General features: G+C 73.1%; 60 protein-coding genes and 4 tRNA genes (2 of these 64 only partly in view). 32 read left to right on the top strand and 32 right to left on the bottom strand.

The window, feature by feature from the left end; translation table 11 throughout:
- Positions 1 to 986, top strand: partial view of a sensor histidine kinase gene (locus tag ACIBST_RS25635; protein ID WP_397175155.1) — the 3' portion only. Its footprint begins 262 nt before the window's first position; only the last 986 of its 1,248 coding nucleotides appear in the window; the start codon falls outside the window, past its left edge; it ends in the stop codon at positions 984 to 986.
- Positions 977 to 1,624: a response regulator transcription factor gene (locus tag ACIBST_RS25640; RefSeq protein WP_358285518.1), complete on the top strand. Its 648-nt coding sequence runs from the start codon at positions 977 to 979 to the stop codon at positions 1,622 to 1,624. Before ACIBST_RS25635 ends, ACIBST_RS25640 begins: the two co-directional genes overlap by 10 nt.
- A 173-nt stretch (positions 1,625 to 1,797) precedes the next feature.
- On the opposite strand, the gene mihF is transcribed toward ACIBST_RS25640, so the two are convergent.
- The 3 genes from mihF to ACIBST_RS25655 form a co-directional block, all read right to left on the bottom strand.
- Positions 1,798 to 2,103, bottom strand: coding sequence for an integration host factor, actinobacterial type (mihF, locus tag ACIBST_RS25645; RefSeq protein WP_043641121.1), 306 nt, complete (start codon positions 2,101 to 2,103; stop codon positions 1,798 to 1,800).
- Positions 2,104 to 2,204: 101 nt separating this feature from the next.
- Entirely contained in the window at positions 2,205 to 2,609 is a 405-nt protein-coding gene (locus ACIBST_RS25650) for a heme-binding protein (protein WP_397175157.1), read from the bottom strand.
- Positions 2,610 to 2,716: 107 nt separating this feature from the next.
- Positions 2,717 to 3,952 (bottom strand): ROK family protein, encoded by a 1,236-nt coding sequence (locus ACIBST_RS25655; RefSeq protein ID WP_397175159.1) that lies wholly within the window; start codon positions 3,950 to 3,952, stop codon positions 2,717 to 2,719.
- Between the two features lie 23 nt (positions 3,953 to 3,975).
- Here ACIBST_RS25655 and ACIBST_RS25660 point away from each other — a divergent pair, with 23 nt between their 5' ends.
- The 11 genes from ACIBST_RS25660 to ACIBST_RS25710 all read left to right on the top strand — a co-directional run bounded on the left by ACIBST_RS25660 (position 3,976) and on the right by ACIBST_RS25710 (position 15,130).
- Positions 3,976 to 5,199 (top strand): MFS transporter, encoded by a 1,224-nt coding sequence (locus tag ACIBST_RS25660; RefSeq protein WP_397175161.1) that lies wholly within the window; start codon positions 3,976 to 3,978, stop codon positions 5,197 to 5,199.
- A 258-nt stretch (positions 5,200 to 5,457) separates the two neighbouring features.
- Complete coding sequence (locus ACIBST_RS25665) at positions 5,458 to 6,489, top strand: LacI family DNA-binding transcriptional regulator (RefSeq protein WP_397175163.1); 1,032 nt, start codon at positions 5,458 to 5,460, stop codon at positions 6,487 to 6,489.
- Complete coding sequence (locus ACIBST_RS25670; protein WP_397175165.1) at positions 6,486 to 7,400, top strand: carbohydrate ABC transporter permease; 915 nt, start codon at positions 6,486 to 6,488, stop codon at positions 7,398 to 7,400. Before ACIBST_RS25665 ends, ACIBST_RS25670 begins: the two co-directional genes overlap by 4 nt.
- Entirely contained in the window at positions 7,397 to 8,215 is an 819-nt protein-coding gene (locus tag ACIBST_RS25675; RefSeq protein WP_352328137.1) for a carbohydrate ABC transporter permease, read from the top strand. The genes ACIBST_RS25670 and ACIBST_RS25675 overlap by 4 nt, the downstream gene beginning before the upstream one ends.
- A 12-nt stretch (positions 8,216 to 8,227) precedes the next feature.
- Positions 8,228 to 9,538 (top strand): ABC transporter substrate-binding protein, encoded by a 1,311-nt coding sequence (locus ACIBST_RS25680; protein ID WP_397175167.1) that lies wholly within the window; start codon positions 8,228 to 8,230, stop codon positions 9,536 to 9,538.
- Positions 9,535 to 10,500, top strand: a complete 966-nt coding sequence (locus ACIBST_RS25685; protein ID WP_397175169.1) for an ADP-ribosylglycohydrolase family protein — start codon at positions 9,535 to 9,537, stop codon at positions 10,498 to 10,500. Before ACIBST_RS25680 ends, ACIBST_RS25685 begins: the two co-directional genes overlap by 4 nt.
- A gap of 6 nt (positions 10,501 to 10,506) precedes the next feature.
- The gene (locus ACIBST_RS25690) at positions 10,507 to 11,466 is read left to right on the top strand and encodes an ADP-ribosylglycohydrolase family protein (RefSeq protein WP_397175171.1); all 960 of its coding nucleotides are present in this window, start codon (positions 10,507 to 10,509) and stop codon (positions 11,464 to 11,466) included.
- Positions 11,463 to 12,602, top strand: a complete 1,140-nt coding sequence (locus ACIBST_RS25695) for an ADP-ribosylglycohydrolase family protein (protein ID WP_397175172.1) — start codon at positions 11,463 to 11,465, stop codon at positions 12,600 to 12,602. Before ACIBST_RS25690 ends, ACIBST_RS25695 begins: the two co-directional genes overlap by 4 nt.
- Positions 12,599 to 13,963 (top strand): ADP-ribosylglycohydrolase family protein, encoded by a 1,365-nt coding sequence (locus ACIBST_RS25700; RefSeq protein WP_397175174.1) that lies wholly within the window; start codon positions 12,599 to 12,601, stop codon positions 13,961 to 13,963. Before ACIBST_RS25695 ends, ACIBST_RS25700 begins: the two co-directional genes overlap by 4 nt.
- On the top strand, positions 13,960 to 14,853 hold the full coding sequence (gene rbsK, locus ACIBST_RS25705; RefSeq protein ID WP_397175176.1) for a ribokinase: 894 nt from the start codon (positions 13,960 to 13,962) through the stop codon (positions 14,851 to 14,853). The genes ACIBST_RS25700 and rbsK overlap by 4 nt, the downstream gene beginning before the upstream one ends.
- Before the next feature lie 58 nt (positions 14,854 to 14,911).
- Entirely contained in the window at positions 14,912 to 15,130 is a 219-nt protein-coding gene (locus tag ACIBST_RS25710; protein WP_397175177.1) for a hypothetical protein, read from the top strand.
- A gap of 35 nt (positions 15,131 to 15,165) precedes the next feature.
- Here the strand turns inward: ACIBST_RS25710 and ACIBST_RS25715 are convergent, their stop codons facing one another.
- The gene (locus ACIBST_RS25715; RefSeq protein ID WP_397175179.1) at positions 15,166 to 15,864 is read right to left on the bottom strand and encodes a FadR/GntR family transcriptional regulator; all 699 of its coding nucleotides are present in this window, start codon (positions 15,862 to 15,864) and stop codon (positions 15,166 to 15,168) included.
- Between the two features lie 202 nt (positions 15,865 to 16,066).
- On the opposite strand from ACIBST_RS25715, the gene ACIBST_RS25720 reads away from it, so the two are divergent.
- Entirely contained in the window at positions 16,067 to 17,743 is a 1,677-nt protein-coding gene (locus tag ACIBST_RS25720; RefSeq protein ID WP_397175459.1) for a 2-isopropylmalate synthase, read from the top strand.
- Here ACIBST_RS25720 and pyrF read toward each other — a convergent pair.
- Positions 17,724 to 18,530 carry an orotidine-5'-phosphate decarboxylase gene (gene pyrF / locus ACIBST_RS25725; RefSeq protein ID WP_397175181.1) on the bottom strand — a complete coding sequence of 269 codons (807 nt, stop codon included), beginning with the start codon at positions 18,528 to 18,530 and terminating at the stop codon, positions 17,724 to 17,726. The genes ACIBST_RS25720 and pyrF overlap by 20 nt on opposite strands.
- Positions 18,531 to 18,657: 127 nt before the next feature.
- Here pyrF and ACIBST_RS25730 point away from each other — a divergent pair, with 127 nt between their 5' ends.
- Complete coding sequence (locus tag ACIBST_RS25730; protein ID WP_397175183.1) at positions 18,658 to 19,134, top strand: DUF2283 domain-containing protein; 477 nt, start codon at positions 18,658 to 18,660, stop codon at positions 19,132 to 19,134.
- A gap of 19 nt (positions 19,135 to 19,153) precedes the next feature.
- Here the strand turns inward: ACIBST_RS25730 and ACIBST_RS25735 are convergent, their stop codons facing one another.
- A complete protein-coding gene (locus ACIBST_RS25735; RefSeq protein ID WP_397175185.1) occupies positions 19,154 to 19,537 on the bottom strand; it encodes a hypothetical protein in 384 nt (127 codons plus the stop codon).
- 51 nt (positions 19,538 to 19,588) lie between these two features.
- Here ACIBST_RS25735 and ACIBST_RS25740 point away from each other — a divergent pair, with 51 nt between their 5' ends.
- On the top strand, positions 19,589 to 20,392 hold the full coding sequence (locus ACIBST_RS25740) for an HAD family hydrolase (RefSeq protein ID WP_397175187.1): 804 nt from the start codon (positions 19,589 to 19,591) through the stop codon (positions 20,390 to 20,392).
- Positions 20,393 to 20,542: 150 nt separating this feature from the next.
- Here the strand turns inward: ACIBST_RS25740 and ACIBST_RS25745 are convergent, their stop codons facing one another.
- From ACIBST_RS25745 to ACIBST_RS25760, 4 genes are all read right to left on the bottom strand, one after another.
- Positions 20,543 to 20,758 carry a hypothetical protein gene (locus tag ACIBST_RS25745; RefSeq protein ID WP_397175189.1) on the bottom strand — a complete coding sequence of 72 codons (216 nt, stop codon included), beginning with the start codon at positions 20,756 to 20,758 and terminating at the stop codon, positions 20,543 to 20,545.
- Positions 20,759 to 20,796: 38 nt separating this feature from the next.
- Positions 20,797 to 21,405, bottom strand: a complete 609-nt coding sequence (locus ACIBST_RS25750; RefSeq protein WP_397175190.1) for a TIGR00645 family protein — start codon at positions 21,403 to 21,405, stop codon at positions 20,797 to 20,799.
- Positions 21,406 to 21,702: 297 nt separating this feature from the next.
- Positions 21,703 to 21,918, bottom strand: a complete 216-nt coding sequence (locus ACIBST_RS25755) for a hypothetical protein (RefSeq protein ID WP_397175192.1) — start codon at positions 21,916 to 21,918, stop codon at positions 21,703 to 21,705.
- A gap of 81 nt (positions 21,919 to 21,999) precedes the next feature.
- The gene (locus ACIBST_RS25760) at positions 22,000 to 22,356 is read right to left on the bottom strand and encodes a winged helix-turn-helix transcriptional regulator (RefSeq protein WP_397175194.1); all 357 of its coding nucleotides are present in this window, start codon (positions 22,354 to 22,356) and stop codon (positions 22,000 to 22,002) included.
- An 89-nt stretch (positions 22,357 to 22,445) separates the two neighbouring features.
- On the opposite strand from ACIBST_RS25760, the gene ACIBST_RS25765 reads away from it, so the two are divergent.
- Together ACIBST_RS25765 and ACIBST_RS25770 are read left to right on the top strand one after the other, a co-directional pair.
- A complete protein-coding gene (locus ACIBST_RS25765; RefSeq protein WP_397175196.1) occupies positions 22,446 to 23,099 on the top strand; it encodes an NADPH-dependent F420 reductase in 654 nt (217 codons plus the stop codon).
- A gap of 137 nt (positions 23,100 to 23,236) precedes the next feature.
- The gene (locus ACIBST_RS25770) at positions 23,237 to 23,608 is read left to right on the top strand and encodes a hypothetical protein (protein ID WP_397175197.1); all 372 of its coding nucleotides are present in this window, start codon (positions 23,237 to 23,239) and stop codon (positions 23,606 to 23,608) included.
- A 60-nt stretch (positions 23,609 to 23,668) separates the two neighbouring features.
- On the opposite strand, the gene ACIBST_RS25775 is transcribed toward ACIBST_RS25770, so the two are convergent.
- The 9 genes from ACIBST_RS25775 to ACIBST_RS25815 form a co-directional block, all read right to left on the bottom strand.
- Entirely contained in the window at positions 23,669 to 24,334 is a 666-nt protein-coding gene (locus ACIBST_RS25775) for an endonuclease V (protein WP_397175199.1), read from the bottom strand.
- Between the two features lie 119 nt (positions 24,335 to 24,453).
- Positions 24,454 to 25,140, bottom strand: a complete 687-nt coding sequence (locus tag ACIBST_RS25780; protein WP_397175201.1) for a type 1 glutamine amidotransferase — start codon at positions 25,138 to 25,140, stop codon at positions 24,454 to 24,456.
- Between the two features lie 29 nt (positions 25,141 to 25,169).
- Positions 25,170 to 25,997: a bifunctional 5,10-methylenetetrahydrofolate dehydrogenase/5,10-methenyltetrahydrofolate cyclohydrolase gene (locus ACIBST_RS25785; protein WP_397175202.1), complete on the bottom strand. Its 828-nt coding sequence runs from the start codon at positions 25,995 to 25,997 to the stop codon at positions 25,170 to 25,172.
- Entirely contained in the window at positions 25,994 to 26,599 is a 606-nt protein-coding gene (locus ACIBST_RS25790; RefSeq protein WP_397175204.1) for a cyclodeaminase/cyclohydrolase family protein, read from the bottom strand. The genes ACIBST_RS25785 and ACIBST_RS25790 overlap by 4 nt, the downstream gene beginning before the upstream one ends.
- 28 nt (positions 26,600 to 26,627) lie before the next feature.
- A complete protein-coding gene (locus ACIBST_RS25795; protein ID WP_397175206.1) occupies positions 26,628 to 27,140 on the bottom strand; it encodes a hypothetical protein in 513 nt (170 codons plus the stop codon).
- 50 nt (positions 27,141 to 27,190) lie between these two features.
- Complete coding sequence (locus ACIBST_RS25800; RefSeq protein ID WP_397175208.1) at positions 27,191 to 27,865, bottom strand: chitosanase; 675 nt, start codon at positions 27,863 to 27,865, stop codon at positions 27,191 to 27,193.
- Positions 27,866 to 27,964: 99 nt separating this feature from the next.
- Entirely contained in the window at positions 27,965 to 28,600 is a 636-nt protein-coding gene (locus ACIBST_RS25805) for an FMN reductase (protein WP_397175210.1), read from the bottom strand.
- Positions 28,601 to 28,625: 25 nt separating this feature from the next.
- Positions 28,626 to 29,717: an LLM class flavin-dependent oxidoreductase gene (locus ACIBST_RS25810; protein ID WP_397175211.1), complete on the bottom strand. Its 1,092-nt coding sequence runs from the start codon at positions 29,715 to 29,717 to the stop codon at positions 28,626 to 28,628.
- Between the two features lie 79 nt (positions 29,718 to 29,796).
- Positions 29,797 to 30,333 (bottom strand): CGNR zinc finger domain-containing protein, encoded by a 537-nt coding sequence (locus tag ACIBST_RS25815; protein ID WP_397175213.1) that lies wholly within the window; start codon positions 30,331 to 30,333, stop codon positions 29,797 to 29,799.
- A gap of 84 nt (positions 30,334 to 30,417) precedes the next feature.
- On the opposite strand from ACIBST_RS25815, the gene ACIBST_RS25820 reads away from it, so the two are divergent.
- Positions 30,418 to 31,665 carry an MFS transporter gene (locus ACIBST_RS25820; protein WP_397175215.1) on the top strand — a complete coding sequence of 416 codons (1,248 nt, stop codon included), beginning with the start codon at positions 30,418 to 30,420 and terminating at the stop codon, positions 31,663 to 31,665.
- On the opposite strand, the gene ACIBST_RS25825 is transcribed toward ACIBST_RS25820, so the two are convergent.
- Together ACIBST_RS25825 and ACIBST_RS25830 are read right to left on the bottom strand one after the other, a co-directional pair.
- Positions 31,652 to 32,302, bottom strand: coding sequence for an NAD(P)H-binding protein (locus tag ACIBST_RS25825; RefSeq protein ID WP_397175216.1), 651 nt, complete (start codon positions 32,300 to 32,302; stop codon positions 31,652 to 31,654). The genes ACIBST_RS25820 and ACIBST_RS25825 overlap by 14 nt on opposite strands.
- The gene (locus ACIBST_RS25830; protein ID WP_397175218.1) at positions 32,299 to 33,672 is read right to left on the bottom strand and encodes an APC family permease; all 1,374 of its coding nucleotides are present in this window, start codon (positions 33,670 to 33,672) and stop codon (positions 32,299 to 32,301) included. Before ACIBST_RS25830 ends, ACIBST_RS25825 begins: the two co-directional genes overlap by 4 nt.
- 103 nt (positions 33,673 to 33,775) lie before the next feature.
- Here ACIBST_RS25830 and ACIBST_RS25835 point away from each other — a divergent pair, with 103 nt between their 5' ends.
- Both ACIBST_RS25835 and ACIBST_RS25840 read left to right on the top strand, forming a co-directional pair.
- Positions 33,776 to 34,384, top strand: coding sequence for a TetR/AcrR family transcriptional regulator (locus ACIBST_RS25835; RefSeq protein ID WP_397175220.1), 609 nt, complete (start codon positions 33,776 to 33,778; stop codon positions 34,382 to 34,384).
- Between the two features lie 452 nt (positions 34,385 to 34,836).
- Complete coding sequence (locus tag ACIBST_RS25840) at positions 34,837 to 35,670, top strand: alpha/beta fold hydrolase (protein WP_397175221.1); 834 nt, start codon at positions 34,837 to 34,839, stop codon at positions 35,668 to 35,670.
- Positions 35,671 to 35,978: 308 nt separating this feature from the next.
- On the opposite strand, the gene ACIBST_RS25845 is transcribed toward ACIBST_RS25840, so the two are convergent.
- The 5 genes from ACIBST_RS25845 to ACIBST_RS25865 all read right to left on the bottom strand — a co-directional run bounded on the left by ACIBST_RS25845 (position 35,979) and on the right by ACIBST_RS25865 (position 38,127).
- Positions 35,979 to 36,410, bottom strand: coding sequence for a nuclear transport factor 2 family protein (locus ACIBST_RS25845; protein ID WP_397175223.1), 432 nt, complete (start codon positions 36,408 to 36,410; stop codon positions 35,979 to 35,981).
- A gap of 102 nt (positions 36,411 to 36,512) precedes the next feature.
- Positions 36,513 to 36,587: transfer RNA gene (locus ACIBST_RS25850), tRNA-Val, on the bottom strand.
- A gap of 7 nt (positions 36,588 to 36,594) precedes the next feature.
- Positions 36,595 to 36,665 (bottom strand) — tRNA-Cys (locus ACIBST_RS25855).
- Between the two features lie 15 nt (positions 36,666 to 36,680).
- Positions 36,681 to 36,752, bottom strand: a tRNA-Gly gene (locus ACIBST_RS25860).
- Between the two features lie 175 nt (positions 36,753 to 36,927).
- Positions 36,928 to 38,127, bottom strand: coding sequence for a hypothetical protein (locus ACIBST_RS25865; protein WP_397175225.1), 1,200 nt, complete (start codon positions 38,125 to 38,127; stop codon positions 36,928 to 36,930).
- Positions 38,128 to 38,239: 112 nt separating this feature from the next.
- On the opposite strand from ACIBST_RS25865, the gene ACIBST_RS25870 reads away from it, so the two are divergent.
- The 3 genes from ACIBST_RS25870 to hutH are packed head-to-tail and all read left to right on the top strand — an operon-like array spanning position 38,240 to position 41,109.
- Positions 38,240 to 38,791 (top strand): hemerythrin domain-containing protein, encoded by a 552-nt coding sequence (locus ACIBST_RS25870; protein ID WP_387664948.1) that lies wholly within the window; start codon positions 38,240 to 38,242, stop codon positions 38,789 to 38,791.
- A 44-nt stretch (positions 38,792 to 38,835) separates the two neighbouring features.
- Complete coding sequence (locus ACIBST_RS25875) at positions 38,836 to 39,543, top strand: ArsR/SmtB family transcription factor (protein WP_397175227.1); 708 nt, start codon at positions 38,836 to 38,838, stop codon at positions 39,541 to 39,543.
- A 15-nt stretch (positions 39,544 to 39,558) separates the two neighbouring features.
- Positions 39,559 to 41,109, top strand: a complete 1,551-nt coding sequence (gene hutH, locus ACIBST_RS25880; RefSeq protein WP_397175229.1) for a histidine ammonia-lyase — start codon at positions 39,559 to 39,561, stop codon at positions 41,107 to 41,109.
- A 10-nt stretch (positions 41,110 to 41,119) separates the two neighbouring features.
- Here the strand turns inward: hutH and ACIBST_RS25885 are convergent, their stop codons facing one another.
- Complete coding sequence (locus tag ACIBST_RS25885) at positions 41,120 to 42,364, bottom strand: Rid family hydrolase (protein ID WP_397175231.1); 1,245 nt, start codon at positions 42,362 to 42,364, stop codon at positions 41,120 to 41,122.
- Positions 42,365 to 42,385: 21 nt separating this feature from the next.
- On the opposite strand from ACIBST_RS25885, the gene ACIBST_RS25890 reads away from it, so the two are divergent.
- The 3 genes from ACIBST_RS25890 to ACIBST_RS25900 are packed head-to-tail and all read left to right on the top strand — an operon-like array spanning position 42,386 to position 45,110.
- The gene (locus ACIBST_RS25890; protein ID WP_397175233.1) at positions 42,386 to 43,303 is read left to right on the top strand and encodes a LysR family transcriptional regulator; all 918 of its coding nucleotides are present in this window, start codon (positions 42,386 to 42,388) and stop codon (positions 43,301 to 43,303) included.
- Between the two features lie 29 nt (positions 43,304 to 43,332).
- A complete protein-coding gene (locus tag ACIBST_RS25895) occupies positions 43,333 to 44,283 on the top strand; it encodes a chorismate-binding protein (protein WP_397175235.1) in 951 nt (316 codons plus the stop codon).
- A complete protein-coding gene (locus ACIBST_RS25900; protein ID WP_397175237.1) occupies positions 44,280 to 45,110 on the top strand; it encodes an aminotransferase class IV in 831 nt (276 codons plus the stop codon). Before ACIBST_RS25895 ends, ACIBST_RS25900 begins: the two co-directional genes overlap by 4 nt.
- Before the next feature lie 47 nt (positions 45,111 to 45,157).
- Here ACIBST_RS25900 and ACIBST_RS25905 read toward each other — a convergent pair whose 3' ends face one another.
- Positions 45,158 to 46,540: an LVIVD repeat-containing protein gene (locus ACIBST_RS25905; RefSeq protein ID WP_397175239.1), complete on the bottom strand. Its 1,383-nt coding sequence runs from the start codon at positions 46,538 to 46,540 to the stop codon at positions 45,158 to 45,160.
- An 82-nt stretch (positions 46,541 to 46,622) separates the two neighbouring features.
- On the opposite strand from ACIBST_RS25905, the gene ACIBST_RS25910 reads away from it, so the two are divergent.
- Positions 46,623 to 47,243 (top strand): DUF305 domain-containing protein, encoded by a 621-nt coding sequence (locus tag ACIBST_RS25910; RefSeq protein ID WP_397175241.1) that lies wholly within the window; start codon positions 46,623 to 46,625, stop codon positions 47,241 to 47,243.
- A 59-nt stretch (positions 47,244 to 47,302) separates the two neighbouring features.
- On the opposite strand, the gene ACIBST_RS25915 is transcribed toward ACIBST_RS25910, so the two are convergent.
- Positions 47,303 to 47,719 (bottom strand): SsgA family sporulation/cell division regulator, encoded by a 417-nt coding sequence (locus ACIBST_RS25915; RefSeq protein ID WP_020547189.1) that lies wholly within the window; start codon positions 47,717 to 47,719, stop codon positions 47,303 to 47,305.
- A gap of 451 nt (positions 47,720 to 48,170) precedes the next feature.
- Here ACIBST_RS25915 and ACIBST_RS25920 point away from each other — a divergent pair.
- Both ACIBST_RS25920 and ACIBST_RS25925 read left to right on the top strand, forming a co-directional pair.
- Positions 48,171 to 48,242, top strand: a tRNA-Val gene (locus ACIBST_RS25920).
- A gap of 296 nt (positions 48,243 to 48,538) precedes the next feature.
- The gene (locus ACIBST_RS25925) at positions 48,539 to 49,663 is read left to right on the top strand and encodes an alpha/beta hydrolase family protein (RefSeq protein WP_397175242.1); all 1,125 of its coding nucleotides are present in this window, start codon (positions 48,539 to 48,541) and stop codon (positions 49,661 to 49,663) included.
- Here the strand turns inward: ACIBST_RS25925 and ACIBST_RS25930 are convergent.
- Positions 49,628 to 50,356, bottom strand: coding sequence for a response regulator (locus ACIBST_RS25930; protein ID WP_397175244.1), 729 nt, complete (start codon positions 50,354 to 50,356; stop codon positions 49,628 to 49,630). The two genes, ACIBST_RS25925 and ACIBST_RS25930, sit on opposite strands and share 36 nt — an antisense overlap.
- Entirely contained in the window at positions 50,353 to 51,513 is a 1,161-nt protein-coding gene (locus tag ACIBST_RS25935; protein ID WP_397175246.1) for a sensor histidine kinase, read from the bottom strand. The genes ACIBST_RS25930 and ACIBST_RS25935 overlap by 4 nt, the downstream gene beginning before the upstream one ends.
- A 100-nt stretch (positions 51,514 to 51,613) precedes the next feature.
- On the opposite strand from ACIBST_RS25935, the gene ACIBST_RS25940 reads away from it, so the two are divergent.
- Positions 51,614 to 52,264: a hypothetical protein gene (locus tag ACIBST_RS25940; protein ID WP_397175247.1), complete on the top strand. Its 651-nt coding sequence runs from the start codon at positions 51,614 to 51,616 to the stop codon at positions 52,262 to 52,264.
- Between the two features lie 46 nt (positions 52,265 to 52,310).
- Positions 52,311 to 53,231 (top strand): carbohydrate binding domain-containing protein, encoded by a 921-nt coding sequence (locus tag ACIBST_RS25945; protein WP_397175249.1) that lies wholly within the window; start codon positions 52,311 to 52,313, stop codon positions 53,229 to 53,231.
- On the opposite strand, the gene ACIBST_RS25950 is transcribed toward ACIBST_RS25945, so the two are convergent.
- Positions 53,228 to 53,726, bottom strand: partial view of an RNA polymerase sigma-70 factor gene (locus tag ACIBST_RS25950; RefSeq protein WP_397175251.1) — the 3' portion only. It continues 497 nt past the right edge of the window; 499 of the gene's 996 nt are visible here — the last part of the coding sequence; its start codon lies beyond the right edge, outside the window; it ends in the stop codon at positions 53,228 to 53,230. The two genes, ACIBST_RS25945 and ACIBST_RS25950, sit on opposite strands and share 4 nt — an antisense overlap.

The raw sequence follows: 53,726 nt of genomic DNA on the forward strand, positions 1-53,726 counted from the left end.
GCCGCTTCCGCCGCGTCGTCAACCCGCTGACCAACGGCCAGTCGTGGCTCGACCTGCTGCACGGCATCCTGAACTTCCCGTTCGCCGTCCTGGCGTTCGTGCTGACCGTGGTGTTCTGGGCGATCCCGATCCTCGGGCTGACCTACCCGCTCTACGGCCTGATCACCTCGCGCATCCCCGGCAACGCGGAGCTGCCCGAGCTGCTCGGGCTGGGCTCCGGCTACCTGGTGAACACGATCTTCTACGTCTCGCTCGGCCTGGTCTTCACCTTCGTCATGCCGTTCATGGTGCGCGGGGCCGCGCTGGTCAGGGCCGGGCTCGGCCGGGCGCTGCTGACCGGCGTCGCCGAGTTGCAGGAGCGCATCGACGACCTGGCCGAGGGCCGGGCGGCGGCCGTGTCGGCCGAGGCCAACGCGCTGCGCAAGCTGGAGCGCGACATCCACGACGGCCCGCAGCAGCGCCTGGTCTCCCTGGCCATGGAGCTGTCCAGGGCGCAGCGGCAGCTCGCCAAGGACCCCGAGGCCGCCTCGGCCACCATCAGCTCGGCGATCAGCGCCACCCGCGAGACGCTCGACGAGCTGCGGGCCCTGTCGCGCGGCATCGCGCCGCCCATCCTGTCCGACCGCGGCCTCGCGCCCGCGCTGGCCGCCCTCGCCGGCCGCTGCACCGTGCCGGTCGACCTCGACGTGCAGATCGTGGGCCGCTTCCAGGCGGCGACCGAGAACGCGATCTACTTCGTCTGCGCGGAGACCCTGACCAACGTGGCCAAACACAGCCGCGCGACCATCTGCACGGTCCAGCTCCTCCGCATCGGTGACGTCCTCATGCTCACGATCGGGGATGATGGTGTCGGCGGCGCACACGTCGCCAAGGGACACGGCCTGGCCGGTCTGGCCGACCGGCTCCGGGCCGTCGACGGGGAGCTCACCGTCAGGTCGCCGGACGGCGGGCCGACGGTGATCGTGGCGGAGGTGCCGTGCGCGTAGTCGTGGCCGATGACGCGGTCCTGATCAGGGAGGGCCTGGTCAGGCTGCTGGAGGAGTTCGGCTGCGAGGTGGTCGCCACCGTGGGGGACGGCGACGCCCTCGTGGAGGCGATCGTCGAGCACAGGCCCGACGTGTCGGTGGTCGACGTGCGCATGCCGCCGTCGTTCACCGACGAGGGGCTGCGGGCGGCGGTCGAGGCCCGGCGCCGGGTGTCCGGCGCCCCGGTGCTCATCCTGTCGCAGTACGTCGAGGTCTCCTACGCCGACGACCTGCTCGCCGACGCCCGTGGCGCGGTGGGCTACCTGCTGAAGGACCGGGTCGTCGACGTCGACGAGTTCCTGGAGGGCCTGCGGCGGGTGGCGGCGGGAGGCACCGTCTTCGATCCGCAGGTGGTGTCCCAGTTGATGGTCCGCAGACGCAAGGACGACCCGCTGGCGCAGCTCACGCCGCGCGAGCGCGAGGTGCTCGGGCTGATGGCCGAGGGCAAGTCCAACCCGGCCATCGGGCGGCAGCTCGTCATCAGCGACGGCGCCGTGGAGAAGCACATCAGGAGCATCTTCAACAAGCTGGGCCTCTACGCCGACGACAGCGACCAGCATCGCCGCGTGCTCGCCGTGCTGGCCTACCTGCGGTCCTGACCTCCCCCTAAGATCGACCGCCCTGAGGCCGACATCCCTGAGATCGACCGCCTGAGGTTGACCCCTCGGCCGGGCCCGCCGTGGAGCGTGCGCCGCTCTCCGGCCCCTCCTGGCCCTACGAGGGGTCGCCGGCCGGTCCGCGCGACGTGGCGCGCGGACCCGGCCGCCCGGTCCTAGCCGAGCGCGTCGACCAGCTTCTTGCGCTGCTGGGCGCCCAGGCCGCCGAGACGGCGCTTCTCGTCGACGCCGGCCTCCTCCATCAGCGCGGTGGCCTTGGCCGGGCCGACGCCCTTGACGGCGCGCAGGGCCTGGGACACCTTGATCTTCTTGGCGATGTCGTCGTCGCGCTCCAGGAGCTGGGCGAAGGTCAGCTCGCCCGCCTTGACCTTGGCGAGCAGAGCCGTGCGGGCCGCGCGGGCCTCGGCCGCCTTCGCCAGAGCCGCCTGACGCTGCTCGGGGGTGAGAGTGGGAAGTGCCATCTCGTTCTCTCCTCGGGGAGTTGGGTTCGGGAAACTGTTTCCCGTGGTGCAGTGGCTAATCATGGCGGATACCAGCGGTTCGTGTTGCGGAAAGCGCCCGCTCAACGAGTCCGCCACACCAGGGCGGCCGCTTCGGCGCACGCCACGTCCTGGCTGATCGTGCCGCCGCTGACCCCCACGCCGCCGGCCACCCGTTCCCCTTCGCCGTTGTCCGCCCAGAGGGGGATGCCACCCCCGAGACAGACGAATCGCTCACCCGTCAGACCGAAGAGCTCCCCGCCCGGCGCCACCAGCCGAGCGAGGTCCGCGGTGGCCGTGCGGAGGGCCACCGCGGTGTACGCCTTGCCCGGCGCGAGCACCGGCCCGGCGATCTCCGCACCCGCCATACGCTGGAAAGACACCAGATGTCCGCCCGCGTCCACGACCGCCACCGAGACCAGCGCGCCCTCCCGGACGGCCTGCTTCAGAGCGGCCTCGGTCATGCGGAGCGCGAGTTCGAGATCCACGCGTTCCCACCCCCGTCGATGATCTTGAGCGCGCCGGGCCCTTCCATCCGTACAGCGCCGGGGGAGGGGGGCGCAAGATCGCCTGGTCGGGCTCGTGCCGCCGGAAGTTATTGCAAGATTTTCCTCTTCAGGGTGGAATGCGTCACATTTCGTGATCCGGGCGTGTCGGCGCCCTGGTCGGGGCCCCTTTCGCGCCATCTCTCCAGCCCTTCGGGGGTCAGGAAGGCGTCGAACACCGACTCCATGGCCCCCAGCAGGGCGGCCCGCCAGCCCAGCGCGGCGGCCTCGATCCGGGGCGGGCGTTCCCGCCTGATGGCCATCAGCGCGGGCCGGCAGGAGTCCGTCAGGGCCTCGCCCGCGCGCTCCAGCAGCGCGACGCCGTGCCCGGAGAGCGTGACGACCTCGGGGTCGTGCGCGTTGACCAGGGCGGCGATGCCCCGGCCGAGCGCGCGGGCCCCGGCCTCGACCGCCTCCGGGCTGCCGGCCAGCACCTCCTCCGCCTGCGCGCGGCCCCGTCCGCCGCCGTGGGCCAGGCCCACGTGGCGCAGCAGCGCGTTCGCGCCCACCTCCTGGCCCCAGCAGCCGGTCGCGCCGCACGCGCACGGCCGGTCGCCGCCGCCCAGCGGCATGTGGCCGAACTCGGCGCCGGGGCCGCTCGCGCCGTCCAGCGGCCGGCCGTCCACGACGAGGACGCCGCCGAGGTCGAAGTCCACGTGCAGGTGCAGGCCCACCCGGACGCCGCGCAGCCGTCCGCGCCGGGCCTCGGCCAGGGCGGCCAGGCCCGTGTCGTTGCCCACCAGGACCGGGCCGGGGCCGGCCGGCCGCCACGCCAGGCCCAGCAGCCGGGGCACGTCCACCGAGCGCCAGCCCAGGTGGGCGATGTCCACCAGCCCGTCGTGCCGGACCGGGCCGGCCAGGGCCACGCCGAGGCCGACCACCCGGCGCGACAGGTGGTCGGCCACCGCCTGGCCGAGCGAGGCCAGGGCGCCCTCCGGGGTGCCGTCGTGCGGCTGGACCTCCAGCACGCTCACCCGTCCGCCCAGCTCGCACGCCGCCAGTTCCCAGACGTCCTCGCGCACGTCGGCGGCCAGGGCCAGCGGGCCGAGCGGGTGGGGGCCGGGCACCTGGGTGGGCCGTCCCCTGGTATGCCCGGCCGCGGGCTCCTCGTGCAGCAGGGCGTCCTCGGCCAGGCCGGCGACCAGCACCGACGCCGTGCCCCTGGCCAGGTTGAGATCGCGGGTGAGCTGCGACCTGGTACGGGTCGCCGCGCAGTCGTGCACCGCGCGCAGCAGGCGGACCCGGTTGTGCGCGCGCAGTTCGCCGCTCGTCGTAGCACTTTTCACAACCCACAGCTTATGCTCTAGGCGTGAACAAAAGCCTCATTGATGCCAGACGGGCACGTGTCGGAGTCTTCGGCCTCTTCTCTCTCAGCGGATTCGTGATGGGCCTGTGGGCGGCCGGCCTGCCCTCGTTGAACGACCGCCTCGGACTCGGCGCCGCCAGGCTGGGCACCGTCCTGTTGCTGATCTCCGGCGGCGCGCTGGTGTCGATGCTGGTGGCCGGGCGGCTGGTGGACAGGTGGTCGAGCCGGCGGGTGTCCTGGATCGGCGGGCCGCTGTCGGCCGTGCTGCTCCTCGGGCCCGCGCTGGCCCCCTCCTACGGGCCGCTGATGGCGCTCGCGCTGGCGTTCGGGATGGGGCTGGGGGTGGTCGAGGTCGCCATCAACGCCCACTCCGTCGAGGTCGAGCGGGTCTACGGGCGGCCCGTCATCTCGGCCTTCCACGGCACGTGGAGCCTGGGCGGGGCGGCCGGTGGCGTGCTGACGTCCCTGGCGCTGCGGGCGTCGGTCGACCCGCAGGCTCTGCTGGTGACGGGGGCGGTCGTCGTCCCGTTCCTGTACCTGCTGGCCTGCCGCCTGCTGCTGCCCGACGCCGCCCGGCAGGCCGGCGAGGAGGCCGGCGGCGAGGGCGGCGGCACGCTGAAGTGGGCGCTGATCGCGCTGCTCGGGGTGGCGGCCTTCGCCGGGCACCTGAGCGAGGGCGCGGCCATCGACTGGGCCGCCCTGCACGCCCGCTGGGTGCTGCACACCGACCCGGCCGACGCGCCGCTGGCCTACACGATCTTCTCGGTCGCGATGACGACCGTCCGCCTGCTCGGCGACCCGATCAGGGCCCGGCTGGGGTCGGTGCGCACGATCCAGCTCGCGGGCGGCTTCGCCACCCTCGGGTACGTCTTGGTGCTCGCCGCCCCGGCGCTCGGCGGGCCGCTGCGCGTGGTGTGCGCGTGGACCGGCTGGGCGCTGGCGGGCGTGGGGCTGGCCACCGTCGTGCCGGTGCTGTTCAGCGCGGTCGGCGCGGCGGGCGGCCCGGTGGGGCGCGCCCTGGCCATGGTGACGGCCTTCGGCTACAGCGGGCTGCTGCTCGGCCCGGCGGTCCTCGGGTACGTGGCCGAGGCCACGGAGTCGCTGCCGGTCGCCCTGATCATCCCGGCCGTCCTGGCCGCCGTCGTCGCGCTCAGCGGCGCCCCGGGGATCCGCCTGCTCACCCGGCAGTCGCCGCCCGCCCCCGTGCCCGCCGAACGTCCCGCGTAGCCGCCGGGCGTTCCGTGCGGCCGGGGCGCGCAGGCGGCCCGCGGACCCCCGGGAGCCGTCCGCGGCCTGAGGTGTCCTGACGCGCCCGCTTCCCCGAGTCCGGGGGAGCGGGCGCTCCCTTTTCCCGGGTATGCCCGCTGACCTGGCGTTATGGGATCGTGACTTGACCCTGAAGTGAGGGCCCGGTTTCATGTGCGAAACACGGTAAACGTTTACAGACACTTTCCCGTAAACGTTTACGTTCTTGGAAGGACAGCCTTGGCCGACGGACCCACGATCACCACGATCGCCGAGCGCGCCGGTGTCTCGATCGCCTCCGTCTCGCGGGTCCTCAACGGCCTGCCGACCAGGCAGGAGACCGTGCGCAAGGTGATGGCCGCCGCCGACGAGCTGGGCTACGTGCGCAACGCCGTGGCCAGGTCGCTCAAGTCCCGGCGCACCCACCAGGTCGCCTTCGCCATGGCCGACGTCGGCAACCCCGCCTACCTGGCGATGCTGCGCCAGATCCAGCCCGTGCTCAAGGCGGCCGGCTACCGGCTCGTCCTGCACTCGACCGACGCCGTCGTGGCCGACGAGATCGACGTGCTGCACAGCCTGGGCGAGCGGTACGTGGACGGGCTGATCATGAGCCCGCTCCGGGTCACCGACGCCCACCTGGAGATGCTGGCCTCGGCCAGGGCGCCCGTCGTGATCATCGGCACCGTGCCGGAGGGCACGCCGGTGGACAACGTACGGGCCGACTCGCGCACCGGCGTCAAGCTCGCCGTCGACCACCTGCACGCGCTCGGCCGCCGGCGCATCGCGCTGGTCAACGGCCCGCCCGACACCTGGCCCGGCGCCTCGCGCGGCGCGGCCTACCGCGAGGCGCTGGAGCAGCTCGGCCTGCCCTACGACGAGGACCTGGTCCAGATCGGCGACTTCTACCGCGCGCAAGGGGGCCGCGCGGTGGCCGAGCTGCTGGACCGGGCGCCCGACGTCGACGCGCTGATGTGCGCCAACGACCTGATCGCGCTCGGCGCCCTCGACGTGCTGCGCGCCGCCGGCCGCCGGGTGCCCGAGGACGTGGCCGTGGTCGGCATGGACGACACCGACCTGGCCGCCGCGTCCTGGCCGTCGCTGTCGAGCGTCTCGCTCGGCTCGGCCGAACGCGGCAAGGCCGCCGCCGAGCTGCTGCTCGACCGGCTGAACGGCGACGACGCCGCGCCGCGCGTGATCACCGTTCCGCCGCGCCTGGTGGTGCGGGCCTCGACGGCGGGCGAGACCTACGGACATGAGGGAGGCAGGACGTGACCGCGACCGTGACCACGGCGGCACCGCCCCGGCGCCCGCCTTCCCGGCGGCGTCCCAAGTCGCGCGGGAACCGCGAGATGTGGCTGCTCATGCTGCCCGCGCTGGTGCCCGTCGCGCTGTTCAGCGTCGGCCCGCTCCTGTACGGCATCGGCCTGGCCTTCACCGACGCCCGCAACACGCGCGTCCACGAGACCAGCTTCGTCGGCCTGGAGAACTTCGGCCGGCTGCTCACCGACGACGACTTCTGGGCCTCCTTCCGGATCGGCGCGATCTGGTCGGTCTCGGTGACCGTGCTGCAGTTCCTGGCCGCGCTCGGCCTGGCCGTGCTGCTCAACCAGAACCTGCGCTTCAGGACCCTGGCCCGGGTGCTCGCCGTGGTGCCGTGGGCGATGCCGCCGGTGGTCATCGGCCTGATGTGGAAGCTCGTCTACCACCCCGACGCGGGCATCCTGAACAGCCTGCTCGGCACGCACGTCAACTGGCTGGCCGACTTCTCGCTCGCGCTGCCCGCGATCATCGTGGTGGGCGTCTGGACCGGCATGCCGCAGACCACCGTGGTCCTGCTCGCCGGGCTCCAGGGCATCCCGAGGGAGCTGTACGAGGCCGGCGAGGTCGACGGCGCGGGCCGCTGGCGGCGGTTCTGGAGCATCACGCTCCCGCAGCTGCGGCCGGTGATCGTGTCGATCACCTCGCTCGACTTCGTGTGGAACATCAACCAGTTCGGCCTGGTCTACGTGCTCACCCAGGGCGGGCCCGGCGGCCAGACCCGGCTGCCGATGCTGTTCGCCTACGAGGAGGCGTTCCGCTACCGGATGGCCGGTTACGCCTCGATGCTCGGCCTGGCCATGGCGATCGTCGTGCTCGCGGTGCTCGGCCTGTACCTGTGGCGCCAGATGAGGGAGACCCGATGAGACGCGCCCCGCAGTACCTCGCGCTGGTCGCCTACATCGTCTTCCTGGCCTTCCCGCTGTTCTGGCTGCTGTCGACGGCGCTGAAGACGCCCCAGGAGATGGCCCTGGCCGACCCGACGTGGATCCCGCGCGAGCCGACCCTGTCCAACTTCTCCGACGCCTTCGGCGAGCAGGACCTGATCGGCGCGGCCGGCCGCAGCCTGGTCGTGGCGCTGTTCAGCAGCGTGATCACCGTGCTGATCTCGCTGCCGGCCTCGTACGCCATGGCCCGCTACCGCAGCCTGCTCAACAAGGTCGCGATCGGGTGGGTGCTGGTCAGCCAGGTCTTCCCGTTCATCCTGATCATCATCCCGCTCTTCATGATCCTGCGGGATCTGGAGCTGGTGAACACCCTGCCGGGGCTCGTCGTCGTGCACGTGACGTTCACGCTGCCGTTCGCGCTGTGGATGCTCCAGGGTTACGTGCGGGCCGTGCCGCGCGAGCTGGAGGAGGCCGCGGCCGTCGACGGCGCGACGCGGCTGCGCTCGATCGCCAGCGTGGTGGCGCCGCTGCTCGCGCCCGGCGTGGTGGCCACGCTGCTGTTCTCTTTCATCTCGTCGTGGAACGAGTTCCTGTTCGCGCTCGTGATCCTCCAGGACCCCGACGTGATGACACTCCCGCTCACGCTGGTGCGGTTCACCGGCCCCGAGGGGGTGGCCAGGCTCGGCCCGCTGGCCGCGGCGTCGCTCATGGCGACGATCCCGAGCCTGATCTTCTTCGCAATCATTCAGCGGCGACTGAAGTCCGGCCTGATGGCCGGCGCCGTGAAGGGCTAGTAGGAGGCTCATATGCGAATCAAGTCCGCACTGGCGGCGGCGGCCGTCCTCACGTTCGCCGCCGCGTGTGGCGGCAGCGGAGGAGGGGGCGGTGGAGAGGCCGCCTCGTCCGGCGAGCCGGTGAAGCTCAACTTCCTCAGCCTGGCCTGGCAGAAGGAGTCCGTCGCGGCCAACAAGCAGATCGTCGACGAGTGGAACAAGGCCAACCCCAAGACCCAGGTCACCTACGTGCAGGGCAGCTGGGACAACGTCAACGACCAGCTCGTCACCCAGTTCGCCGGCGGCACCGCGCCCGACGTGATCCACAACGACTCGCCGGCGCTGGCCGGGTTCGCCTCCGACGGCTACCTGCTCGACCTGACGAGCAAGCTGCCCGCCGACCTCAAGGGCGACATCCCGCAGTCCGCCTGGGACACCGTCACCTTCAACGGCGGCAAGGGCGAGCAGGGGATCTACGGCGTGCCGTTCCTGCAGGAGTCGCAGGTCATCATCGCCAACAAGAAGCTCCTGGACGCCTCCAAGGTGCGCGTCCCCACCGCGGACAACCCGTGGACCTGGGACGAGTTCTCCGAGGCCGCCAAGAAGATGACCAAGGGCGGCACGTTCGGCGTGGCCTGGCCGATGAAGTCGCCGGTCAACAAGACGCTCAACCTGGCGCTCAACTTCGGCGGCACGTTCTTCCAGACCGCCGACGGCAAGACCACGGTCAAGGTCGGGCCGGAGGAGCGCGAGGTGCTCCAGCGCATCCACGACCAGCTCTACAAGGACAAGTCCGCCGACCCGGCCGCGCTCGGCCAGGGCACCGCCGACCCGCTGCCCGCCTTCTACAAGGGCAAGTTCGCGCTGCTGCCGGCCGGCGTCTACCTGCGCCAGCAGGTCGCCGAGCAGGCCCCGGACGACTTCGACTGGGTGACGCTGCCCGCGCCGAAGGGCACCAGCGCCCAGCAGGGCGCGGTCTCGCAGACGCTGTCGATCGCCCAGGACAGCAAGCACCCGGACGAGGCCATGAAGTTCATCTCGTTCTTCCTCAACGGCGCCAACCAGGCCAAGCTCGCCAAGGGCGACTGGCTGCTGCCGACCTCGCAGACGGCCGCCGCCGACCCGGCGATGACCACCCGGGACAACGGCTGGGACGTCGCCACCGCCTCCGCCAAGAACCTGGTCGTGGCCCCGTTCCTGAAGGTGAACGGCTTCGACGAGTGGAAGAGCAAGGTCGCCACGCCCGTCCTGCAGGAGTACTTCGCCAATAAGATCACCATCGACGACGCGGCCAAGCGGCTCGTCGAGGACGGCAACCAGGTCTTGGAGCGGTACCAGCAGTGACTCATCGCCTGAGGGCCCGGGGGTGTCTGCTCGGCCTGGCGGCCGGCGACGCCCTCGGCGCCCCCGCCGAGAACCTGTCGCCGTCGGAGATCCGGCGGCGGTGGGGCCGGCTCACCGAGATCGAGGGCGGCGGCACCGACGACACCGAGTACGCCATCTTCGCCGCCTCGCTGCTCGTCCGGCACGGGCACGCCCTGACCGCGGCCGACGTCGCGCGGGCGTACCGGCAGGAGATCATCCCGTCGGTGACCGGGCCGATGCGCGGCGCCGGCTTCTCCGAGCTGGGCACCATCGAAGCGCTCCGCCGGGGGCTGGAGCCGCCGCTGACCGGACGCGTCCACCAGCACGGCTGGTCCGACGGGCTGGCCATGCGGGCGGCGCCGTACGGGATCTTCTGCCCCGGAGACCCGGCCGAGGCCGCCCGCCTGATCGAGCAGGACGGGCTGGTCAGCGGGTCGGGCGAGGGCATACTCGGCGGCCGCGCGGTCGCCGGGGCCGTGGCCGCCGCCATGGCGGGCGGCACGCCCGCCGAGACCGTGGCGGCCGCGCTGTCGGTGGTCCCCGCCGACTCCTGGACGGCCCGCGCGATCGTCAGGGCCCGCGACGTGCTCGCCACGGGCGCGGACGACGAACTGGCCCTGATCGAGGCGCTGCACGAGGCCGTCGTGGTCCGGCACTACCCCTGGACCGACCTCGCGCCCGAGGCCGTCGCGCTGGCGCTGGGCGCCGTCCTGGCGGGCGGCGGCGAGGTGGAGGCCACGGTGACGTTCGGGGTCAGCCTGGGCCGGGACGCCGACACGATCGGCGCCATCGCCGGCGCGGTCGCCGGCGCCGTCCAGGGAGAGCAGGGCGTGCCCGGACGATGGGCCGCCCGGATCGGCCCGGTGAGCGGAAAATGCCTGCCCGTCGTGGCCGGAAGACACGTGCTGGACGTCGCCGACGAACTGGCGGAAGGACTGTAGATCATCATGTCGGGGGACAGAATCAGGGGGGCCTTCATCGGGCTCGCCGTGGGCGACGCCGCCGGCTGGCCCGCGGCCAGGCACCGCGCCGCCCTGCACGCGCCCTGGAGCCGGCGCCTGCACCGCGAGCTGGACGCCTTCGCCGAGGAGCACCGGGTCACCACGCTGCCGGTGCCGTTCGCGCTCAACCAGCCGATCGCGCCGCTGGCCGTCGGGCCGTCCGACGACGCCGAATGGCTGGCCTGGACGCTGCTGACGATCGACCGGCCGCGGGCCGCGGCGTTCCGGGAGCTGACCGGCGTCCGGGCGCGCATCTCGGTGGCCACCGCGCTGGACAACCTGGCCAGGGGCGTCGAGCCGCCGGCCTCCGGGCACGACAACCCCCACCACTTCGACGACGCCGCCGCCGTGCGGGCGGTCGCGTTCGGCGCCCTGAACCGGGATCCGACCGAGGACGCCCAGGTGACCAACGCCGGCGACGGCCTGCTCGGGGCCCAGGCCATGGCCGCCGCCGTGGCCGCGGCGGTCGCGTCGGGCTCGGTGGGACAGGCCGTGGAGGCGGCGCTCGCCGTCCTGCCCGGCGACAGCGCCATCGGGCACAACGCCCGGGTGGCGCTGGCCGCGGCGCGGAAGGCGGGCGACCCGTTCGGCGCGGTGCCCGCGCTGGACGCCGCGCTGCTCGACCACGTCTACAGCTACGGCGTGGGCGCCGCCCAGACGGTGCCCGTCGCCTTGGCGCTGGCCGAGGCGGCGGGGGGCGACCTGGCCCGCGCCGTCCCGGCCGCCGCCTGCCTGCCGGCGCTCGCCGACTCGGCGCCCGCGCTGACCGGCGCGCTGGCGGGGGCCGCCAGTGGGTACGGCGCGATCCCGGAGGGGTGGCTCGCGCCGGCCCGCACGCTGGCGGGCTGCTGCCTGCCGGAGCTGGCGGGCAAGGATCTGATCGAACTGACGAAGGGAATCGCATGACGCCGCTTGAGGACAGGGCCACTGGCTGCGTGGCGGGGGCGGCGGTCGGTGACGCGCTGGGCGGCGCCACCGAGGGCTGGACTCCCGAACAGATCGTGGAGCGGTACGGGGGCCGGGTCGAGGGCATCGTGCCGCCGTACAACGAGGACTGGCGCAACGCCCGGCCGATCGCGCCGTACCACAAGGGCGACGGGCACATCACCGACGACACCCTGATGACGCACGCCCTGATCCGCGTGTACGAGAAGGTCGGCGGCCACCTGGACGCGTACGCGATGGCCGACCACCTGGTGCCGGAGCTGATGGGCGAGCGGCGGTGGATCCCCGAGCTGGAGGCCGAGGCGCTGCCGCTGCAGCGGATCTTCCTGGCCGAGAAGTGGATCGTGGCCCGCCTGCACTACGGGCACGTCGACCCGCGCGAGGCCGGCGTCGGCAACATCGTCAACTGCGGCGCGGCCATGTACGTCGCGCCCGTCGGCATCGTCAACGCCGCCGACCCCGACGCCGCCTACGCCGAGGCCGTCGACCTGACCGGGGCCCACCAGTCCAGCTACGGACGCGAGGCCGCCGGCGTGATGGCCGCCGCCGTCGCCGAGGCCATGCGGCCGGGCGCCACGGTCGACTCCGTGGTCGCCGCCTGCCTGCGCCTGGCCAAGGACGGCACCCGCGCCGCCATCGAGGCGGTCTGCGAGGCCGCGGCCGGCGTCGGCCACTGGGACGGCTCCTTCGAGGTGCTGCGCGCGGCCGTACGGCCCTTCGACACGGTCGCCGACACCTACCGCGACCAGGGGCTCGGCGCGCGCCGGCCGAGCCGGGTGCACAGCATCGAGGAGCTGCCGCTGGCGCTGGGCTTCCTGGTCGCGGCCAAGGGCGACGTCCGCGACACCGTGCTGGGCGGCGTGAACTACGGCCGCGACGCCGACTCGATCGCCTCCATGGGCGGCGCGATCGCGGGCGCCCTCGGGGGGCTGTCCGCGGTGCCCGCGCAGTGGGTGGAGCAGGTGGGGGCGGCCAGCCGTACCGACCTGGTGGCGCCCGGCCTGGCCATCGCCGAGGTGGCGCGCCGGGTGCACGCCGGCGACGTGGCGCGGCGGCGCGCCAGCGAGGCCGCCTTCGCCGAGCTGGACGCCCGATGATCAGGCTCACCTGGGTCCAGCCGGAGGACCTGGTCGGCCACGAGCTGCGCCAGGCCGGCGAGGACGGCAGGGGCGACCTGCCGCAGGTGCGCGAGCTGGCCGGACGGTGGCACGCGGCGGGCGGCCACGACGCGCCGCCGCGCGCCGGCGCCTCCGAGGCCGCCGCGGCCCGCCTGCGCCCGCTGGCCGAGAGCCTGCTGGACGAGCTGGCCGCGATCCCCTCGCCGCTGGCCGAGCCCTCCGACCTGGACGCCATCGTCGCCGCCTGCCCCGACTGGCCCGCGGCCGGGAGCGCGGCCGGGAGCGCGGCCGGGAGCGCGGCGAAGGCGGACCCGGCGCGGCTGCTGGGCGCCTGGCAGGGACGGGCGGCCGGCTGCGTGCTGGGCAAGCCGGTGGAGAAGATCCCGCGCGCGGGCATCAGGCAGATCGCCGAGGCCACCGGCAACTGGCCGATCACCGGCTGGTTCACCGCCGAGGGCCTGCCGGCCGAGATCTCGAGCAGGTGGCCGTGGAACCGGCGCAGCGCGGTCAACTCGCTGGCCGAGAACATCGACGGCATCCCCGAGGACGACGACCTCAACTACCCGCTGCTGGCGCTGTCCGTCCTGGAGCGCCACGGCCGCGGCTTCACCACCGAGGACGTCGCCAAGCTGTGGCTGGACGAGCTGCCGGCCGGCCGCACGTTCACCGCCGAGCGGGTCGCCTACCGCAACCTGCTCGACGGCTTCGAGCCGCCGGAGACGGCCACCCGCCGCAACCCGTTCCGCGAGTGGATCGGCGCCTTCATCAGGACGGACGTCTACGGCTGGGCCAACCCCGGCGACCCCGCCACGGCCGCCGAGCTGGCCTGGCGCGACGCCCGGCTGACCCACACCGCCAACGGGATCTACGGCGCGATGTTCGTCGCGGCCATGTGCGCCGCCTCGCTGGTCGCCGGCTCGGCGCGGGAGGCCGTCGAGGCGGGCCTGTCGGTCGTGCCGCGCGAGTCCCGCCTGCACGAGGCGGTCAGCCTGGCCGTCGCCGACGCCGCCCGCGAGCCGGACTTCGAGCGTGTCATCGACCTGCTGCACCAGCGGCATGGCACGCTGCACTGGGTGCACACGATCAACAACGCCGCGCTGGTGGCCGCCACGCTGATCCACGGCGCGGGCGACTTCACCGCCACGATCGCGGGCGCGGTCGCCGGCGGCTGGGACACCGACTCGGCAGGGGCCACGGCGGGGTCCGTGGCGGGCGCGCTGAACGGCGGCGTCCCCGACCGCTGGCTCATGCGCGACAGCCTGGCCAGCAGCCTGACCGGCTTCGACGGGGTGGGGCTCGGCGAGCTGGCGCGACGTACTCAGGAGATGATGGCCGCATGATCTCGGTTTTCGGCAGCGCCAACATGGACCTCGTCGCGTACGTATCCCAGGCCCCCAAACGGGGCGAGACGGTCACCGGTCACCGGTTCCGGACCGTGCCCGGCGGCAAGGGTGCCAACCAGGCCATCGCCGCGGCCCGGGCCGGCGCGCAGGTGGCCTTCCTCGGCGCGGTCGGCGACGACGCCTTCGGGGCCGAGATGCGCTCCACCCTGGCCGAGGCCGGCGTGGACGTCCGCGGCCTGCGCCAGGTGCCCGGCCCCAGCGGCATCGCGCACATCGTGGTCGACGACGCCGGCGGCAACTCGATCATCGTCGTGCCCGGCGCGAACGGCACCGTGACCGGGCCGTCCGGCGGCGACCTGGCCACGATCGCCGGGTCGCGGGCCCTGCTGCTCCAGCTCGAACTGCCCATGGCGGCCGTCGTGGCCGCCGCGGAGGCGGCCCGGGTCTCCGGGGTGCCCGCCGTCCTGACCCCGGCGCCCGCGCAGCCGCTGCCCGACGAGCTGCTCGACGCGGTCACCATGATCGTCCCGAACGAGCACGAGGCCGCCGACATCACCGGCCAGGCCGACCCCGACGCCGCTCTCGACGCGCTCCTCGAACGCGTCGAGGAGGCCGTCATCACGCTGGGCTCGCGGGGCGCGCTCTACGGCGCGCGCTCGGGCGAGCGGCTGCGGGTGCCGGCGATCGAGGTGAAGGCGGTGGACACCACGGCCGCCGGTGACACGTTCGTCGGCGCGCTGGCGGTCGCGCGGGCCGAGGGGCTGGCGCCGGCCGAGGCGCTGCGCTTCGCCTCGGTGGCGGCGGCGATCTCGGTGCAGCGGGCGGGGGCCAGCACGTCGATGCCGGTCAGGGCCGAGATCGAGGACGCGTTGCGGGAGCTGTCCTAGCCCGTCCCTTGACGTCCGGCCGGGCGTCAAGGGACGCCGTCACGGGCAGGTGGGGGCCATGAGCCGAAAGCCCGACGACCTGCCCGAGACGGTGGGAGGCGTGGACGGGGAGAGCGACGTGGTCGCCGAGCGGTCCGCCTCCGGATCGCCCAGGACCCGCCGCCCCCTGTCCGCGGACCCGCCGGACGAGCAGGAGGAGCCCGCCCCGGAGGAGCCGCCCGAGGAGGACGACGAGGGCGAGGACGTCATCCGCCCCGACGCCGGCCCCACCGCCTGACCCACCCGCCGCGACCGGTTGTCCGCCGTGGGTCATCAGGCGCCGGGTTTCGTGTGCAGGCGGGCGAGGGTCTGCTCCAGCTCGGCCTGCAGCAGGTCGCTGGCCGCCGCCGCGTCGCCGTCGCGGACCGCCGCCACCAGCGCGGCGTGCGCGTCGTGCCCCGGGTTGCGGTCGTGCCCGCGCAGCTCCAGCAGCTCCACCATGTCGATCAGCCCCTCCCGCAACGCCGGCGCGAACTCGGCGAACAGGTCCGTGAGCACCGGGTTGCCCGCCGCCGCCACGACCGCCGCGTGCAGCGCGATGTCGGCGTCGACGAACGCGGCGTCGTCCTCGCCCGCCGCCTTCTCGCGGGCCTGGAGCGCGGCCTCCATCGCCGCGACGTCCTCGTCGGTACGCCGGGCCGCCGCCAGCCTGGCCGCCTGGGTCTCGACCATCATGCGGACCTCGTACACGTCGGTGATCGCGGCCCGGCGCAGCCGCGCCGGCCAGTCCTCGGCCGGCTCCGAGGCGATGACGAACACCCCCGAGCCCTGACGCGCCCGCACCAGCCCCGCCCCGGCCAGCGCCCGCAGCGCCTCGCGGACCGTGGACCGGCCCACCCCGAGCGTCTGGGCCAGCGCGTTCTCGCCGGGCAGACGGGTGCCGACCGGCCAGTGGCCTTCGGTGATCTGCTCGCGCAGGTGCTGGACGGCCTGGTCGACCAGAGGGCTGCGGCGGAGGGCGCCGAGCGGCATGCGTACCTCTCAGGTTGTCTGAGGACCTGTGTTGTGGTTAGTGTAGCCGCCATGTCGTCGTACGGTCTCCTTCTTCTCGGCCGCCGCGGCGGGGCCTGACCGGACCGGCACCCCGCCGCGGCGTGCGAGGTGCTGCCGGTCGTCCGACCGCCGAAGAAGGACCCGAAAAGTGTACGAATGGAACCGGCAGCGCCCCAGCGCGATGCCCAGTCACCGCTACCGGCCCGCCCACGAGCGGGTCGAGGTGCCCCTGACCGGCGAGCGCGCCTGGCCCTCGCGCCGCATCACCGCCGCCCCCCTGTGGGTGCCGGTCGACCTGCGCGACGGCAACCAGGCGCTGGCCGAGCCGATGGACCCGGCGCGCAAGCGCCGCCTGTTCGACCTCCAGGTGCGCATGGGCTTCAAGGAGATCGAGGTCGGCTACCCGTCGGCCAGCAGGCTCGACTTCGACTTCCTCCGGGAGCTGGCCGAGCCCGGCGCGGTGCCCGGCGACGTGACCGTGGTGGCCTTCACCGCCGCCCGGCAGGACCTGATCGAGCGCACCTTCGAGTCGATCCGCGGCCTGCCCGACGTGGTCGTGCACCTCTACACCGCGACAGCGCCCACCTGGCGGAACGTGGTGCTCGGCCACGACCGCGACGCCCTGCGCAAGCTCATCCTGGACGCGGCCGGCCAGGTCGCCCGCCTGGCCGACGGGCTCCCGGTGCGCTTCGAGTTCTCGCCCGAGGTGTTCAACCTCACCGAGCCCGACTACGTGCTGGAGATCTGCAACGACCTGACCGCCCTCTGGGACGCCTGCCCGGACCGCCCGGTGATCCACAACCTGCCCGCGACCGTCGAGATCTCCACCCCCAACGTGTACGCCGACCAGATCGAGTACATGCACCGCCACCTCGACCGCCGCGACTCGGTGATCCTGTCGGTGCACCCGCACAACGACCGCGGCACCGGCGTGGCCTGCGCCGAGCTGGCCGTGCTCGCCGGGGCGCAGCGGGTGGAGGGCTGCCTGTTCGGCAACGGCGAGCGCACCGGCAACGTCGACCTGGTGACCCTCGCGCTCAACCTGCACTCCCAGGGCGTCGACCCGATGATCGACTTCTCCGCCATCGACGAGGTCCGGCGGGTCGTCGAGCACTGCAACCGCCTGCCCGTGCCCGACCGCCACCCCTACGCCGGCGACCTGGTCTACACCGCCTTCTCCGGCACCCACCAGGACGCCATCGGCAAGGGCCTGGCCCACCACGCCGCGCGGGCCGCCGAGCTGGGCGTGCCGCCGGAGCTGGCGCCGTGGGAGGTGCCGTACCTGCCCATCGACCCGGCCGACGTGGGACGCGGCTACCAGGCGGTCATCCGGGTCAACAGCCAGTCGGGCAAGGGCGGCATCGCCTACCTGCTGGGCGCCCGCCACGGCCTCGACCTGCCACGCCGCCTGCAGATCGACTTCTCCGCGACGGTGCAGCGGGCCACGGACGACAGCGGCGAGGAGATCACCGCCGACGAGCTGTGGGCGCTGTTCCACGCCACCTACATCGCGCCCGGCGAGCGCTCCGGGTTCGCCTCCTGGCGCACGGCCGAGACCGCGCCGGGCACGCACGAGTTCGAGGGCGTGCTCGACTCGGGGCGGGTGCTGCGCGGCACCGGCAACGGGCCGCTGTCCGCGCTGACCGCCGCGCTGGCCGGGGACGGCGTCGAGGTCGACGTCCTGCACTACGCCGAGCACGCCGTGGACCCGGGGACGGGCAGCAGCGCCGTCGCGTACGTGGAGGCCCGGGTGGGCGGCGTGATCGGCTGGGGCGCCGGTCAGGACACCTCCGTGCTCACCGCGTCGGTACGGGCGGTGCTGGCCGCCGTCAACCGGCTCAGCACGTCAGGTACGTGACGCATTCGTCCCGGTACTGCAGGGTCCTCGACCGCAGGTGTCTCGGGTCGGCCAGCACGGCCCGGGAGACCGACGGCACGACGGAGTCGCGTACCGGGGCGAACAGCCGGGCCACGTCGGCGGGTGAGGCGCCCTGCGCGCCGAGCCCCGGAGCCAGGATCGGGCCGTTGAGGTCGGCCAGGGAGTGGTCGAGGGCGGGCAGCGTGGCCCCCATGACCACTCCCACCGGCCCGAACGGCTCGTGGCCCGCGTTGGCCGCGGCGGCCCCGGCGATCACCAGGTCGGCCACCCGCTGCTGCAGCCCGGCCGCCGCCGGGTTGGAGGTGCGGGCCAGCACGAAGACGCCGGCGTCGTTGGCCACCGCCGAGGTGATCGCCACCTCCAGCGAGCCGAACCCCAGGTAGGGGCTGAGCGTCACCGCGTCGGCGGCCAGCGGGCTGCCCCGGTCGAGGTAGGCCTCGGCGTAGGCGGCCATCGTGGTGTCGACGTCGCCGCGCTTGACGTCGAGCAGCACCAGCGTGCCGGCCTCGCGCAGATCGGCGATGGTGCGTTCCAGGACGGCGACGCCGCGGCTGCCCCAGCGCTCGTAGAAGGCCGACTGCGGCTTGACCACGGCGGCCACGTCGCTGATCGTGTCGGCCACCGTGCGGCTGAAGCGCTCAAGGCCGCCCGGTGAGTCGTCGAGGCCCCAGGCGTCGAGCAACGCCGGGCTCGGATCGATGCCCACACAGAGCGGGCCGAATTTGTCCAGCCTGGCACGCAGGCGTGTGCCGAACGACTCGTTCATCTAGGCCCCCTTGCGACCCTAACGCACACTAACCCGCCGCCGCCGGAAGCCGGTACGCATCGGCCCCGGATGATATGGCTCGGGCCGCGGGTCTTCCGGAAGCGGGCGTCTGGGTAGATGATGCGGCATGTACGAGATCGCCCAGCGGGTGCTGGTGCTGGAGACCGTCCCGCCGCGCGAGGCGACCGTCACCGTCGGCATGCCGTACGAGGAGGCGGGGGAGTGGTCGTGCCCGTACCGGATCGACGGGCTGGCCGGGTGGGAGCACGAGCGCCGGGCGACCGGGCGCGACTCGCTGGAGGCGGTCGAGGTGGCGCTGGCCATGGTACGGGCGGCGCTGGCCGGCTCGCACGAGGCCAAGGAGGGCCTGCTCCGGCCGGACGACGCCCCGCCGGACCGGCAGCTCACCAGGACCGTGTACGTCAGCTGGGACAAGGAACAGGACATCGCCTATATCGCGATGAAGCACGAAATAGTGCCAGGTGAGGCGGTACGGCAGACCGTCTCGGAGGACGTCATCCTCGACTACGGCGCCTCGGGCGACCTGCTCGGCCTGGAGCTCCTCAACGCCGCCACCCGCCTGCCCGCCGAGATGCGCCTTTGAAGGGACGCGTCTCGGCCGCTCAGCCCGTCAGCAGCCAGCGCCAGCGCGGCTGTTCCAGCACCGCGGTGACCACCGCCAGCACCGTGACCACCGCCGCCACGACCGCGTGCCAGGCCACCCACGCCGCCGCCACCGCCACCACGAGCTGGAGGGCGACCAGCCCGACGGTCACGAACCCTGGCACGGCGACCGGCACGCTCCGCTTGTCACCGGGCGTGGCGAACACCGTCGGCAGCCCGATCAGCACCACGACCGACGCCACGGCCTGCCACACCGACCCGGGAAGCAGCGCCCACGGCGCCGCGACCCAGGCGACCAGCTCCGACGCGAACCGGAAGACGGAGGCGACCCGGTCGTCCGGCCGCGGCCCGGACCGGGCGAAACGCCCCGAAACGGAAGACACGAGGGCACCCTACTCCCGGTCCCCTCCCGGCCGGGACCTACGGTAGGGGACGTGACCTCCGCCACCCCGCCCCGCATCGCGGCCACCGATCTCGACGGCACCCTCCTGACCTCCGCCGGCCTCGTCTCCCCGCGTACCCGGCGGGCCCTGGGCCTGGCCCGCTCCGCCGGAGCGGAGATCGTCTTCGTGACCGCCCGGCCGCCGCGCTCCATCCACGCCATCGCCGGGCAGGCGGGCCTGACCGGCCTGGCGATCTGCAGCAACGGCGCCCTCCTGTACGACCTGGCCGCCGCGCGGATCGTCACCAGCCGCACGATCGAGCCGCAGGCCGCCAGGAAGGTCGCCGACAGCCTGGCCGCGGCCCTGCCCGGGGCGGCCTTCGCCGTCGAGACCGGCACCGGCGTGCTCACCGAGTCCGGCTACACCAGGCGGGTCGAGCACGACGTGGCGCACTACCGGGAGGTGGCCTCGGCGTGCGAGGCGGGCGAGCCGATCGTCAAGCTGCTGGTGCTCTCGTCCGCGCACACCCTCGACGAGATGTCGGCCGCGGCGGCGGCGGCCGTGGGGGACCTGGCCGAGGTGACCCACTCCGGGGTGCCGGGGCTCCTGGAGGTCAGCGCCCTGGGCGTGACCAAGGCGGCCATGCTGGCCGAGCTGTGCCGGCGACGCGGGGTCGCGCCCGCCGAGGTGGTCGCGTTCGGCGACATGCCCAACGACCTGGCCGTGCTGGCCTTCGCCGGGGCCGGTTACGCGATGGCCAACGCGCACCCGCTGGTGCTGGCCACGGCCGGGCACCGCACGTCCTCCAACGACGAGGACGGCGTGGCCGAGGTCCTCGAACGCCTCTACGGCTGACCGTCCGGGGTGCTCGAACGCCTCTACGGCTGACCGTCCGGGGTGCTCGAACGCCTCTACGGCTGACCGTCCGGGGTGCTCGAACCTCTCTACGGCTGACCCGGCCGGGGTCCGGCGCCCGTCCGCCCCCGCGGGCGGGCGCCGGGGGTCTCAGGCGTCGTCGTCCGACACCCGGGACGTGCCCTCGCAGCCGGTGGGCGCGCCGCTCAGCACCGGCAGCAGGCCGCCGCAGGTGCTCACCGGGAGCGACACCGGCTCGACGATCTCGTCGTTGAAGACGACCACGTCGCCGATGAGCGGCCGCGGCCCCTGGGAAGGCGCCGGGGCCGAGGCGTACGCCGGAATCGCCGACGCCGCCCAGCCCATGCCGGCCAGCAGCCCCGCGCCGGCCGCCAGTGCGATCGCTAGGCGGCGGCGACCCGCTCCTGCGCGACGCCGCCGGGCTGCTGATCCCGGTGCGCCTGCTGGACGTGCCGCCCGCCCGCCATGATCCGATCCATCACGGCCAGCGCCAGCGCCGAGACCACGAAGGTGAGATGGATCAGTGTTTTCCATACGAGTTCCCTGTCGGTGATGGCCGGCCGGGCGGCGTTGATGAAGATCTGCAGGAGGTGCACCCCCGAGATCCCGATGATCGCCATGGCCAGCTTGACTTTGAGGACGTTTGCATTGACATGGGACAACCACTCCGGCTGATCGGGATGGCCGTCGATGCGCAGCCGTGAGACGAAGGTCTCGTAACCGCCGATGATGACCATGATCAGCAGGTTCGAGACCATCACGACGTCGACGAGCCCGAGGACGATCAGCATGATCGTGGTCTCCGGGGGGTTGCCGCCGAACCCGAGTTCGACCAGGTGGGCGAGTTCGACCATGAACCGCCACACGTAGACGACCTGGGCCACGATCAGCCCGAGGTAGAGCGGCGCCTGTATCCACCGGCTGAGGAACATGACGTAGCCGATGTGCTCCAGCGTGCTCCGCGGCCGGGGAGCGGAGTCGGACTCGGCCACGGTCAACTGTGGTGGCCTCACTACGACGTGAAGATGTTGACCCGGTCGACGATGGCCTGGACATTGATGTTCCCCGGATCGTTTCGGCCCCCTGACCCGAGGGCGATTGGGGGAACGGCGGCCGCCGCCGCCAGAGCGAGGACCGCTGCGCTGGTCAGGATTCGGAACTTCAATGGGGACTCCTCGACTGCTGCTGGTCGGGCACGGGGATTGCGCTGTCGGAGCTGCCGGAGGGGGGAGGGCCGGCGGCGGGGGTGCGGCGTGGCTCGCCGCACCGCCCGCGCGGCGGCCGGCCGGTCAGGGATGCAGGCAGCCCGCCGCGGGGATCTCGGTCGGCGCCTGGGGGGCCGCCGGGTCCACCAGGGCGGCCAGGCCCGCGGCGGCCTCGGCCGCGCACGGAACGGCGGTGGCGGGATCGACGACGGCGTACGCGGGCGCCGCGAGGAGAGCGGCGGCCAGGGTCGCGGTCAGCACGCCCCCGATGACGGCGGCGCGGCGTTGGACGTCAGGCATGAGTACCTCCTGGGGATGGTGGAAACAACCACCGACTTGCTACCCAGAGTAATTACTCAGTAACGCTGCGTTAAAGAATCCTCATGAAGCGGGGGAGTGCGAGCCCGTCCACCGGTCCTGGGCGTCCATGACGTCCTCGGCGTGGTCGTGGGCCCACACGCCGAACGCCTCGATCGGGCCGAGCAGGGAGCGGCCCAGGTCGGTCAGCTCGTACTCGACGCGGGGCGGGGCCTCGGCGTAGGCCCGGCGGGTGACCAGCCCGTTGAACTCCAGGCGGCGCAGCGTCTCCGTGAGCACCTTGGGGCTGATCCCGCCGATCTGCGCGCGCAGCTCCCCGGGACGGCACGGGCCGTGGCGCAGCGACCAGACGACGACCGCGTTCCAGGTGTTGGCGATCAGGTCGAAGGCCAGTCTGGCCTGGCAGTCGGCGAGGAACACGTAACGCCTCCGATAGGCACCGATCGGTGCGTGACGGGATTTCTAGAGTCCTTGTCCTAGTAAAGCCCTTTCGCGACACGGAGGACGACATGAAGATCGGGATCCTGGGCGCCGGCGGCATGGCCGACGCCCTCGGCACGCAGTGGATCAGGGCCGGGCACGAGGTGACGGTCAGCGGACGCGACCCCGAGCGCGCCCGTGCCCGCGCGGAGAGCATGAACGCCCAGGCCGGCCGCCCGGGAGCGCGGTGGGGGAGCTGGGCGGAGGCGGCCGCGTCCGGCGAGGTCGTGATGGCAGGCGTCCGGGAGGCGGGGCTGGGCGACGTGCTGGCCGCCGCCGGCCCGGCCCTGCGCGGCAAGCCGATCATCGACGTGACGAACGCCGCCGCCCCCGACAGGTACGACGTCACGCGTCCGATCGCCCGCCGGATCGCCGACCTCACGGGCGGGCACGTGGTGAAGGCGTTCAACCTGTGCCACGTGGACGTGTGGCGGATGACGCCGCCCGTGTTCGACGGACGGCCGCTGGCGGTGCCCCTGTGCGGCGACGACGCCCGCGCGCTCGACCTGGTCCGGGGCCTGGTCCGCGACCTGGGCTGCGTCCCGCTGGACGGCGGCGGCCTCGACCGGGCGGTCCAGCTTGAGGCGACGGCCGCGTTCGTGATCGGGCTCTGGTTCGGCGGCGCGGACGCCCAGGCGATCCTGCCCCCGCTGGCCTCCTCGGGGGCGCACGAACCGGCGTGAGCCCGCGCGGGCGTCCGGCGGGCATGCGGCGGGCGTACGACGCTGGGCGTAGCGAGGATGACGACGGGCGGCGGATGCCCGGCTCTGGCGGCGGCGCGATCCTGGGGGGCGTCCACCCGAGGTCGAAGGAGAGTCCAGTGGTCACCCAGGTCGTCAAGGGGAGCGGGTATCTGACCGCGTTCAAGGCCCTCGCCACGCTCAGCATGCTGTCGGTGCTGCTGCAGGCCGTCACGGCGGGGCAGCTCATGAGCGGGGCAGGCGCGGGCCTGCACGGGGCAGGGGCGGGCGCCGTCCACCTGCTCGGGCTGCTCCAGCTCGTCGCGGCCGTGCTGCTGTGGCGGCCGGGGGGCGGCGCGGGCTGGCCCGCGCTGGTCAGCCTGGGGGTGCTGCTGCTCGGGTTCCTGCAGTCGATGCTCGGCGGGTCGGGGGCGGTGGCCGCGCACGTGCCGCTGGGCATGACGATCTTCGGGCTCAGCGTGTGGCTCGTCGTCTGGGCCTGGCGGCGCTGACCCGCGCCGACCCGCGCCGACCCGCGCCGACCTTCCCGGCGGGATCGGCCCAGGGGGCGGTCAGGTCCCGCTGGGGTGCCGGGCCAGGTGGTCGGCCTGGCGCACCGGCTCGGGGAGGCGGTAGCGCGGCGTGAGCAGCAGGGTCTGGGACGTGGCGGTGTCCAGGCCGATGCGGTGGCCCTGGGAGACGTAGACCGGTTTGGTGTCCCGCCGCGTGCGCAGCGCCCTGCCCACCGTGACGCCCTCGTGGACGATCGGCGTCCAGTCCCCGCGCTCCCGGCCGGGCGGCTCGTGCTCGCCCACGAACGGCGTCTTGGCCACGCCGAGCGCGGGCAGGCCGGTCAGCACGCCGAGATGGCAGGCCAGGCCGAATCCGCGCGGGTGGGCCAGGCCGTGGCCGTCGCAGACCAGCAGGTCGGGGGTGACGGCGAGGCGTTCGAGCGCGTCCACCAGGGTGGGCAGCTCGCGGAAGGCGAACAGGCCGGGCACGTAGGGGAAGGCCGCCCTGCCGTGGGCCACCGCCCGCTCGACCGGTTCCAGCGTCGCCGCGTCCAGGACGACCACCGCCGCCGTCACCTCGTCGTCGCCGTGGTAGTGCACGTCGAGCCCGGCCACCAGGGGGAAGGCCGTGGGCCCGGCCAGCTCGACGCGGCCGCGCAGCCGGTCCTGGACGGCCTCGGCCTCGGCCGCGTCGGCCGGCCAGGGGTGAAGTCTGTCTACCCGCATTCCATCCACGTTAGAGCCATTCGTCCCACGCGCCGCCCACCGCCCGGCCCGCTGGTCTCGTACGCCCCCGGCCTGGAGATCGGCCTGTCCGCGGTTCAGCCGGCCGCGGAGGCGGGCGGTCAGGCGTTGACGATTTTGGCGAAGCGGGTCGCCACCTCGCGCCAGATCGGCGTGGAGACCGGCTCGTCGGCCACCGCGCCCGCGTAGACCTCCTCGGGGTCGAAGCCGTCGGGCGTCCACTCGCGCACGCGCGCGGGCAGCACCTCGGGATGGAACTGCACCCCCCACGCCCGCTCGCCCACCCGGAACGCCTGGTAGGGGCAGGCGCGCGTCTCGGCCAGCCACACCGCGCCGGCCGGCAGCCGGGTGACGGCGTCCTTGTGGTGCTCGATCGCGGGCACCACCGGCGGCAGGCCCTGGAACAGCGGGTCCTCGGCCGCCTCGGGCCGGATCGTGACCGGCAGGCTGCCGTTCTCCGGCTCGCCGGTGTCGCCGGTCACCTCGCCGCCGGCGACCTCGGCCAGCATCTGGCCGCCCAGGCAGATGCCGAACAGCGGCACGCCGTCCGCCAGCGCCTGGCCCACCAGCCGGCGGGCGCCGGCCAGCCACGGGGCCCGGTCGTCCTCGGAGGGCAGGTAGCCGCCGCCGAGCATGATCATGGCGTCGTGCCGGTCCAGCCGGTCGGGCAGCGGGGCGCCCTCGTGCGCGAGCACCACGTCGAGCCGCAGGCCGGCCTCCTCCAGCCAGTCGCCGAGCCGGCTCGGGCCGCCGCTCCTGCTGTTCTGCACGATCAGGACGTCACCCATCGATGGTCTCCACTCTCGGATGTCGGGGCTCAGGGCAGGTTCGCCGCGCGGGCGGTGTGGCGCAGCAGCAGCGCGGTCGTCACCGGGCCGACGCCGCCGGGCACCGGGGTCAGCGCGCCGGCCACCGCCGAGACCGCCGCGAAGTCGACGTCGCCGGTGAGCCCGCCGTCGTCGGTCGGGTTGGTGCCCACGTCGATCACCACCGCGCCCGGCGCGACGTGCGCGGCGCCGATCAGCCCGGCCCGGCCGACGGCGGCCACGAGCACCTCGGCCCCGGCGGTGACGGCGGCCAGGTCGCGGGTGCGCGAATGGCAGACGGTGACCGTGGCGTGCCGGTCGAGCAGCAGATGGGCCAGCGGCTTGCCGACCACGGTCGAGCGGCCGACGACCACCGCCCGCCGCCCTTCGAGTGGCACCTCGTAGTGGTCGAGCAGGGCCATCACGGCCGCCGCGGTGGCCGGCGGGAACGCGGGCAGCCCGGCGGCCAGGCGGCCGAGCGAGAGCGGGTTCGCGCCGTCGACGTCCTTGCGCGGGTCGATGGCGGCGGCCAGCTCCTGCGCCGAGGCCCCGGCGGGCAGCGGCGTCTGGAGCATGACCCCGTGGACGGCGTCGTCGGCGCTGAGCCCGGCCAGCGTCTCGTGGATCCGGCCGGGGTCGGCGCCGGGGCCGAGGTCGACGATGTCGCAGGCGACGCCGACGCCCGCGGCGGCCTTGGCGATCGAGCGGACGTACCACAGGCTGGCCTCGTCGGCCGTGGCCACCACGACGGCCAGCCTGGGCTGCGGCCCGGCGGCGGCCTCGGCCTGCGTCTGGGCCTTGATCGCGGTGGCCAGGTCGCGGCCGGTCAGCGTCCTCATCGGGCGATCTCCTCGCGTACTTCGGCGGTGATCCGGTCGGCCGTGGCGACGGCCGCCTCGACGCCCGCCAGGCGGGCCGTCAGCTCCTCGCGGGCCTGCTCGTCCTTGATGCCCCGCAGGTTGACCTCGACGTTCACCCGGGCGGTGGTGAGCGCGGCGCGGGCGGCCTCGGCGGCGGCGGCGACGTCGGTGACGACGTTGCGGTTGCCGATCGGCAGCAGCAGCTCGCACAGCTCGACCAGGCGCGTGGCGGCCGCCACCACCAGGGCCGGGGGCTCGGCCGCGCCGGCCAGGGCGCGGGCGATGGAGACGCTGCGCTCCTCGCCCTTGGGCAGGCGGTAGGCGTCGGAGACCGCGGTGAAGGCCGTCGCGTCCTCCTCGGCCAGCCGCAGCGCCCGCGTGCGGAGGGCGTCGGTCTCCTCGATCACCGCGGTGACGGTCCCGGCGTGTGCGGCGTACCGCTCGCCGGTGGTGTAGCGGGCCACCATGCCGAGCAGCGCCGCGGACTGGGCGGCGTGCAGGGCGGCGGTGGCCCCGCCGCCTGGGGCGGGCACCTTGTCGGCCAGCTCGGCCAGGAAGTCGACGATCTTCGAGTCGCGCATGGCCGCATTCTGCCAGGCCCGGCCGGGCTCACTCGCGGTGCATCGGCCTGGTGACGTCGTGCGGCATGCCCTGCGGCAGGTACGGCGAGCCCGACGCGCCGTAGTCGGAGGTGTAGGCCGACGGCCGCGCCGGGGACCGCCACCGCGACGGGAAGGCCGACACGACCAGCAGCGCGACGCCGAGGAACAGCATGACCCCCGTGTAGACGGTGGTCTGCAGGCCCGCCCCCAGGCTGCCGGTGACCAGCCCAGCGGGGATGACGCGGAAGCCGGCGCCCAGCTCCACCGCGGGCACCAGGCCGAGCGCGGTGTAGGCCAGGCCGCCGAGCAGCGAGGCGATCGGCGACAGGCGCGAGCCGGCCAGGAACGCCAGGCCGGCCCCGGCCGCCGCGATCACGGCCAGCCCGATCCAGGAGATCGTGAACCGCGTGGCCATGGTCAGGCCGAGCTCGCCGATGCCGTACATGAGGCAGGCGGCGATCAGCGGAGGAAGGAGAAGCCCCGCGACCACTCCCAGACCATGACGGGCACCGTTGGACATGATTAACCCCGTTTGTTCGGCTTGTGCGCCAACCTACCCTGATCGCCGGATCAGTGCTTGATCGTGTACTTGTCGCCGTACACCTTCCAGGTCAGCGGCGGCTTCAGGTCGAGGTTGCCCTTCCTGAGGAAGACGCGCTGCATGGTGTCGACCCGGGTGGTGTCGTCGTGGGCGTCCTCGGCCTTCATCGCCGCCTTCCTGGCGTCGAGGAACGCGTTGAGGTAGGCGACCTCGTCGCCGCCGCGGGCGGGGGAGGCGGCCTTGGCCAGCGCGGCCTTCCTGATGCCGCCGAAGCTCAGCTTGTCGGAGCCGGGGCCGTGCATGACCATGGCGTCGTAGTAGGCGAACTGGCCCAGCGCGCGCAGGCCGTCCTTCTTGGCCCGGCGGACGGCCGGGTCGAAGTAGACGCGGTCGCGCTCGTGGTCCTGGGCCCGCCGGAAGACGGGGTCGGCCGCGGCCTTCTTCCAGTCCTTGACGAACGGCCTGCCGAGGCCCTTGTGGCTGTCGGTGCCGTTGACCTTGCGCAGCGCGGGCAGGTACTTGGCCAGCACGTTCGCGGGCTTGCGCCTGGTGTAGAGCTCGACCAGCTCCAGCATGTCGCCGGTGCCGGAGCAGAAGCCGATGATGCCCGCGGTGTAGCCGCGCTCGTCCTTGATGTCCTCGATGTAGCCGTACTGGGCCTTCCAGTCCAGCGAGGAGTTCTCCGCGCTGGACACCAACTGCATGGCGATGTCCTTCTTGTGTGGATTGTTGAGGTCCGCGGGGGAAACGCAGGTCACGGCAAGGGACAGTGAGAGGCACATAGCGGTCAGCACCGCTGCAAACTAGCGCAGTGGGCGCAAAGCCGCGAGCTGCTCCGCGAACGGGACGACTTCCTCGTCCGCCTCGGCCCCGCCTTCTTTCCCGGCCGCGGCGGGGCGGGGAGCGCGGCCCGCCAGCAGGCCGGCCAGCTCGCCGGCGGCCCGGTCGATGCGCTCGCCGAGCCCGTCGGTGAAGGAGTCGCCGCCGCCGCCCCAGTCCTCCGAGGCGGCGTAGACGGCGGTCGGCACGACGACGGCCCGCAGGTAGGCGAACAGCGGGCGCAGCGCGTGCTCCAGCACGAGCGAGTGGCGGGCGGTGCCGCCCGTGGCGGCGATCAGCACGGGCGTGCCCGCCAGGGCCGTGTTGTCCAGGACGTCGAAGAACGACTTGAACAGCCCGCTGTAGGAGCCGCTGAAGGTCGGCGTGACCGCGATGAGCCCGTCGGCCTCCGCCACGGCCTCGACCACCTCGCGCAGCCGGGTGCCGGGGAAGCCGGTCACCAGGTTGTTGGCGATGTCCACGGCCAGGTCGCGCAGCTCGACCACGCGCACCTCGGCCGCGCCGTCCAGCCGCCGCCGGGTGGCCTCGGCCAGCCGGTCGGCGAGCAGGCGGGTGGAGGACGGCTGGGTCAGGCCGGCCGTGACGACGACGAGCTTCATGGGGGGATCTCCTTCCCTGGAGGGGTCAGACCTCGACGGCCTGGGACGTACGGGCCTGGAGCAGCGCGGCGTGCGACGGCGCGTCCGGGACGCCGGCCGGGCGGTCCTTGGCCATCTCCTTGCGCAGCACCGGCACGACCTCCTCGCCCAGGAGGTCGAGCTGCTCCAGCACGGTCTTCAGCGGCAGGCCGGCGTGGTCCATGAGGAACAGCTGGCGCTGGTAGTCGCCGAAGAACTCGCGGAACTCCAGCGTCCGGTCGATGACCTGCTGCGGGCTGCCCACGGTGAGCGGGGTCTCGGCGGTGAACTCCTCCAGCGACGGCCCGTGGCCGTACACGGGGGCGTTGTCGAAGTAGGGGCGGAACTCGCGGACCGCGTCCTGGGAGTTCTTGCGCATGAACACCTGGCCGCCCAGGCCGACGATCGCCTGCTCGGGCGTGCCGTGCCCGTAGTGGGCGTAGCGCCGGCGGTAGAGGTTGATCAGGCGGATGAAGTGCTCCTTGGGCCAGAAGATGTTGTTGGCGAAGAAGCCGTCGCCGTAGTAGGCGGCCTGCTCGGCGATCTCCGGGCTGCGGATCGAGCCGTGCCACACGAACGGCGGCACCCCGTCGAGCGGGCGCGGCGTGCTGGTGAACCCCTGCAGCGGGGTGCGGAAGCGGCCCTCCCAGTCGACGACGTCCTCGCGCCAGAGCTGGTGCAGCAGCGCGTAGTTCTCCACGGCCAGCGGGATGCCCTGGCGGATGTCCTGCCCGAACCACGGGTAGACCGGCCCGGTGTTGCCACGGCCCAGCATGAGGTCCACCCGGCCGTCGGCCAGGTGCTGGAGCATGGCGAAGTCCTCGGCGATCTTGACCGGGTCGTTGGTCGTGATCAACGTCGTGGCGGTGGACAGGATCAGCCGCTCGGTCCTGGCCGCGATGTAGCCGAGCATGGTGGTCGGCGAGGACGGCACGAACGGCGGGTTGTGGTGCTCGCCCGTCGCGAACACGTCGAGGCCGACCTCCTCGGCCTTGAGCGCGATCGCCACCATCGCCTTGATCCGCTCGTGCTCGGTCGGGGTCCTGCCGGTGGTGGGGTCGGTGGTCACGTCGCCCACGCTGAAGATTCCGAACTGCACTTTAGTCACCATCCATGACTGTTGAATCTTTGACAGGTACCGTAGCGTCCCGGCCTCCGCCGTTATTCCATCATCCCGGTCAGGCGCCCGCGCGGGCGCGGAAGGCCGCCGCCTTGGCGCGGTTGCCGCAGCCGCGCATGTCGCACCAGCGGCGGGTGCGGCGGTGGGAGAGATCGACGTACAGGCGGGTGCAGGGGTCGGCCTCGCACTCGCGGACCAGCTCCGCCTGCGGGCCGCCGAGCAGCTCGATCGCCGCGCGCGCCGTCGTGGACAGCGCGCCGGGCAGGCCGCCGCCGCGCCGCAGGCCGCGCTCTTCGAGCGCGACGCCGGCGGGCGGGCGCCGGGCGGTCTCGTTGAGCAGGTCGCGGTCGGCCCGGCCGTACGGGGCGCCCTCGCGGGCGGACGTGGCCAGCCGGTAGATCGCCTCGCGCAGCGCCGTCGCCCGTGCCAGGTCGTCGTCGCCGGTCGCGGGCGGCTCGTCGAGGAGCCCGGCGGCGACCGTCCAGCGGGCCAGGTCGGCGGGGGAGGCCAGCAGGTCGATGCGCGCGCCCCGGCGGTGGCCGATGGTGCCGGCGAGGTCGAGGCCGAGGTTGCCGCTGACGAAGGTGAAGTCCACGGCTCCCATAGTAACCGCGTTGACAAGTTACTTCCGGCGCTGCCAGGGTTGCTAACCACTGAATCCGGTTACTTGGGGGCATCAATGGCGACACTTGTCACCGTCCGCGGCGGGACGCGCCGGTTCGGCGCGCGGCACCGGTGGGTCGTGCTGTCCGTGGGCGTCGGCGCCCAGGCCAGCTTCTCGGCCATGTTCTCCGGCATCCCGCTGACCGCGGTCTCCATGCGCTCGGGCTACCACCTGTCGCTGGGCTCGCTCGGCCTGGTCCTGTCCTGCCTGGGGCTGGGCGTGGCCGCCTCCGACATCGCGTGGGGCATGCTCACCGACCGGTGGGGCGACCGCCGCGTGCTGCTCGCCGGGCTGACCGCCACGGGCGCGCTGCTGGCGGTGATGGCCGCCGCCGTCACGCCGGCCGAGCACGCCGGGGCGGCCCTGCTGGCGGCGTGCCTGCTGGCCGCCGGAGCGCTGGGCGGCAGCGTGAACGGCGCCTCCGGGCGAGCCGTCATGACCTGGTTCGCCGACGGCGAGCGCGGGCTGGCCATGAGCGTCCGCCAGACGGCCATCCCCGTCGGCGGCGCGGTCGGGGTCGCCCTGCTGCCCTGGCTCGCCGAGCGGTACGGGTTCCGCGCCGTCTACGCCGTACCGGCGGTGTTCTGCCTGCTGGCGGCGGCGGCCACCTGGCGCTGGCTGCACGAGCCCGCTCCGGCCGCCGCACCGGCCGCCGCCCCGGAGCCCGGCCCCTCCCCGCTGCGCCGCTGGGACGTGTGGCGGGTGGCGCTGGCCAGCGGGCTGCTCACCGTGCCGCAGTTCGCCGTGCTGTCCTTCACCGCGATCTTCCTGCACGACGTCAAGGGGGCCGGCGCCGGCCTGGCCGCCCTCACCGTGCTCCTCGCCCAGCTCGGCGGCGGCGCGGCGCGCATCTGGACCGGCCGGCGCACCGACCGCCGCGGCGGCCGGCGCACCTGGATCCGCGCCATCGGGACGCTGTCCGGGGTCGTGATGGCCGCCGCCGCGGTGCTCACCTCGGCGCCCACCCCGCTCACCGTCGCCGCCCTGGCGATCGGCGGCCTGCTGGCCAACTCCTGGCACGGCATCGCCTACACCGAGATCGCCGCCATGGCGGGCGCGGCCAGGGCGGGCACCGCGCTCGGCCTGGAGGGCACCGCCTGCTTCGCCTCGGGCTTCCTGACCCCGCTGCTCGTCCCGGTGGTGCTCGGCCTCGCCTCGTGGGAGGCGGTGTGGGGGCTGGCCGCGCTCGCCTCGCTGCTGGCCGTGCCGCTGATGCCGGGGGCCGGGCGGCCGGTGCCGCGGGCCGCCGTCACAGGGCGTTGATCGCCGCCGGGCCGAGGATCCGCTCGGGCGCGCCGCGCTCGGCCACGGTGATCATCGCCTGGCCGATGCGCTCGGTCGTCGTCACCTGCGCCGGGAACAGCCGCCGCAGCAGCGGGTAGAGCGGCGCGGCCACCACGTAGGCCAGCCGGTACCAGCGGGTGCGCGAAGTCACGCCGTGCATCGGCTGGATGTAGCCGGGGCGGAACATGTAGGCGTGGAACGGCAGCGCGAGCAGCGCGTTCTCCGTCGCGCCCTTCACTCTGGCCCACATCGCGCGGCCGTGCTCGTCGGTGCCGGCGCCGGAGACGTAGACGAAGGTCGAGGACGGGCTGAGCCGGGCCAGCGTGGTGCCGGCCGCCAGCGTGCAGTCGTAGGTGACGTGCCGGTACTCCCGCTCGCTCATGCCCGCCGAGGACACGCCGAGGCAGAAGAAGCACGCGTCGTAGCCGGACAGCTCGCCCTCGACGGCCGACAGGTCCGACAGGTCGGCGTGGATCAGCTCGCGCAGCTTGGGATGGACCGTCCCCGTGGGCGACCGGCCGACCGTGAGCACGGCGGTCACGCGCTCGTCGAGCAGGCACTCCCTGAGCACGCCGCGCCCGACCATGCCGGTCGCCCCGAAGATGATCACTCTCATGGTTCAGCCAGATCCCACCCGCCGCGCCGCCGCAGCACCCCCAGATAGTACGCCGCCGACACCACCGCGATCCCGGCGGTGACGTACAGGCTCGGCCGGCCGATCGCCGGGTCCAGCGCGTTGAGGTAGATCACGTACGCCAGCGCGGCCAGCGCCAGCACCGGCGCGAGCGGGAACCACGGCATCCGGTACGCCGCGTGGCCGGTCGTGCCGTTGCGCCGCCCGGCGATCGCGCCCAGGCACAGCGCCGCGTACACGGCCACGATCGAGGTGCCGGTCACCACCAGCAGGAAGCGCTCGTCGATGAAGCAGCAGGCCGCGCTGACCACGCCGGTCAGCACCGTGGCCACCCACGGCGAGCCGTACCGGGCGTGGATCGACGACAGCAGGCGGCTCACCGGCGCGGGCCAGGCGCGGTCCCGTCCGGTGCTGAACAACATGCGCGAGGTGATGAGGATGATGGCCAGCACGGCGTTGAGGATGGCCAGCGCGACGGCCAGGGAGATCACCGTGTTGGCCACGGACCCGGCGCGGGCGGTGACGAAGTACTGCATCATGTTCTCCGCGCCGAACAGGCCCTCCAGCGACGGCGCGCCCACCAGCACCGCCGTCACCGGCACCAGCTCGGCCGCCACGGTGACGCCCAGCGCCCACAGCACGGTCCGCGCGATGCTCCTGGGCGCGTCGTGCACCTCCTCGCCGAAGTAGACCGCCGAGCCGTACCCGTTGTAGGAGAAGATCGCCACCGCGGTCGCCGCGCCGATCAGCCCCAGCGAGGCGGGCACCAGCGCGCCGCCGTCCCCGGCGACCACCGGATGGGTGATCAGCTCGACCGGCGAGCGCTGCGGATCGAACAGGCCGAGCGCCGCCACGACCACCAGCGCGATCATCTCGATGGCCAGGAACACCCCGGTCACCCAGGCGTTCAGCTTGATGTCGAAGACCGCCACGACGGTGGTGAGCAGGCACGTCACGGCCGCCACCAGCGGCCCGTCCAGCCCCGGGAACACCACCGACAGGTACGCGCCCACGCCCAGCGCGATGACGGCGATGATGAGCAGCTGCGTGATGAGGATCAGCCCGAGCACCACGAAGCCGGGCAGCCGGCCGAGCGTCCGGGCGGTGATGGCGTACTCGCCGCCGGTGAGCGGGAACGCCGAGCCCAGCTCGGCGTAGACGAAGGCCATGAACACGCCCACGACGGCGCCGGCCAGGTAGCTGAGGATCGCGCCGCTGCCGGCCTGGGAGATCACGCCGGGGGCGATGATGAAGACCGAGGACGCGGGGGTGATGGCGGACAGGGTGAGGAGGAGGGTGCCGAGGAGCTTGAGTCCCCGGTGCAGGTGTGGATGGGCGGCCGTTGTTGCCACGACGCCTCCTTGGGGGGTTCCTTGAGCGAGTATCAAAGAACTATCCGGGGCGTTCGTCAAGGACGGCTTGCGTTTTTTGAAGCGCCTATGAAGAATCGCGGCCATGGCGCGACCCAGCCGGGCCCGGGAGAAGCGGGCCGAACTCGTCTCCGCCGCCCGCCGGGCGGTGCTCGAACGCGGCATCCTCGACCTGCGGCTGCGCGACGTCGCCGAGGTCGCCGGCATGTCGGCGGGGTCGGTGCTGTACTACTTCCCGAGCATGGCCGGGCTGCTGCAGGAGGTGCAGCGCGAGGCGGTCGACCGGTTCTGCGCGGCCCGCGAGGCCGCCGCCGCCCGCGAGCCCGACCTGCGCCGGCGCCTGGCCATCACCATCGGCAGCGGCCTGCCCGCCGGTCCGGGCGACGAGCTGTGCGTGCTGCTGTACGAGCTGGGGGCGCACGCCCGGCGCGACCCGGCGTACGCGGCCCAGCACATCAGGCTGTACGAGCGGCAGGTGGCCCTGTACGCCGCGATCCTGGAGGCGGGCTCGGCGACCGGCGTCTTCACGCTGACCCGGGACGCCATGACGATCGCCAGGAACCTGGTGGCGCTGGAGGACGGGCTGGGGCTGCACCTGGTGGACGCGGTGCGGCCGTTCGACACGGACACGGCCCGCGACCTCCTCCTGTCCTACGCCACGGACGCCACCCACTGCCCCCTGCCCGCCCCGTAAGCCGTGCCCCTCTCCGCGTCGGACGTGCGTGGGCCTGCCACCTCTCGCCCGCCCTGCCCCTTCCGACCTGCCCTTCCATGTGTGGGCCTGCCACCTCCAACCGGCCTCGGCCGCCACCTCCGCGCTGCCCTCCTCGTGTTGGGAAGGTGGGGACCTGCCGTCTCCACCCACCCACCTGCCTCCTCCGCCGCACCAGGCCACCCCGGGGCGGTCATGCGTCGATCGGGGAGCAATCCCGTTCGCCTCGCCCGTGAGGGGGCGTTTCGACCAGCGGCAGCGAAGCCATGTGGTCATCGCCTCGTGACGTCCCGCTTGGTTCCGGCATCCTCGGGCTGAACCGCGCCTTGCGCAGCAGTCCGGCGACCTCTGGTTCTCGATGTCGGCGAACGTCTAGCGGCCCGCGGGAACATTCGTCCAATCCTCCGGCGCCGGACGGCCGCCACAGTGGCCCCATGACCAGTTCCCACGGCGACACCACCGAGAGCACGATCCTCTCCCTGGACGACGGCGACCTCCACGTCTGCCAGGACGGCCCCCGCGACGCCCCCGCCCTCCTCCTCATCCACGGCTCGGCGTCCTCGGCCCGATCCTGGGACGAGATGGTCCCCCTGCTCACGGGCTCCCATCGCGTCATCCGGATCGACCTGCTCGGCCACGGCCGCTCCGCCAAACCGGACGACCGCGGCTACACCACCCCCGACCAGGCGCGCCGGGTGGGCGAGGCGCTGGACCTGCTCGGCGTGCGGGAGGCCGTGGTCGCGGGCCACTCCAGCGGCGGCGCGGTCGCCACCGCCCTGGCCGAGCAGCGTCCCGGCCTGGTGACGGCGCTCGTCCTCATCAACACCGGCCCCGGCCTGGACGCCTTCATCGCCCCGGCGTCGGCCGCCTTCGCCCCCACGCAGTGGCCGCCGACCGACGAGCAGATCCGCCTGTTCGCGAGCCCGGGCTTCAGCCGTCCCGGCTACCGGCCCCCGGACGAGCTGCTGGACGAGGTCCGGTGCATGACCCTCCACACGCTCGCCGCGACCATGCAGGGCACCCGGGACTACCTGAGCGAGCGGCCGCTCCCTGACCGGCTGGCGCCCCTGGGCAAGCCGCTGCTGGTGATCTTCGGCGCGGACGACCGGCGGTGGCGGTCGTCGTCCGCGTCCGGTTACCGCGTCGTGCCGGGGGCCGAGATCGCGCTCCTGCCCGGCCTCGGCCACACCCCCATCCTGGAGGACCCCCACCAGACCGCCCGCACCCTCCTCCCCTTCACCACAACCCACCCCAACCAGCCACACTGACCCAACCGGACGCATGAAGCCACCCGGACGGGGGGCCGGTGAGCGGGGAAGCGGCCCGGCCAGGGTGCGGCCCGGCCAGGGTGCGGCCCGGCCAGGGTGCGGCCCGGCCAGGGTGCGGCCCGGCCATGATGCGGCCCGGCCATGATGCGGCCCGGCCATGATGCGGCCCGTTCAGGGAGCCGCCGGTGCGGGAGCCGCCCGGATAGGAGGCCGCCGGTCGGGAGGTGGCCCGGCCGGGGAGCCGCCCGGTCGGGATGCGGGTCGGTCGGAAGCGGCCGAGGGGCCCGCCTGGCACGGGTGTCTGGGGGTTACTGGGCTGTGCGCCAGCACTGCTCCTCCACCAGTTCCTGGCTGCGCCAGCCGTCGGAAGTGCGCAGCATGCGGTGGTGGTACCAGCCGCCGCCGTGCAGGAACCCCTTGGTGTCGGCCGCGGCCATGTCGCGGGTGGGGGCGAGGGTGTCGGTGAACGGGGCGCTGATCCGCGCCTCGTCCCCGGTGAGGACGATCCGCGCGGCCCCGATCAGGTGCAGGCGTCCGGGCCAGTGCGTCAGCACCTCGGCCAGCCAGCTCTTGACCTCCGCCGGCCCGCCCCTGATCCCGCCCGCGGACCGGTAGTCGATGACCGCCTCCGGGCTGAACACCTCGTCGAGCAGGTCCCACTCGCCGGAGTCGACGGCCCGCGAGTATCGGGCCAGCAGGTCGGTGATCTCCAGCCGGTCGGCGATCTCCTGAACGTCCATGCCCCTGATCGAACCAAACGCTTGCTACAGACGCCAGGCCCGGAAGGGCCGCGAAAAAGCATCAGCCAGGTCGGCGACCCCGCCGACCTGGCTGATGAGAGATGGTGGACGATACTGGGATTGAACCAGTGACCTCTTCCGTGTCAGGGAAGCGCTCTCCCGCTGAGCTAATCGTCCTTCGTAGAGGTGGCGACGGGATTTGAACCCGTGTGGACGGCTTTGCAGGCCGCTGCCTCGCCTCTCGGCCACGCCACCGAGCCGGAAGCTCCGAGCGGAAGACGGGATTCGAACCCGCGACCCTCACCTTGGCAAGGTGATGCTCTACCACTGAGCCACTTCCGCGTGCGCCCCGCTCGTGCCGGGCGACGAGAGAACTCTAGCGAATCCTCGCCGAGTCCCCAAACCGGACCGCTTCCGCGCAGGTCGTCCCGGGTGCGGCCCGGCCGCGTCCACCGCCCCGGAGCGGAACCCGGAGCGGAACCCCGGGCCAGGGGCGGGACCGCGGCGGGCGCCCCGGTCAGCGGCCCAGTTGCATGCCCGCCGGATGCGGCCCCTCCGTCTCCAGCCGGTACTCCCGGCCCGACACCGCCCGGTTGTCGTCGATGACCCGCTCCGACGGCGGCTTCTCCCCGCCCATGACCGCCTCCTGCATGCGCGTGAAGCGCTCGTGGGCCTCCTGGACGTACCCGGTGCCCAGCGTGGTGCAGTCGATCTGGGTGGCCAGCAGCTCCCGCAGGTACGCCTTGTTCGGCTCGAACGTCACCGGCGGCGGCAGCTCGGGAGCCAGCACCTGGTCGGGATCGCGCCCGTCGAACCGCTTGAACAGCTCGCAGGCCAGCCGCAGGTGCTCGATCTCCATGTTCAGGTGCAGCTCCCAGACGGCCTTCACCCTGGGGTCGGACTCGGTCTCCATGAACGAGTGGTAGAGGTAGCACTCGTTGTACTCGTGGTTGAGCAGCATCTCCCACCAGCTCTCGCCCGGGTCGACCAGCGACTCGTAGTGGGTGACGTGCTCCTCCTCCACCATGGCGATCTCCTGGTAGAGCTGCCGGGCGATCGGCTCCATGGCCAGCGGCCCGACGTTCATGTAGAAGTTCATGGTCTGCTGCTCGGCCGCCATGACGGTCAGGGCGTGCAGTTTCGACAGCGGCTCGGTGCGGTGCCGGTCGTACGGCTCGCGCACGTTGTCGACCGGGTCGCGGTGGTGCAGGTACGTCGGCCGCCCCGGCATGACCTCGGTGACCCCGTCCACGATCTTCTCGGCCTTGCGGTGCTCGATCATCTCGTAGAGGTTGGCGTACCGGTAGAGGTGGTCGAAGTCCTCCAGCACCCCGAACTGGTACGCCTGCGTCAGGTACGGGTCCGGCTCCATGCGCGCCACCCACGCCGTCAGGTCCACCGCGACCTGCTCGTAGGCGATGGTGGTCTCCAGCACGGACGCGACGCCGGGCAGCAGCCAGTTGACCGCCTTCTGCTGCTGCGCCTCGATGTGGCGCACCCGGGCGAGCTGCCGCTTCAGCTCCAGGTCGGTGCAGTGGCGGGCGAGCTGGTGGCTGAACAGGACCGCCTCGGTCTCGATGCCGTTCATCGTGATGATCCGGCAACGGGTGTACGGGTCGGCGTGGTCGGGATCGATGGGCGATGTGTTGAGCTCCCGCCAGTCGCGCAGCTGCTCGTCCAGCGGGATGCCCCGCTCCTGAAGTGGGTCGAAGGCCATGTCGCTGCGCCTACCCGCGGCCTGGTGGGGCAACCTCCGCGTTGCGTCGCCGAACGATCCGCGTTCGGTAAGGAGGCGCGTGCCCGTCCGGTGCCCGGGTAGGCCGCTGGACGTGGCTGAACACGATGTCATCGACGTGCTGATGGCCCAGCACGGCCAGATCAGGGACCTGTTCGACGAGGTGGAGCAGGCGCCGCCGGAGCGGGTGGAGGAGGCGTTCGAGCGGCTGATCCGCCTGCTGGCCGTGCACGAGACCGCCGAGGAGGAGATCGTCCACCCCTACGCGCGCAGGAAGGTGGACGGCGGCCCCGGCGTGGTGGCCGACCGGCTGGCCGAGGAGAACCGGGCCAAGCGGCTGCTCGTCGAGATCGACCGGGCGGGCGTGGACGACCCGGCGTTCTGGGAGAAGCTGGCCGAGCTGCGCACGGCGGTCACCATGCACGCCCGCAGCGAGGAGCGCTACGAGTTCGCCCAGCTCCGCCACAGCACCTCCGTCGTGGAACGCCGGGCCATGGCGGCGGCGGTGCGGGCGGCCGAGGCGGTCGGGCCGCTGCGGCCGCGTCCCGGGGTGGAGTCGGCGACGAAGAACGTGCTGATCGGCACGCCCCTCGCGCTGATGGACCGGGCCCGCGAGATCATCAGGAAGGCCCTGGGGAGCGGCTGACACTTCGTCCCCGGGCGAAATGTCCGTGCGTTAGCGTCGTGGGCATGGAGCACATCGCCCGCGACGCCGACATCGCGCCCGTCGCCGCGCTCATCGCCGACCCCACCAGGGCCGCCATGCTGACGGCGCTGCTCGGCGGCCGGGCCCTGGCCGCCGGCGAGCTGGCCAGGGTCGCCGGGGTGAGCGCCGCGACCGCCAGCGCCCATCTGGCCCGGCTGCTCGACGGAAGCCTGGTCGACGTCGTCCGGCAGGGCCGCCACCGCTACTACCGGCTGGCCGGGCACGAGATCGCCGAGGTGCTGGAGACCCTGGCCCGGGTGAGCGCCCGCCCGCCGGTGCGCTCCCTGCGGCAGTCCCGGCAGGCGCGCCTGCTGGAGGAGGCCCGCACCTGCTACGACCATCTGGCCGGACGCGCCGGCGTCGCCCTGCTCGACCGGCTCAGGGACGGCGGCTTCTACGACGGCCAGGACCTCACCCGCGACGGCGAACGGCTGCTGACGAGCATGGGCGTGGACGTCGAGGGCGCCCGCAGGACCAGGCGGCGCTTCGCCCCGGAATGCCTCGACTGGACCGAACGCCGGTCGCACCTCGGCGGAGCTCTGGGCGCCGCGATCACCGACGTCCTGCTGGAACGCGGCTGGTACCGGCGCGGCTCGGTGCCGCGCGCGGTGGTCCTCACCGACGAGGGCAGGGAGGGGCTGGCGGCGATCTTCCCGAGTAAGGAGCTAACATCGGGTACGCCGGTTACCTAAGCGAGAGAGACGATCATGCGCGACAACGGAGTCGTGAACGTCGGCCCCGAGCCTTTGAGCTTCGACGACGTCATCAAGGTGGCCCGCCACGGCGCCGCCGTGCAGCTCACCGACGACGCGGTGGCCGCCATGGCGGCCGCCCGCCAGCGGGTGGACGAACTTGCCGAGAGCCCCGTGCCCGCCTACGGCGTCTCCACCGGGTTCGGCGCCCTGGCCACCCGGCACATCGACCCCGCGCTGCGCGCCCAGCTCCAGCGCTCGCTGGTGCGCTCGCACGCGGCGGGCAGCGGCCCCGAGGTGGAGACCGAAGTGGTGCGCGCGCTCATGCTGCTGCGCCTGCACACCCTGGCCACCGGCCACACCGGCATCAGGCCGGGCACCGCCAAGACCCTGGCCGCGCTGCTCACCGCCGGCATCACGCCGGTCGTGCACGAGTACGGCAGCCTCGGCTGCTCCGGCGACCTCGCGCCGCTGGCCCACGTGGCGCTGACGCTGATGGGCGAGGGCGTCGTGCGCGACGCGGCCGGGGAGCTCCAGCCGGCCGGGGAGGCGCTCAAGCAGGCCGGCATCGAGCCGGTCGAGCTGGCCGCCAAGGAGGGCCTGGCCCTGATCAACGGCACCGACGGCATGCTCGGCATGCTCATCCTGGCCATCGCCGACCTCACCAAGTTGGTCAGGACCGCCGACATCAGCGCGGCGATGAGCGTCGAGGCGCTGCTCGGCACCGACCGCGTCTTCATGCCCGAGCTCCAGGCCCTGCGCCCGCACCCCGGCCTGGCCAGGTCCGCCGCCAACATGACCAAGGTCCTGGCCGGCTCCGGCGTCATGGCCAGCCACCGCGACCCGCAGGCGTGCACCCGCGTCCAGGACGCGTACTCGCTGCGCTGCGCCCCGCAGGTCGCCGGCGCCGCCCGTGACACGATCGCGCACGCCGCCACCGTGGCCGGCTGGGAGCTGGCCAGCGCCGTGGACAACCCGGCCGTGCTCGACGACGGCCGGGTGGAGTCCAACGGCAACTTCCACGGCGCGCCCGTGGGCTACGTGCTCGACTTCCTCGCCGTCGTGGCCGCCGACCTGGCCTCGATGTCCGAACGCCGCACCGACCGCTTCCTCGACGTGGCCCGCAACCACGGCCTGCCCGCCTTCCTGGCCGACGACCCCGGCGTCGACTCCGGCCACATGATCGCCCAGTACACGCAGGCCGCGATCGTCTCGGAGCTGAAGCGGCTGGCCGTGCCCGCCAGCGTCGACTCCATCCCCAGCTCGGCCATGCAGGAGGACCACGTCTCCATGGGCTGGTCGGCGGCGCGCAAGCTGCGCAGGTCGATCGACGGGCTGACGCGGGTGCTGGCCGTCGAGGTGCTCACCGCGGCCCGCGCGCTCGACCTGCGCGCCCCCCTGGAGCCCGCGCCGGCGACCGCGGCCGTGGTCAGGGCGCTGCGCGAGAACGTGCCCGCGCCGGGTCCCGACCGCTTCCTCGCGCCGGAGATCGAGTCCGCCGTGCGGCTGGTGACCGAGGGCGGCGTCGTGGCCGCGGCGGAGTCGGTCACCGGGCCGCTCGACTAGCCCGTCCCGCTCAGCGGGGGAGGGCGACGATCAGGTCCATCTCCATCACCAGCCCCGGCCGGAACAGCTTCGACACCTCGACGGTCGTGCTGGCCGGGGGAGTGCCGGTGACGTACCGGTTGCGCACGTCCCTGAGCTGGACGATGTCGTCCATGTCCGTCAGGTACGTGCGGATGAAGGCGACGTCCCGCCAGGTCGCGCCCTGGTCGGCCAGGATGCGCGTGGTGACCGCGAAGATGTGCTCGGCCTGGTCCTTCAGCGAGCCGGGGGCGACCACCCGCCCCTGCTCGTCGAAGGCGGCCTGGCCGGAGACGTAGAGCATGTCGCCGACCCGCACGGCGTGCGAGTACGCGCCGTTCGTGGCCGGGATCGTCGACAGGTTCAGCGGCACCGCCCGCGCGGCGGGGGCAGCGGGCGCGGTGTCGATGCCGGTGCCGGTGCCGGTGCCGGTGTAGGGGCCGCCGCCGACGTGCCCGGCCACCGCCGTCAGATCGCGCTCGCCCAGCCCGGCCGCCCGCGCCTCCTGCAGGCGCCGCCGGGCGGCCGTGGCCATCGACGCGCCCTCCCACGCCGCCAGCTCCAGGTCCTTGGCGGCCAGGCCGAGCGAGTAGCGGGTCTCGGCGGCGGGCGTGCGCAGCCGTTCGGCGACCTGGCCGAGCGGCGTGCCGGCCAGCACGTCGAGCAGCGCGTCCCGGTCCACGCCGTGCGCCGCCCCGTACGCCAGCGTCTCGGCGACCAGCACCTGCGCGGGCACGATCGCGCTCATGACGGCGACCTTCATCGCCGCGCCGGACCCCAGCGGCCCGGTCTCGCGCACGCCGCCGAAGACCGACAACACCTCGCGGCAGCCCGACACGTCACCACCGGCCAGCACCACCAGCGAGCCGTCGGCCGCCGGGCCCACGCTGCCCAGCACCGGCGCGTCCACCAGCGCCACCGACGCGGGCAGCAGCGCGCGCAGCTCGAGCACCGCCTCCGGGCCGATCGTGGACATCTCCACCACCGTCGCGCCGGGCCGCAGACCGGGCAGCGCGGCCGTCAGCACCTCGCGCACCGCCGCCGGATCGCTGAGCATGCTGATCACCAGCTCGGCGCCGTCCACCGCCTCAGCGACCGTCACACCGGCCCCACGCCGCCACGTCGTCACCTTGTGCCCGGCCTCCACGAGTCGCCGAGCCATGGGGACGCCCATGCGTCCCTGTCCGAGAAATGCAATCACGGGAACAGTCAACAGGGATGCGAGGTATTCCACCACCGACTAGATTGCATGGCAGCCATGCATGAGACGAATGCCTTCGACCTCCAAGCCCTCCGCCTCTTCGACGAGGTGGCCAGGAGCGGTTCCTTCACCGCCGCCGCCGAGCTGCTCGGCTACACCCAGTCCGCGGTCTCCCGGCGCATCGCCGCGCTGGAACGGTCCGGCGGCGGCCCCCTGTTCGAACGCCTGCCGCGCGGCGTGCGCCTGACCCCCGCCGGCACGGCCCTGCACCGGCACGCCGTCGCCGTGCTCGACCGGCTGGCCCGCGCCGGCGAGGAACTGGCCGCCATCCACGCCGGGCGCGGCGGCACGCTGCGCGTGGGCGCGTTCGCCACCGCCAACGTCGACCTCATGCCGTCCACGCTGAAGCGCTTCCTGGCCGCCCATCCCGGCGTCGAGCTGCGGATGACCGAGGCGCTGACCTCGCGGCTCATGGAACGCCTGCACGCCGGGGCGCTCGACGTGGCGGTGATCAGCGACTACCCGGCCGGGCTGCCCGCCGAGGACGCCCGGCTCGTCCGGCTCTGCCAGGACCGGCTGCTCGTCGCGCTGCCCGCCGGACACCCGCTGGCCGCCGAGCCCGACGTGGACCTGCGCGATCTGGCCGAGGAGAGCTGGATCGAGGCCGCGCCGCGCGGGCAGCCGACGCCGCTGGTGGCCGCGTGCGCCGCCGCCGGGTTCACGCCGCGCGGCGGGCTGCGGGTGGCCGAATGGTCGGGCAAGTTCGGGTTCGTCGCCGCCGGGTTCGGCGTGACGCTGGTGCCGGAGCTGGCCGCGCGGGCGGTGCCGCCGAACCTGGTGCTCAAGCCGCTGCGCGAGACCACCCCCGTCCGCACGGTGTACGCGGCCCTTCCCGAGGTTCCCCTGCCCTCGGCGCTGGAACTGGTCGAAATGCTGGGACAATGGGAGATGTGTACGACGGTTTCGCCCACTTAAACGGTCAGCTCGCCACCGGACTCCGCGACGTGACGACCGACCTCGCCGCCCTCGACGGCGAGGGCTGGTGGGCCGTTGTCGTCGACTACGAGGGCAAGGCGACCTGCGCCCGCTTCGACCGCGTGCGCCCGTCCGCGCTGCCCTCGCCCAGGAGCCCTTGGCACGGTCCACGACCGGGCCAGTGGCATACCTCGCTCGACCGGGCCGCCTACGAGCGCGGCGTGCGCGCGATCCGCGACCGCATCGAGCGGGGCGAGGTCTACCAGGCCAACCTCTGCCGCGTCCTGTCCGCTCCCGTCCCGCCCGGCGCCGACCCGCTGGCGCTGGCCGCGCGGCTGGCCGAGGGCAACCCGGCCCCGTACGCCGCCGTCGTCGACGTGCCCGGCCTGAGCGTGGTGTCGGCCTCGCCGGAGCTCTACCTGTCGCGCGAGGGCGACGTCGTGGAGTCCGGCCCCATCAAGGGCACCGGCGTCACCGCCGCCGACCTGCTGGAGAAGGACTACGCCGAGAACGTCATGATCGTCGACCTGGTCCGCAACGACCTGGGCCGGGTCGCGGCGGTCGGCTCGGTCGAGGTGCCCTCCCTGTGCGCGGTCGAGGAGCATCCGGGTCTCGTCCACCTCGTCTCCACCGTGCGGGCCAGGCTCGCGCCCGGAGCGGGCTGGCCGGAGCTGTTCGCCGCCACTTTCCCGCCCGGGTCTGTCACGGGCGCGCCCAAGTCGTCCGCTCTGCGCATCATCAATGAGCTCGAACCGGTCCCCCGGGGGCCCTACTGTGGTGCCGTGGGCTGGGTCGACGCCGACCGGGGCAGGGCGGCGCTGGCCGTGGGCATCAGAACATTCTGGATCTCAGCAGGCGAGATCCGCTTCGGCACCGGCGCGGGCATCACGTGGGGCAGCGACCCCGCGCGTGAATGGTCCGAGACCGAGCTGAAGGCGTCCAGGCTCATCTCACTGGCATCCTCAGGAGGAAACGCATGAACATCCCTGTCTGGGTCAACGGGGAACTGATCGACCCCGCGCAGGCCACCGTCTCCGTGTTCGACCACGGGCTCATGGTCGGCGACGGCGTCTTCGAGACGATCAAGATCGTCGACGGTGAGTCGTTCGCGCTCACCCGGCACCTCGACCGGCTCACCCTCTCGGCCCAGCGCATGGACCTGCCCGAGCCCGACGTCGAGGCCATCGCCGAAGGCGTCGGCAAGCTGCTGGCGGCCGCCCCCGCCTGGTCGCTCGGCCGCATCCGCATCACCTACACCAGCGGTCCGGGCCCGCTCGGCTCCGACCGGGGCAACCAGGGCACCACCTCGATCGTCATCATCGACGAGCAGAAGCCGTTCCCCGAGACCGCCAACGTGGCCGTCGTCCCCTGGCCGCGCAACGAGCGCGGCGCGCTGTCCGGCGTCAAGAGCACCTCCTACGGCGACAACGCCAAGGCCCTGCTGCACGCCAAGAACCAGGGCGCCGGAGAGGCGATCTTCGGCAACCTCGCGGGCGACCTGTGCGAGGGCACCGGCTCCAACATCTTCATCGTGCGCGACGGCCGCCTGATCACCCCCACGCTCGCCTCCGGCTGCCTGGCCGGCGTCACCCGCGCGCTGGTGCTCGAATGGTGCGGCGGCGAGGAGACCGACGTCCCGCTGCAGGCCCTGTACGAGGCCGAGGAGGCGTTCCTCACCTCCACCACCCGCGACATCCAGCCGATCAGGCTGGTCGACCGGACCGAGCTGCCCGCCGCGCCCGGCCCGATCACCGCCAAGGCCATGCGGATCTTCGCCGAGCGCGCCGCCGCCGACCTCAACCCCTGACCCGCCCTCGACAGGGCCCCGCCTCCGGGGCCCTGTCCCTTCATCCGTCAGTACGACTTCTGCGTCTGTACGTTGAAGTCGGCCATCTTCACCTGCTTGGCCGGATCCGTGATCGGGTCGTCGATGCGCAGCACGTCCAGGCCCTCGCGCATGTCGCTGGAGTAGATGTAGCCGTTGTAGTAGTAGGCCGACCATGAGCCGGCGATGCCGCCCTCCGGGTACCGGCGCCGCTCGAAGAAGCCGATCTCCTTCGGCGCGGCCGAGTCGGTGAAGTCCCAGATCGACACCCCGCCCTGGTACCACGACTGCACCATGACGTCCCGGCCCTTCACCGGGACCAGCGAGCCGTTGTGGGCCACGCAGTTCTCGTCCTTCTCCTGGTTCCGCGGGATCTTGAAGTAGCCGCGGCGCTCCAGCTTGCCGTTCACCAGGTCGTACACGGCGTCGGCGCCCTTGGTGCGCGGCGTGCCGGGGTCGCAGGTGGCCTGGCTGCCGCCGCCCAGCTCGTCGCCGAAGACGACCTTCGTCGCGTCGTTGTTGAACGTCGCCGAGTGCCAGATCTGGAAGTTCTCGGTGTCGCGGATCTGCTGGATCACCCGCGGCTTGACCGGGTCGGAGATGTCGAGCAGCACGCCGTCGCCGAAGCAGGCCGCCGCGGCGAGCTTCTTCTCCGGGTAGGCGGTGATGTCGTGGCAGCCCGCGAACATCTCGGTGTTCTGCTGCTGGGAGAAGATGTTCGGCTGCGCCACGACCTTGGCGGACCTGGGGTCGTCGAGCGGGATCTCCACGATCTGGATGTTCTGGTGCGGCGCCGGGCACGTCTGCGAGTCCGGCTCGGGGCCGGGGGAGGAGACGTAGACGTAGAGCTTGTCGTCCGCGGGCACCATGGTGTGCGTGTGGGAGCCGCAGTCCGTGCGCACCGCGCCGACGTAGCGGGGGCTCTTCTTGTCGCTGACGTCGAACAGGCGTAGGCCCTCCCAGGCGCGGGAGGTCTCGCCGGAGTCGCAGCCCTCGCCGTCGCGCGGCTCGTCGATCGACAGGATCAGCAGGTCGCCGTGCACGCTGACGTCGTTCTGCTGCGCCGGGCAGGACACCTGGCTCACCGTCTTCGGCTTGGCCGGGTCGCTGATGTCGTAGATCGTGAAACCGGCGAAGTTCCCGACGAACGCGTAATCGCCCTGGAAGGCCAGGTCGGTGTTGAAGTCGTCGTCCCCGGCGAACGGGCCGGAGCGCGGGACGTTCGCCACGTGCTTGACGTTGGCGCTGGTCAGCACCTCGCCCGTGCCTGACGCCGTGCCGGACGCCGTGCCGCTCTCCTGCGCGGAGGCCGGCCCCGGATCACCGGCCGACGGCGGCTCCGCCGCGCACGCCGAGGCCAGCAACAACGCCGCGCACAACACCGCTCCGCGCAACTTGGCGAAGATCAACACGCGTCCCCTTTAACTCTCGTGGCTCACTATGGAAGTTATGCCAGCACGTTGGTGGCCGCGTACGATCTCCATCACAGTTGTGATGACATTTGCGCTTTCGGCCTGTTCTCAGCCGTCCGTCCCGGACATCCCGGTCGTCGGGACGGACGCCCCCGTCCTGGTGCCCGCCAGCCCCGGAGCCCCCGCCCGGACGGCGACCCCCGGGGAACGCGTCGGCCCGAGCCCGGCCCCCACCCTCGCCGCCGACGTGCGCTTCGCCGAGGCGATGATCCCGCACCACCGGCAGGCGCTGGAGATGACCTCCCTGGTCGAGGCCCGTACGACCACCCCGGTCATCCGCGCGCTCGCCCGCTCGATCACCGCCGCCCAGACCCCCGAGATCAGGTCCATGACCGTCTGGCTCGCCGAACTCGGCCGCCAGGCCCCCGACGGCCACGACCACGGCGCGGCGGCCGGCTACGGCATGGCCACCGAACAGCAGCTGAACGCCCTGCGCGGGGCCAAGGGAGCCGCGTTCGACCGGCTCTTCCTGACCCTGATGACCAGGCACCACCAGGGCGCGGTGAAGATGGCGGGGGAGGAGCTGGCCGGCGGCCGCGACTACCGCATGCGCCTGCTGGCCAGGGACGTCTACTCCGGCCAGAGCATCGAGATCGAACGCATGCGCCAGGCCGCGACCACGCTCCCGTCCCTCCCGTCCTGACGCCGCACATGCCTAGGCCCCGGCGTCGGGGTGGACGCCGGGGCCTCGGGTGCGCTGGTTCAGGACGGCCAGAGCATGTTGGTGAGCTCGGCGTCCAGGTCCATGAAGTCGGTCTCGCGCCCCGCCGGCACCTTCTCGTACGTCCGGTGGAGGAACTCCGTGAGGGGGGCCAGCGGCACTTCGAAGAGCGCCTGCCCGAACGGCGAGGTGAGGCTGATGTGCAGGGTGCGCTCGCCATCGGCGCGTGCGGGCCACACCTGCACGTCGCCGTCGCCGACCCGCCGCACGATGCCTACGGTCAGCAGTTCACGAGCAAAGATCCACTCGACCGGCTCGTCGTTCCCTACGTGGAAGGCCATGCGGATGGCATACGGATCGTCGGCTGTGTAGCTCAGTCCGGCGAGCAGGGGGACGGTAGTACGGTCGGGGACCACTAGCCGAAGGCCAAGCTCGGCGGAGACGGTGGTGCTGTTCATCGTCAGCCAAACCTTTTCGTCGTAGGTCCCCTCTTCGGGGCTTTCACTGCTCTGACGGACTTCGTCCTGAGCTATGACGCGGAACGAAGAAACCTGTAGGAAAGATTCCGCCTCAAGGGCCTTCTGTAACGCACATCACAGCTGGACATTTAGGCATCTACCTGGCTAAACGGCATCAATCGGGTCGTATTTGCGAGGGTTTTGCTGTTGTAGAGCCTGCCCCGACGGGCTCGACCAAGAACGTTTCTACCGAAAAGATCGCGATCGGTGTCTTCCGGGACACGACGATGGTATGACACCGACCCACCACGCCGACGGGCAACCGCCGCCTTTCGCTCGAATCCCTCGCGCCCGGAGCTCCCGAAGATCGCCCCGCGACCGCTCCGTTTCGCCACCACCCCGAGAGTGCGGTATGGTTTTCCCCGTCAGCACCGCAAGGCGCCGACAGGGCGGGCGATTAGCTCAGCGGGAGAGCGCTTCGTTCACACCGAAGAGGTCACTGGTTCGATCCCAGTATCGCCCACTCGCAAGACGCAGGTGAAGGGGTTTCGGAGATCATCCGAAGCCCCTTCTCTCATTTCCGGGGGCGATGGGGGCCAATCCGGGAGCCGTCCCATTTGGATCTCCACGCGTCGGCTGCTCGCCGTAGGCTCAGTGGACGGTGCCGGGTGATCAGTCGCGCCGGGATCCGGCGGGGCCGGGGGCGGGTGCGCGTCATCCCTGAAGACGATCTCCGTTGAGCGCTACCCTCCTGGGTTGAGCCGGAAGTCCTCCGTACGTCAGAGGCGATCGTCGTGTGCGGTTGGCACCGTGAAAAGGGTGAAACGTGCACTCATCATCACCGCCCTGGCTCTCACGCTGGCCGGCTGCGGCTCCGCCCCGCCGCAGCGTCTGACGGTGCCGAAGCCGACGGGCCCGCATCCCGTGGGTACGGTCTCGGTCCACCTGGTGGATCAGTCCCGCGCGGATCCCTGGAACGGCTCCGGCCGGAAGCGGGAGCTCATGGTCAGCCTGTGGTACCCGGCCCGGGACGTGGGGGCCCACCCGGTCGCCCCCTGGATGCCGAGGGCGGCGGCGGACCGGTACCTGAAGATGAACGGCCTGGAGCCGGGCTCGGTGCTGCTGGACAGGACCGACGGCCACGAGGGCGCGCCCGCCGACACGAGCCTGGGCGAACTGCCGGTCGTCCTGTACTCGCCGGGCGCCAACGCCTCCCGCGCCTACGGGACCGGCGTCGCCGAGGAGCTGGCCAGCCGGGGGTACGCGGTGGTCACCGTCGATCATCCCTATGACGCGGCGGTGGTGGAGTTCCCCGGCGGCCGGGTGGTGACCGGGCCCGAGGTGACCGACTTCGCCAAGGCGGTCGAGGTCCGGGTGGCCGACGTGCGGTTCGTCCTGGACAGCCTGCCCGCCCTGGAGGAGAAGCTGCCCGGACGGAACGGCAGGCCGCTCTTCGACCTCGCGCGGATCGGGATGTTCGGGCATTCGCTCGGCGGCGCGGCCACCTCCTCGGCCATGTACGCCGACCCGCGGATCAAGGCCGGGCTCGGCCTGGACGGCGCCGTCTTCGGCAAGGTGGCGAAGTCCGGCCTCGACCGGCCGTACATGGTCGTCGACACCGACGGGAAGGGCGGCATGGCCACCAATCCGACACTGCGTGCCTTCTGGGACGGGTTGCGGGGCTGGCGGCTCAACGTGACGCTCAAGGGGGCGGCGCACAACTCCTTCGGCGACGACGTCCTGCTCATCCCCATGTCGGCCGGGCCGCTGGGGCTGGGGAAGGAGCAGCTGGCGGAGGTCGTCGGGACGATCCCGGCCGAGCGGGCGCTGGCCTTCCAGCGCGCCTACCCGACGGCCTTCTTCGAGCAGACGCTGCGCGGCCGTCCGCAGGCGTTGCTGCGGGGCCCGTCAGCAGCCTTCCCAGAGGTCTCCTACCGCCGCTGACGGCGCCCGCCCGCCGGCGGTGACCACGCCGCCCTCGTAGGCGGCGATGACGAGCTGGGCCCGGTCGTGCGCGGCGAGCTTGGCCAGCAGGCTGCGGACATGGGTCTTGACCGTCGCCTGCCCGATGCCGAGCCGCTCGGCGATCTGCGGGTTGGTCAGCCCCCGGGCCACCAGCACGAGCACCTCCCGCTCCCGGCCGGACACCTGCGCCAGCCCCGCCGTCAGCCCCGCCGTCAGCCGGGCGGGGGTCGCGGCGGGCTCGCGCCGGGCGAACTCCGCGATCAGCCGCGTGGTGACCGACGGGGCCAGCAGCGCCTGCCCTTCCCCAACGATGCGCAGCGCCTCCAGCAGGCCGGCGGGGCCGGTGTCCTTGAGCAGGAATCCGCTGGCTCCGGCGCGCAACGCCCCGTAGACGTACTCGTCGAGGTCGAACGTGGTCAGCATCAGCACCCGTGTTCCGGCGGTCGCCGGGTCGGCCCGGATCAGCTCGGTGGCCTTGATCCCGTCGAGGCCGGGCATGCGGACGTCCATGAGCACCAGGTCGGGACGCAGGTCGCGGGCCAGTTCCACGGCCTGCTGCCCGGTCGCGGCCTCGCCGGCGGTCGTCAGGCCGGGGGCGGTGTCGATGAGCCTGCGCAGGCCCGCGCGCAGCAACGCCTGGTCGTCGGCGATCAGTACCGTGAACGTGCTCACTCCTCGTCCTTCCCGGAACCGCCCGGCAAGGGCAGCCGCGCGCGGACGGCGAATCCGCCGCCGGGCTCCGGCCCCGCCGAGAACGTCCCGCCGTAAAGGATCACCCGCTCCTCCAGACCGGCCAGCCCGTGACCTCCCGGACGCGGCGCGCCCCCGCGGCCGTCGTCGACGATCTCGACCACCACCTCGCGCCGCGCCCGGGTGAGGACGGCCACCCGGCACCGGGCCGGGCCGGCGTGCCTGAGCACGTTGGTCAGCGACTCCTGCACGAGGCGACGGACGACCAGGGCCGCCTCGCCGCCGAGCGCGAGGCCGGGCTCGACGTCGAGCTCCACCCGCAGGTGACCGTCCGGGATCGCCGCGACCAGCTCGCGCAGCGTGTCCGGCAGGTGCGGCTCGCCGCCTTGCTCGCCGCCTTGCTCGCCGGAGGCGTCGCGGAGCAGGCCCAGCAGGCCGCGCAGGTCCGTGAGCGCCTTCCTGCTGGTCTCCTCGATGATCGACAACGCCTCGCCGGCCTCCTCGGGATGCGTGGCGGCGACGTGGTTGGCGATGCCGGCCCGCATGGAGATCAGGCCCATGCTGTGGGCGACGACGTCGTGCACCTCGCGAGCCACCCGCAGCCGTTCCGCCGTCGCCGCGGCCTGCGCCGACCGTGCGACGGCCTGCGCGGCGTACGCGCGCTGCTCCCGTACGGCGAGCCCGATCGTCCAGGCCAGGCCGAGCAGCAGCCAGGCGAATCCGCCCGCCGAGGCCGCCTCCGTCCAGGAGGGGGCGCCGATCGCGGCCCCGGCGGCGGTCACCGCGAGCGCGGCCACCAGCGCCGCCACCGCCGTCCGGCGCGTCGCCAGCAGCGCCACCGCGTGCAGGGCGAGGGCCAAGGGCACGAACGCCTCCTGCCACCCGGCGAACGGCGCGAACCCCGCCGCCACCAGGACCACCGCGCACACCGGCACCGGCCACCGGCGCCGCACCGCCGTCGGCAGGCAGGCCAGCGCGATCACCGGCACGGCCACGAGGGGCGGCACCCGGGCGGACCCGGGCGCCAGCACCGCCGGCACCGAGAACCCGGCGGCCAGGACGGCGGCCGCGAACACGTCGACGGCGACCCAGTGTCCCGGCCGCAGCCTGCGCGCGATCAAGGGACGCCGTTCGGCCATGCGCCCACCCTAGACGGGCCGGCCACGGCGGAGTCCGCGATGCCGCCCGGCCCGGGAAACGAGGTGAGGGCGGGCGGCTGCGCGATCTAGGGGGGCGGGCATGTCGTACGTGCTCCGCGGCGTCGTCGGTGAGTTCGACCGTCTCCGCTCCCTGTCGGGCGAGGTGCCGCAGGCTGTGGTGGCGCCTTTGAGGCAACGCCTGGGGCTCCTGCCGGTGACCGGCGAGTGGCAGGAGAGCGGGCAGGTCACGCGCATGCCCCCGGGGTTCGCCGGGAGGCTGGAGGACTGGTCACGCGGCGGCCGTGTCGCCTACGTGGAGGCGGACTTCTGGGGTGGCGGCGGCAGCCAGGCCGCCGCCCTGTGGGAGAACGGCCGGCGGAGCTGGGGGCCCGAGCACGCCTCGATCCGGGTCGGACCGCCGCACGACGACTGGCCGATCAACGCCGTGCTCGCGCGTCTCGGAGCGGTCAGGGCGGGCGCGGCGGGCCTCTTCGACGCGGTCGGCCTCGGACGGGAACGCGACATGGAGGGGTGGCGCCGGGCGGGCCTTGAGGCCCTGGACGCCCCCGGCTACGACGCCTGGGAGGCCGCATGCCGCGCCAGGCAGGAGGCCGACGCCCGCGCCGCCGCCGAACGTGACAGGTACGCCAGGCGGGCGGACGTCCCGGTCGTCCTCGACGGCAGGACGGTGCGTGATGCGCGCCGCGGCGACTTGGCCCAACCAAAAGGCCGGGAATTGGCTCTAGGTTGACGCCGATGTCGCCTCCCTAAGATCCACGATCATGAATTCTCATCCGATGCGTCTCATCGCCGTGGGCGCCTTCGTGGCGATGGCCGCGGCGGCCGCCCCCGCCCCCGCCTACGCCGCCGCGCCCGCCGGCGACGTCGTGGTGAACGGCTCGCTGGACAGCGGGGTCAAGGGCTGGTGGGCGTCCAAGAACACCCCGATCGAGGTGACGGGCGGGCGGCTGTGCGCCGAGGTGCCCGCGGGCGGTGACAACGTGTGGTCCGCGATGGTCGGGCAGAGCGGCATCGACGTCCGGGCCGGCCAGACCTACCAGTTGAGCTTCGAGGCGACCGCCACGAGGACGACGAGGATCAGGTCGCTGGTCCAGGGCGGCGACGCGAAGCCCGCCGCGATCGTGGACGGCTACCCCGAGGTAGGCGTCAGCTCCAGGAAGTTCACCTACGCGGCCACGGCCAAGGTGTCGGACTCGGAGGCCCAGGTGCTGTTCCAGGTGGGCGGCGCGGACGCGCCGTACACGTTGTGCCTGGACAATGTCTCTCTCGTGCCCGTGCACCAGAGCGTCGTGAACGGCTCGCTGGACAACGGGGTCAAGGGGTGGTGGGCGTCCAAGAACACGCCGATCGAGGTGACGGGCGGGCGGCTGTGCGCCCAGGTCCCCGCGGGCGGTGACAACGTGTGGTCCGCGATGGTCGGGCAGAGCGGCATCGCCGTGGAGGCCGGGAAGACGTACCGGCTGAGCTTCAAGGCGTCGGCGACGCGGCCGGTGAAGATCAGGTCGGTGGTCCAGGACAGCGGCGCGAAGCCCGCCGCGATCGTGGACGGCTACCCCGAGGTCGGCACCGGGTCCAGGACCTACGCCTACCAGAACACGGCCAAGACCACGGACCGTGAGGCCCAGGTGCTGTTCCAGGTGGGCGGCGCGGACGCGCCGTACACGCTGTGCCTGGACGACATCCTGCTCACCGACTAGAACGCCGGGCGCAGCGGTCCTGCCCCGGCGGACCGCTGTGCCGGCTGTCGAGGTTCGTCCGGCGCGTCGCCGCCCGGCGTCGCCGCGCGTGCCCGCTGCTTCTCGCGGATGACCGCCTGGGCGTCGGCGACGGGGCCGAGGTGCCGGAGCTTGTCGGGATTGACGATCGAGCGGATGGTCTGGACGCGTCCGTCTGCGATGTCGAGCGCCCAGATGCCGGCGATCCGGCCCGCGCGGTCGCGGATGATCGCGCCCGGTCGGCCGTTCACCTCGTGCGCCTCCAGCACCGCGCCGATCTGGGCGAGCGGCGCGACGGCGACGGACAGCACCCGGGCCACCTTCGCCAGGCCGAGGACGGGCAGCGTGCCGCCGATCTTGCCGCCGCCGTCGTTGAGCAGCCGGACGTCGGCGGCCAGCAGCTCCCGCAGCCCTTCGACGTCCCCCTCCCTGAGCGCGCCGAAGAAGCGCCCGGCAAGCTGGTCCCGCGACCGGCGA

It is taken from the genome of Nonomuraea sp. NPDC049684, from assembly GCF_044465345.1.
Taxonomy (GTDB): Bacteria; Actinomycetota; Actinomycetes; order Streptosporangiales; family Streptosporangiaceae; genus Nonomuraea.

Coding starts and splice junctions, on each gene's coding strand:
- ACIBST_RS25825 (WP_397175216.1), bottom strand. CDS start 32,302: ATGAGAGTGATCATCTTCGGGGCGACCGGCATGGTCGGGCGCGGCGTG.
- ACIBST_RS25775 (WP_397175199.1), bottom strand. CDS start 24,334: ATGCGGGTAGACAGACTTCACCCCTGGCCGGCCGACGCGGCCGAGGCC.
- ACIBST_RS25875 (WP_397175227.1), top strand. CDS start 38,836: ATGGAGCACATCGCCCGCGACGCCGACATCGCGCCCGTCGCCGCGCTC.
- ACIBST_RS25785 (WP_397175202.1), bottom strand. CDS start 25,997: ATGAGGACGCTGACCGGCCGCGACCTGGCCACCGCGATCAAGGCCCAG.
- ACIBST_RS25800 (WP_397175208.1), bottom strand. CDS start 27,865: ATGCAGTTGGTGTCCAGCGCGGAGAACTCCTCGCTGGACTGGAAGGCC.
- ACIBST_RS25915 (WP_020547189.1), bottom strand. CDS start 47,719: ATGAACAGCACCACCGTCTCCGCCGAGCTTGGCCTTCGGCTAGTGGTC.
- mihF (WP_043641121.1), bottom strand. CDS start 2,103: ATGGCACTTCCCACTCTCACCCCCGAGCAGCGTCAGGCGGCTCTGGCG.
- ACIBST_RS25680 (WP_397175167.1), top strand. CDS start 8,228: ATGCGAATCAAGTCCGCACTGGCGGCGGCGGCCGTCCTCACGTTCGCC.
- ACIBST_RS25795 (WP_397175206.1), bottom strand. CDS start 27,140: ATGTCCAACGGTGCCCGTCATGGTCTGGGAGTGGTCGCGGGGCTTCTC.
- ACIBST_RS25765 (WP_397175196.1), top strand. CDS start 22,446: ATGAAGATCGGGATCCTGGGCGCCGGCGGCATGGCCGACGCCCTCGGC.
- ACIBST_RS25865 (WP_397175225.1), bottom strand. CDS start 38,127: ATGGCCTTCGACCCACTTCAGGAGCGGGGCATCCCGCTGGACGAGCAG.
- ACIBST_RS25755 (WP_397175192.1), bottom strand. CDS start 21,918: ATGCCTGACGTCCAACGCCGCGCCGCCGTCATCGGGGGCGTGCTGACC.
- hutH (WP_397175229.1), top strand. CDS start 39,559: ATGCGCGACAACGGAGTCGTGAACGTCGGCCCCGAGCCTTTGAGCTTC.
- ACIBST_RS25805 (WP_397175210.1), bottom strand. CDS start 28,600: ATGAAGCTCGTCGTCGTCACGGCCGGCCTGACCCAGCCGTCCTCCACC.
- rbsK (WP_397175176.1), top strand. CDS start 13,960: ATGATCTCGGTTTTCGGCAGCGCCAACATGGACCTCGTCGCGTACGTA.
- ACIBST_RS25935 (WP_397175246.1), bottom strand. CDS start 51,513: ATGGCCGAACGGCGTCCCTTGATCGCGCGCAGGCTGCGGCCGGGACAC.
- ACIBST_RS25910 (WP_397175241.1), top strand. CDS start 46,623: ATGACATTTGCGCTTTCGGCCTGTTCTCAGCCGTCCGTCCCGGACATC.
- ACIBST_RS25780 (WP_397175201.1), bottom strand. CDS start 25,140: ATGGGTGACGTCCTGATCGTGCAGAACAGCAGGAGCGGCGGCCCGAGC.
- ACIBST_RS25840 (WP_397175221.1), top strand. CDS start 34,837: ATGACCAGTTCCCACGGCGACACCACCGAGAGCACGATCCTCTCCCTG.
- ACIBST_RS25710 (WP_397175177.1), top strand. CDS start 14,912: ATGAGCCGAAAGCCCGACGACCTGCCCGAGACGGTGGGAGGCGTGGAC.
- ACIBST_RS25945 (WP_397175249.1), top strand. CDS start 52,311: ATGCGTCTCATCGCCGTGGGCGCCTTCGTGGCGATGGCCGCGGCGGCC.
- ACIBST_RS25890 (WP_397175233.1), top strand. CDS start 42,386: ATGCATGAGACGAATGCCTTCGACCTCCAAGCCCTCCGCCTCTTCGAC.
- ACIBST_RS25700 (WP_397175174.1), top strand. CDS start 12,599: ATGATCAGGCTCACCTGGGTCCAGCCGGAGGACCTGGTCGGCCACGAG.
- ACIBST_RS25900 (WP_397175237.1), top strand. CDS start 44,280: ATGAACATCCCTGTCTGGGTCAACGGGGAACTGATCGACCCCGCGCAG.
- ACIBST_RS25695 (WP_397175172.1), top strand. CDS start 11,463: ATGACGCCGCTTGAGGACAGGGCCACTGGCTGCGTGGCGGGGGCGGCG.
- ACIBST_RS25715 (WP_397175179.1), bottom strand. CDS start 15,864: ATGCCGCTCGGCGCCCTCCGCCGCAGCCCTCTGGTCGACCAGGCCGTC.
- pyrF (WP_397175181.1), bottom strand. CDS start 18,530: ATGAACGAGTCGTTCGGCACACGCCTGCGTGCCAGGCTGGACAAATTC.
- ACIBST_RS25790 (WP_397175204.1), bottom strand. CDS start 26,599: ATGCGCGACTCGAAGATCGTCGACTTCCTGGCCGAGCTGGCCGACAAG.
- ACIBST_RS25675 (WP_352328137.1), top strand. CDS start 7,397: ATGAGACGCGCCCCGCAGTACCTCGCGCTGGTCGCCTACATCGTCTTC.
- ACIBST_RS25730 (WP_397175183.1), top strand. CDS start 18,658: ATGTACGAGATCGCCCAGCGGGTGCTGGTGCTGGAGACCGTCCCGCCG.
- ACIBST_RS25940 (WP_397175247.1), top strand. CDS start 51,614: ATGTCGTACGTGCTCCGCGGCGTCGTCGGTGAGTTCGACCGTCTCCGC.
- ACIBST_RS25820 (WP_397175215.1), top strand. CDS start 30,418: ATGGCGACACTTGTCACCGTCCGCGGCGGGACGCGCCGGTTCGGCGCG.
- ACIBST_RS25745 (WP_397175189.1), bottom strand. CDS start 20,758: ATGGGCTGGGCGGCGTCGGCGATTCCGGCGTACGCCTCGGCCCCGGCG.
- ACIBST_RS25720 (WP_397175459.1), top strand. CDS start 16,067: ATGCCCAGTCACCGCTACCGGCCCGCCCACGAGCGGGTCGAGGTGCCC.
- ACIBST_RS25835 (WP_397175220.1), top strand. CDS start 33,776: ATGGCGCGACCCAGCCGGGCCCGGGAGAAGCGGGCCGAACTCGTCTCC.
- ACIBST_RS25690 (WP_397175171.1), top strand. CDS start 10,507: ATGTCGGGGGACAGAATCAGGGGGGCCTTCATCGGGCTCGCCGTGGGC.
- ACIBST_RS25845 (WP_397175223.1), bottom strand. CDS start 36,410: ATGGACGTTCAGGAGATCGCCGACCGGCTGGAGATCACCGACCTGCTG.